Origin of the sequence: Rhizobium altiplani, assembly GCF_001542405.1 — a bacterium.
In the GTDB taxonomy this organism is placed as follows: domain Bacteria; phylum Pseudomonadota; class Alphaproteobacteria; order Rhizobiales; family Rhizobiaceae; genus Rhizobium; species Rhizobium altiplani.
In genome coordinates this window covers 1-54,403 of the sequence record NZ_LNCD01000101.1, presented here as the reverse complement: position 1 = coordinate 54,403, position 54,403 = coordinate 1, and the positions used below count along the sequence as shown (strand labels likewise).

Sequence of the window (54,403 nt, the reverse complement as noted above, 5' to 3'; positions counted from 1 at the left end):
CCGACGGGATTGAACCACGTGACATCCATGCCGTCGCGCCAGGTGTTACGCCTGAAGATCGGGTGCTCACGGCGCAACTTGATGAGCCTCGTCGAAAATTCCCGTAGCTCCTCGGCACTGGCTGGAAGGTTTTCCCAGTGCACCCAGCTCAACTCGCTATCCTGGCAGTAGCCATTATTGTTGCCCATCTGGCTCCGACCGAACTCATCGCCAGCCAGCAGCATGGGCGTCCCATGGGATAAGAACAGCGTCGTCAGAAAGTTTCGTTTCTGCCGATCGCGCACCATGTTGACCGCTTCATCACCTGTTGGACCTTCCACGCCATAATTGAAACTCTGATTGTCGTCGTGGCCGTCCTGGTTGTCTTCGCCGTTCGCTTCGTTATGTTTTTCATTATAGGAGACGAGGTCATTGAGCGTGAAGCCATCATGCGCCGTGATGAAGTTGACGCCAGCCCATGGCCTGCGCCCGCGCAGATCGTAAATGTCGCCGGAACCGAGCACACGGGCGGCGAAATCTTGCGTCATCCCGTCTTCGTCCCGCCAGTAACTGCGAAGCGTATCTCGATATTTATCGTTCCATTCAGCCCATCCGGGTGGAAAGCCCCCGACTTGGTAGCCACCCGGTCCTATGTCCCATGGTTCGCCCACGAGTTTCACCTTTGAAAGCACCGGGTCCTGGCCGATTGCATCGAAGAACCCGCTACGCTGGTCGAAGCCTTTCGGTTCGCGTCCTAAAATGGTTCCGAGGTCAAAGCGGAACCCGTCGATGTGCATGGTCTCCGCCCAGTAGCGAAGGGAGTCCGTCACCATTTGCAGCACCCGGGGATGCGAGGTGTTGATCGTGTTTCCGGTACCGGTATCGTTGATGTAGTAGCGAGGCTCGCCCGGCAACGTCCGATAATAAGAGAAACTGTCGATCCCCTTGAACGAGAGCGTGGGGCCGAGCTCATTGCCCTCGGCTGTATGATTGTACACGACGTCCAGGATCACCTCGATGCCGGCGTCATGGAGGGCCCTGACCATGTCGCGAAAGCCGGCCATGCCGTGAGGGCCGTAGTAGCGCGAGGCCGGTGCAAAAAAGCCAAGGGTGTTGTAGCCCCAGAAATTCCTCAAGCCCTTGTCGAGAAGATGCGCATCGTCGGGAAACCAGTGAATTGGCAAGAGTTCGATGGAGGTAATGCCAAGGCTCTTGACGTAAGCGACAATTTCCTTGTCCGCGAGGCCCTCAAAGGTTCCCCGAAGATTGCGGGGGACTGCCGGGTGCAATTGCGTAAACCCTTTGACATGACACTCATAAAAGATGGTCGATGACCAAGGGATCGAAGGCTTGGCATCCCCCTTCCAATCATAGGCTTGCGCATCAACGACACGGCATTTCGGCATGTCCGCCGCGCTGTCGGTGTCATCGAATGCCAGGTCCTTTTCAGGGTTCTCCATCTGATAGGCAAACTGGGCCTGGCCCCAGTTGATTTCGCCAACAAGCTCCCGTGCGTACGGGTCAACCAGAAGCTTGTTTGCATTGAACCGATGCCCGCTTTCAGGCTTATACGGTCCGTCAACACGGTAGCCGTAGAGCGACCCGGCCTTGAGACCGGGAATATATCCATGCCAGATCTCGTTGGTGTATTCCGGAAGCTCAATTCGTTCGATTTCTTGTGTTCCATCATCGGAAAAAAGGCATAGCTCCACGCGTTCGGCATGAGCGCTGAAGAGTGCAAAGTTCGTACCATCCTGGTCAGGAGTGGCGCCGAGGATCGTATAATCACCGGCCTGGATGCGGGAAGGGGGTCGGCGCATGGCATTTCCTTGGGAGACTGGAGATGAGAACACGTGAGGCTTCTTTAGGTTCCGGGCTGTTCAAGAACATGGGGTCTCGAGCATGCCGGCAGTTCTGTTGCCGAAGTAGCATCGAGGCATCTCGAACAGCGGTTGGAACCATGTCAGGCAAACGCGGTTGGGACGGCAGGAGGACCCATCCATGAGCACTGGTGACGACAAGAACATCAAAAAGTACGAAGCCGATCCACGCTATCAAGACGAGGACGCAATTCGACAGGAAACGACGCGGCGTTGGCTTATCTGGGGAGCGGGGATTGTCGGCCTGGCAGTATTCATGGTGGCGCTGCTCAGCTACCTCGTCTGGCCGCCTGCCGTTAGGACGGATCCCGCGCCAACCGCCTCGACGAAAGCGCAAATGAAAGAGCCGCCGTCAAACGTACCGCCGGCCGTAGCGCCGACAACGATCGACCGTAGTCCGTCTCCAAGTGGAGGCGGCAGCGGACCAACGGGCGTGACAAGTCCAACAGGTACCGAGAAGGTAAAATAGACTATCGTTTGTGGGGTCGTCTCCTCTACGCGGCCAAGCCAAAGCGTCTTGATCCGCAGCGAAGGCAATGCCCTCGTCAAATTGCCAGTGCTTCGCCGTAACTGACTGCGCCAAGCGAGCTCAACAGTCGCGATCGGGCACGGCCGACACGGCTTTTGACCGTGCCGATCTCACAATGCAACCTATGGGCAGTTTCTTCGTAGGAAGCGCCGGACGCGACCAGCATAAGCGCCTCCCGATAAAGGGGCGAGAGACTGTCGATGGCCTTTTCGACATCCCTGTAATGCATTGCCCATTCCTGCGATGATGATACGGGAACATCGGACAATGCCGCGTCTTCGTCTATTCCAAGCGGACTGCGCTGTGAGGAGCGGGTTTGGCTGAGGAACGCATTCTTCAATATGGTGAAGGTCCAGGATTTGAGGTTCGTGCCGGGCTCGAAATGGTTCCGGTGTGCAAGCGCCTTTGTAATGGTCTGCTGGACCAGGTCATCGGCATCGTCGGAATTCTTCGCGAGTTTCAAGGCAAAGGCATTAAGGGCGGGAAGAAGGTCAGTTAATTGGGTTTCCACTTGACGGGCTCCGTCATTGTTCCGCAGACAAATGGTCGGGCAATCAATCTGTTCCGGAGGCTTGGAAAAGGGTCTAGTACCGTACAATGACGAGGCTTGGAAAAGGCACGGCTTGCGGATCGGATAGAAAGTCGCTCCTCCCGATCAGTGTCGAGATTACGAGAACGCAGGCCGGGGTCTACGCTCGGAAATTGATCGTAACGTAGCTTCCCGTGCCTAGATCATGATCTCGCCGCCGGTCACGGGGACCACGGCCCCATTCATATAGCTGCCAAGCTCTGAGGCAAGAAGGACGAAGGCGCCCGCCAGTTCGGCGGGTTGTCCTGCGCGACCGATCAAGGTCTGCTCACCGAATTTGGCAACCTTGTCAGCGGGCATTGTCGACGGGATGAGCGGTGTCCAGATCGGGCCGGGTGCGACTGCATTGACACGGATTCCCTTGGCCGCAAGCATTTCGGCGAGGCCTGCCGTGAAGTTCGAGATTGCGCCCTTCGTCGACGCGTATGGCAGGAGATAGGGAGACGGTTGTCGCGACTGGATGGATGTCGTGTTGATTATGGTGCTGCCGCGTTTCATGTGCGGAACTGCCGCCCTTGCAAGATAAAAGGGAGCATAGATGTTGGTGCGGAATGTTTCATCCCATTCCTCGGCGCTTATGTCGGCGATATCGGCATAGGTGCGTTGGAATGCCGCGTTGTTCACCAGAATATCTATCTTTCCAAATTCTTTGACAGCCCGCTTAACCAGCGCCTCGCAGTGGTCCACGGACTTGATGTCCCCGGGCACCAATATTGCTTTGCGTCCTGCCTTTTCCACCCAAAGACCGGTATCGCGCGCATCGTCATCTTCATTCAGGTAAGACACCACGATATCAGCGCCCTCCCTGGCAAAGGCGATCGCTACCGCCTTTCCGATCCCTGAATCGGCGCCTGTGATGAGGGCAACTTTTCCGTCTAGCTTACCGCTGCCTTGGTAGCTGTGTTCGCCATGGTCAGGGACGGGGTCCATCATTTTGGCAGCGCCAGGAGGTTCCTGATGTTGCGAGGGGTATGGGGGCTCGGGTCGGCGTGCATCGCTGGACACCTTATCACTCCGCGTTGGTCGTCCTGGCATCCAAACCTTTCTGGGAGGGAAGGGTTCCTGAGTTGCTCCAAGCGTCGTTCGTTCGAGTAAGCGTGGAGGGAGCGTTTTCGACGAAGGTCAATCAGATGAATTCTCCACGTCGCGTGGGCGCCGGGCTTCCTCGTTGACCGTCGCTTTTCCGAAAAACCGCGCAATCGCGAACCGTCCTGGAACATCGGGCGTCGATCAAGGTTTTGCCCGAACGTTGCAAGCGACCGGTCCCAAATCTCATCCAGAATTGATCTGTGAAAAGGGGAATTGCATGAAAGCCCTCACTTGGCACGGCAAGCACGACATTCGATGCGAGTCGGTTCCAGATCCGGGGATCGAGGACAGCCGCGACGCCATCATAAAAGTCACCGCCTGCGCAATTTGCGGATCAGATCTCCATCTCTTCAACGGCATCATTCCGGACATGCATGCAGGCGACGTTATGGGTCATGAAACCATGGGAGAAGTCGTTGAGGTGGGAAGCGACAACCACAAACTGAAGGTGGGGGACCGCGTTGTCGTTCCCTTCACGATTTCCTGCGGTGAATGCTTTTTCTGCAAGCGGGGCTTTTTCTCCGGCTGCGAGCGATCGAACCCAAACGCTGATCGGGCGAGAAAACTTTGGGGAAGCTCGCCCGCCGGCCTGTTCGGCTACTCACATATGCTCGGCGGTTACAGCGGTGGTCAGGCAGAATATCTGAGGGTGCCTTACGCGGATGTCGGTCCTATCAAGGTTCCTGACGGCCTTAGTGACGAGCAGGTCCTGTTCCTATCCGACATTTTCCCCACCGGCTATATGGCCGCCGACTTCTGCGATATAAAGCCAGGCGATACCATCGCGATCTGGGGCTGCGGCCCCGTCGGTCAGATGGCGATCAAGTCCGCCTTTTTGCTGGGTGCGGAATGTGTCATTGCCATCGATACCGTGGCGGAACGCCTGGGCCTGGCAAAGCAGTCCGGCGCCATCACGCTCGATTTCCGCGATCACGACATCTATGACCAGATCATGGACCTGACGGGCGGACGAGGAGCGGATGCCTGCATCGATGCCGTGGGAACGGAGGCAGATCCATCCGCCAGCTGGGACTCTCGCATAGACCGCATCAAGGTAGCGGCCTTCATGGGGACGGATCGCCCGCATGTTTTGAGACAGGCTATTCAATGCTGCCGCAATTTCGGCATTGTCTCGATCGTTGGAGTGTATGGCGGTTTTCTGGACAAGATTCCCATGGGATCGGCGATCAACCGCGGCTTGACCTTTCGAATGGCGCAGACACCTGTCCAACGCTATTTGCCGCTCCTCATGGAGCGCATCGAAAAGGGCGAAATCGATCCTTCGTTCATCATCACACATCGTGCGGGCCTGGAAGATGGGCCTGAGCTGTACAAGACGTTTCGAGACAAGCAGGACGGCTGCATCAAGGTTGTCCTCAAGCCCTGAACGAAGGAGTTGCGCAATGGCAAGTGCGGGATTGGCAGTTGTGACAGGAGCGTCGAACGGAATAGGATTGGAACTTGCGCGTATCGCCGCGTCGAAAGGCTATGATCTGATCGTCGCAGCCGATGAAGCGGAGATCGATGAGATGGGCGCGCATCTCCGGGATTTCGGAGTGGCGGTTGATGCGCTTAATGTCGATCTTGCGACAATTGAAGGTGTCGATCGTCTCTACGAGGCAGTTGAAGCTGACGGTCGTTCAGTTGATCTCCTGATGGCCAATGCCGGGCGGGGTTTAGGCAAGGCCTTTCTAGACCAGGACTTCTTGGAAGCTCGCCAGGTCATCGACACCAACGTCGTCGGCACGGTCTACCTGGTCCAGCAACTTGGACGTCAGATGCGAACGCGTGGGAGCGGTCGAATACTGATTACCGGCTCGATTGCGGGATTTATTCCGGGAAGTTATCAGGCGGTGTACAACGGTTCCAAAGCATTTCTGAACAGCTTTTCCTTCGCATTGCGCAACGAGTTGCAAGACACTGGCATAACCGTCACCTGCCTGATGCCTGGCCCGACGGATACGCGCTTTTTCGAGCGGGCGGACATGCTCGATACCGAAGTTGGTCAAGCGGTGAAGGATGACCCACAAGATGTCGCCAAGGTCGGCTTTGACGCGATGATGGATGGAGAAGCGGACGTCGTCGCAGGCTGGAAAAACAAGTTTCAAGCCGCGATGGCGAATGTCACGCCCTCTGCAATGCTCGCAGAGCGGCACGCGAAAATCGCCGCACCTGGAACGGCCAACAAACATGATGAGCCTGAAGATTGAGACGCAACACGAGAGTTGAGACGCGCGCAAGCAACCCGGAAAACGACCGTCGATCAGTCCATGGCAAGCGCGCTGCCGGACAGGTAGGGTGCTCGCCTGCCAATTCGTTGGCCATGGTGAGAAACCGGAAAAATCACCATGTTCACCATCCCTGTCGCGTCCGGTTGACACGGCGCGCGCTCCAAAGTGCAACACTCATTTGCGATCATCGGTTCCACTGACATGCAAGACAGATCCGTATTGTGTCGAAGTTCGGAGCAATTTTCGGGAAGCCGAAGTTGACCTGCTTTTGGCGGTCAATGTCACGGCTGACGTGGTCAATGATGGAGCCAAACGAACGTGTTTTGCGGCTTTGAGTTAAAAACAGTCGATGTCGGGCCAGGGCAACTGCGGGTCCGCCACGGTGGCTCCGGTCCACCCTTGCTGCTGTTGCATGGACATCCGCGCACTCACATGACCTGGGCGACCGTGGCAGACCTTCTTTCTCCATACTATACGATCGTCTGCCCCGACCTGCGAGGATTCGGGAAATCCTTCCAACCGCAGGATTCGCCTGACAGCCATGCCTCGTCTAAGCGAGAAAAGGCTATGGATTGTCTGGAACTGATGCGGACCCTCGGATACCACACATTCTCCGTTGCCGGGCACGATCGCGGTAGCTACGTCGCGTTTCGGCTCGCGATGGACCATCCTTTGGCGGTGAAAAGGCTAGCGGTCATCGATAGCATTCCGATCATCGACCATCTCGAGCGCATGGACTGGCGCTTTGCCCGCGATTGGTATCACTGGTTCTTCTTCTCTCAAGAACTCAAGCCGGAGGCAGCGATAAATGCCAATCCTTTGGGTTGGTATGACGCGATCAAACCTGGCCCCATGGGCAAGGAAGCCTATGACGACGTCGTTTCGGCACTCACGAACCCGGTGGTCATCCATGGTATGGTCGAAGACTATCGTGCGGGGCTGACGGTCGACTGGAAACATGACGTCGAGGATCGAAAGCATGGCCGGAAAATCCAGTGCCCGTTGCTGTGCCTGTGGTCACGTTTCGATGATCTCGTCGATCACTTCGGAGACCCTTTGCAGATCTGGCGCTCGTGGGCAAACGATGTACAGGGCCATCCGCTGGACAGCGGCCACCATGTCGCTGAAGAAAATCCGCAGGCATTGGCCGCCTCCCTCAGGCTCTTTTTCGCGTAGCACGGCTCTTTTGACGATCGTCTTTCATCGGGCGATTGTCCCTTGGGCTGTTGGCGGCGGATGATACAGTCCAGCATTTTTGAGGGAAAGCTGGGATAAGGATGCTCATTGGCCCGCCACGATCGAGCGTAGCGCTATCACGGCCACGACGGTGCGTGTTTCATCGACAATCTCGATGCTGCGCCCGTCGGCCGACCCTCCATTTCTGATTTCCGCTGCAAGCAATTCTCGAGCAGCGCCATTCGCTTCCGAAATTGCACTGGTGAGATCCGAAAGAAGAGTGCCATCTGGATCCTCGATAAGGTCGTCGCCCTCTCGGATGTTGAAGAAAAATCGTTTCATGGTCCTAACCTTCCTGGCAGTGAAGCTTGGTCCTCCACCGCGCTTGATGACGGCCACGTAAGGGCTGGAGAGACGAGGCCAGGTCCTGGAGTGACATGCGCTGACTGCTGGAAACCCTAAGAGCGCTTTGACAGCACCTTATAGCGTCTTCGTCGACGTCGGCACCAATCCACTCGTTGCGAACTCTTGGGTGTCGGTTGAAGCCTAACGCGAGTGTGCATTTGTGGCGTTGAGTGCTTTGCGAACCTCGTCCTCTTCCCACCCGGCGCTAACTGCGGATGCAACGAGATTCGCAATCCTTTCGGTCTCGGACGCATGTGACGTCTCATCCAGAAACCGCTTTGCGGGCAGGAGACACTGGATGAGGTTTGCCTCTCGCGCTTGCGCATCGTCACAATAGCTCGGGGATGCAACATATGGCATCTTTTCATTCCTGTTTCTGCAAGCTTTGAGGAAAGCTCGGCCGCATACGAGATCGGCCGAGCTGACCGTGCCTAGGCTGCCTTTGCGTTGGCTGCTGCCATGGCGAGCTGTGTCAGTTTCTTGTCGGTCGCTTCTTCCTCTGCAAGGCTCTGCTTCAGCAACGGGATTGCATCCCTCAGACCGAGCTGATTGGCCCAGGCGATCAGTGTGCCATAGCGGGCGATTTCGTAGTGCTCGACGGCCTGCGCGGCGGAAATCAGGCCGGCATCCAATGCTGGAGACCCGTTGAATTCTTCAATGATCTCCTCGCCCTCTGAGATGATACCTTGTATCGCCTCACAGGTCTTGCCACGGGCAGGCTTGCCAATAATCTCAAATACCTGCTCTAGGCGCTCGATTTGCCCCTGGGTCTCGTCGCGATGTTGGAGAAACCCAGCTTTGCCTTCCTGCGACTGGGCAGCGCGCGCCATTTTCGGTAGCGTCTTCAGGATCTGCTTTTCCGCGTAGTAGATATCCTTCAGCGTGTCCAGGAAGAGATCGTCCAGTGTCTTTTGAGTAGCCATCATGTCCTCCGAAAGTCGAGTTTGCGCTGCCCAAACTCAAAGCTTGCGCGGATGTTCCCGAAAGGAACTATGACCCTCGTTCGGTGTTTCGTGACCATGACAACGATGCTCTCCAAAAATGCGATCGCCGCGGTCGTTGCGGAAGCCAAACTTTCAACTGGCCTTATTTATCTTTCCAGCCTGGAGGCGGGGATTAAGCGCAAGCGCGGCAAGAACGGCTTTCTCTACTACGCCCCGGACGGGCGCCGCCTGACGGATAAAGAGGAGATCGCCCGCCTGAACGGGCTGGCGATTCCGCCCGCTTATCGCGATGTCATCATTTCGCCCGATGCTCGATCGCATCTGCAGGCGGTTGGTATCGATACGCGTGGACGCAAACAGTACCGATATCATCCTGAGTGGAAGGCCGAGCGCGAACGCGCAAAATTTGACAGGTTGGCCGACTTTGGCATGCGGATTCCCGATATTCGCGAGCGCGTTGATACCGACCTGCGTGCGCGCGGCCTGACCATTGACAAGGCACTCGCAACCGTCGTGTGGATGCTCGACAATCTCTATATCCGCATCGGTAACGCCGGCTACGCTGAGACAAACAAGTCCTACGGATTGACGACCCTGCGCAATCGGCATGTCAAGATCGAGGGTGCGACCGTAAGATTTCGCTTCAAGGGCAAGTCAGGCAAGGAGTGGAACCTCGCCCATTCGGACCGCCGGATCGCCAACGTCATCCGTCGACTGCAGGAGCTCCCCGGTCAGCAGCTGTTCAAGTACATCTGCGAGAATGGTGATTGCCGGCAAATTTCCTCCCAGGACGTGAACGCCTATATCAGGGAGGTCGCGGGTGATGAATTCACGTCGCGCCAGTTTCGAACATGGGGGGCCACCTGCCTGGCGGTCGCGGCGTTGGCGCCGCTCGATACCGCAAGCTCAGAGCGGGCAGTTGTTTTGCAGATGAACGAGGCGATCGATCTGGTCGCCGCCAAGCTGGTCAACACCAGGGCCGTCTGCAGGTCCTCCTATATCCATCCTGCCGTATTCAGCGATTTTCGCGCTGGTCGACTGGGTGACGTGCTCAGACGCAAGACGACCAGCCAGCGGTTGCTCAGGTGGATGGACGAGGAGGAAAGCGCTGTCTTGCATTGGCTCAAGTCACAGCGGGACGAATAGAAATGCGCGTGGAGCGGTGGATTCATCTTTGTATTGATATGCAGCGCATGTTTGCAGAAGACACTCCATGGCAGGTGCCATGGATGAAGACTGTTTCACCGGAAGTGGTCGAGGTTGCATCCCGCTTTCCCAAGCGCACGATTTTCACGCGATTCATTCCACCACGAAATGCGGAAGTCATGCCGGGGATGTGGAAGGCCTACTATGAAAAGTGGCCCATGATGACGACAGATCGGCTAGCGCCTGAAATGATTGCGCTTGTTTCTTCCTTGCATGCTCTCGTTCCACCGGCCCGTATATTCGACAAGTTTCTCTATTCTCCCTGGGTCGACGGCCGCCTTCACTCCGCGCTTGGCAGCGAGGAAGTCGGGACCATCGTATTGAGTGGCGGCGAGACGGATATATGCGTCCTAGCTGCGGCCCTTGGCGCGATCGACCTTGGATATCGTGTGATCTTGCTGAAGGATGCCGTTTGCAGCAGCGCGGACGACACGCATGACGCTTCCCTGCAATTACTGGGAGATCGCTTCTCGGTACAGGTCGAAATCATGCGAACTGAAGAATGGTTGATGGATGCGACGGATCCAGACCTGCGCTGAATCTTCCAAGTATCCAGACTAAACAGGCTGGAGCATCCCCTGCAAAGGGCGGAACCATTTGGACCATCTCGAGTTGGAGACTTCAGTCCAACAAAGGAGATTATAGTCATGATTTCAGCCAGCGACATCAAAGACCACATGGAAGTCAAATCTGCCGACGGCCAGCATATCGGAACGGTAGATTATCTCGAGGGAAGCGAGAGCATCAAACTCACGAAGTCGGATTCTCCAGACGGAGAACATCACCATCTCATTCCCCTGGAGTGGGTCGACCACGTCGACGCACAGGTTCATCTTTCAATGACCGCATCCGACGTGCGCTCCAAGTGGACGCATCTGCCGAACTAAGCAACAAGGCCTGCGGTTGATTGGCCGCGGGCCTTTCCGCATGGTCCCTCTCGCCAGCGACTTTCTTTCCCGGACAGCACCTGCGATCTGGTATACCGAGAAAGCGTGCTTGGCGGCACACTTTCTCAATTGGATCCAACGGAGATTGAAGGTCAATATCGGGTGGCGACCAGGTCCTCTTCCTCGTCGCGCTGCCTGCCACCCAGCGCCGCGGCAGCAGAGGAAATGAAGGCTCCAATCAATAGGGACAGGGCGCCAACAAGGGCAGTGGTGGCGGCTGCTTTCCGAGCCTTGTCCAAGGCATCTTGACTGGCGACCTTGGCATCCTCGATCTGCTTCAGAACTGCGTCGACCCGGGCGCGGGCATCCGCTTCAGAAAGATTGATGCGTGCTGCGACGATGCTAGCGATATAGGTTTTGTCGTTATCTGGCACCTCGCCCCGTGCCGCTCCTTGCAGCAGAATTCTTGTGATTTCCGCGCTTGCCGCTCCATCATCTTCACGCGCCCGCTGGGTGACTTGTTGAGGGCGAAGCAGCGCGTCGGTGAAGTAGGACGTTGAAAGATCGGTTCCGTCACGCGAAACCGCGCTCGCGGCCCCCGCTGCGACCCCCGCCGTATTGGCAGCAGTGCCGACAGCGCTCGCCCCTGCTCCGGCAAGGGACGTCAAGGACGACGCCAGAAACCCTGCCACGAACAGCGTTGCCAGAGCCCAACTGAGAAAGCCATGGGCGGTATCGCGAAAGAAAACTTCGTCGGTGTGTGCCGCAGCCCACTTCGTTCGAAGTCGCCCCGTAAGATATCCTCCGAGGGCAGCAGACAGCCACTGAACAACAACGAGCCAGATCGCTGCGGACACGCCGACCGTTGCAGCCGAGCTGTTTTCGCCAGACCACGGCGACACCATCGTCAAGCCCATTCCCGATCCTACCAAAAGGAGAATGAGTGTAATTCCCGTCGCAGCAACGGCGCCACCGATGATCGGACCCCAGGCGAGCCCAGACGTAGAAGACTCGACCGGGAGAACGTCAGTAACTTTACTTTCGTTTAGAGACATTCTGGCCTCCTACCGCATGAAGAGGACGAGCAGGATAACGATCGGCAGGGGGATGCCGAGAAGCCAGAGTAAAATACCTCGACCCATCTGAATAACCTTTCATAAGAGATTCTTGCACGCTTCGAACGCTGCGCCCCAGACATTGTTCCCTTTGCCAGTTAACCTCGCTGCCCCGCCCGGCACGGGCGAGATGCTTTGCGCTTGAGCGTTCGCAGCTCCGTGACAAGACGATGATTGACGGCTCTACGCCATCGCCCACTACGATTGGCGGAAAGGCAAGGGGAGGGACCCTGATCCTGCCGAACTGGGCTGCGGCCGAACAGGTGCTGCTAGCTCGGCCGGGCGCTATTCTGGTCTCAGCCGCCCCGAAGTTCGATGATCCTGAATGGTCGCTCTGGTTGCCTTTGGGAACGGTTGCTGAGCTTGCTCGGGATCATGACACTGGAACCCGTCCAATGTCACGTCAGAGCCGCCACCTGAGACGGGTGACTTGGCCATTTCCGCGGAGAGATTTTTCCGCCAGTGTTTTAGAACGGCGATATTGGCGCTTCGAGTTAGACTGTTGCGCCGGCATCAGCCGTTTCTGCGGGCGAAGCCGACGCGAGCATGGTCACGGGGACCGCCGAAACGAACAATGAAGAATGCGCGTTGATGATCCGGCCGGACTCAAACTTCAGGAGAGGGCCGTCGATATCAATTACACGCTCGGTGAACCGAACCTCGTTCCATCCCTCCGAAGTGCCTTCAATCAGAGTAAAATTGTATCCTGTGCCGATATCAAACATGTTGTTTTCCCCCTTCGGTCAAGGTGACACAGGAAGCTTTGGTGTCAAGGCTCGAGTCCAGGAGCGCCAGAAGCAGGGTTTCAATGGCACACACTCTGCGCGGCGCCGCAGTAGACTGCCAACCGTCCGAGTGAATTCGGCTGATGGTCAAGCAAGTGTCTTTCTAGCAGGAACATTGGATTCCTCTGTGCGTTCCGCCTCCGCAGCAGAGGAGAAAGTAATGTCCGACGACAAATCGAAGCGGGGTCAGGTTGACCGCAGTCGCGCTTCCGCAAGCGAGCCTTATGAAGTTGCCTACTTCGCGAAGAAGCACGGGATCTCCAGCGAGGATGCAAAACGCATCATTATGCGGCACGGGCCAGATCGCGATGCTGCCGACAAGGCGGCATCAAGACTTAAGTAAATGCCCAATATGATAGATGGCGTCTGTCCGGGAGCGCGTGCCGATGACCAACGAGGAGAGAGGTCCGGCCGCGTCAGCTCTGCTCGACGAGAGGGCGGTGGCTGCTGTTTGAAGGGATGTAATCACACCCCGCTGCACTGCGCTCACACGAGCCATGAGCCTTCTCTTCGTCCTTGATGGCGAAATTTTCCCACGCCTTCGGCCACAGGAAATGCGGCGTTGCACTGGCGATCACCTCGGACGGAACAAACGTCGTTCATCAAGGTTTGGGGGCATCTGTTCCTATAAGTGGAGGCTTCCATGTCGAACGATCCAACCCCACGAGAGCGCGAGCAAGGGCCGATGGCCGCACCCGCGACTGCGTCCCAGACCCCCAGCCATCCTGCAGTCGGAGAGATCTCCGTCGAGACTTTGAAAGACAAGGTTTCCGAAGATGTTGAATCCGTGACGGGTGCTGTCAGGCAAGGAGCGGATATGGCGATCGAGAAGGTAAAGGGAACGGTGTCGCAGCAGAAAAGCTTCGTAGCCAATCAGGTAGGCGGTATTGCCACCGTTCTAGAGAAGGTTGGCTCGGAACTCGAGGGCTCTGATCAGAGTGAGATCGGACGGTATGCAAGGCAAATGGGCAAAAGCGTTCAACGCATTGCGAAGGATCTTGAAGGCAAGGACCTCGGCGCCGTTGCGACGATGGCAGAGGATTTCGGTCGCAAGCAGCCCCTGGCATTTCTGGGCGCTGCTGCGCTTGCGGGTCTCGCTGCCAGCCGTTTTCTGACCGCCAGGGCCAACCGATCGACGAAGGTTGGCCTGGGAGAAGCCTCTGAACGCACCATAACCAAGGAAGGCCACCCAAATGGCTAGAACCTCTGAAGATACGACGCCTCTGTCAGAACTGGTTGGAGGCCTGGTGAGTGATGTTACCGGTTTGCTGCGCAAAGAAATCGACCTCGCCAAGACCGAAGCATCAGAGAAGCTGTCGCACGCACTCAACGGAATTGAGGTTCTGATCGTCGGCCTTGTTCTCGCAATCGGAGCAGTCGGAGTTCTGTTGAGCGCAATTGTGCAGGGGCTCGCCGCCTTTCTGGTTACCCAGGGCATTGCTCAACCGACGGCGAACGCGATCGCAGCATTAGTTGTCGCGATTGTTATCGGCGGGATTGCCTGGGCGATGGTGTCGCGAGGAATTGGCGCGTTGCGCGCGACCAAGATGAAGCTCGATCGCACAGCGACGTCCATTCGCCGAGATGTCGATGTTGTAAAGGAGAAAATGTAATGGCCGCATCTTCAGAAAAAAATTCCGCCGAACTCCAGCGCGAGATCGATCTCGATCGTCGAAGGATCGAGGATCGGCTGGACGCAATCCAGGAAAGAATGTCCCCCGGCCAAATCGTCGATGAGGTTCTTGCGTATGCAAGACGCAGCGGTGGCGGCGAATATGTCGGCAATCTAGGCAATGCCCTGAAGGCCAACCCTCTTCCGGTCGCTCTCATCGGAGTAAGTCTTGCTTGGCTCATGGCAAAGCAGGGGACGTCCCCGGCGATTGAGAAGCCGACGCAAATGCTTGCTCAACCTGAATATCCGCTCTACCAAGCCGAAGGCGCCATTCGGCGTATTAGCGCCCCGGAGGTCAGCGATGGCGCCCTTTACAGTCACTTTAGTGACAGTACTGGCAAACGCTTGAAAGCTCTGACAGACGAGTCGGGGCGACGCGCTGGTCACTTTTTGGATGATGCAGGAAACGCTTACAGGGGTTTTGCAGACAAAACCGGAAAGCAGATCACGCAGATAGTGGACGAAACCGGCACCTTGCTGGACGAAGCGTCAGGCTGGGCTTCGCAAAAGTGGGAGCAAGCAAAAAGCATTGCGGGCGATATGACCGCGCGTGCTTCAGACGCCGCCAGTTCACTATCAAACAAATCTTCGTCCGCCTCCGGCGCATTCCAGGAACAGGCAGGCAAACTGAACCAGGCCATCCTCACCCAATTCCGCGACCAACCGTTGGTTGGCGGTGCACTTGCATTCGCGGTCGGGGCCGCGATCGGCGCCGCGCTCCCTCACACCGAGACGGAAGACGAATTGCTTGGTGAGACATCGGACTCGGCAAAGGAAGCCGTTACTGCCCGGGCAAGCGAGGCTATTGCCGAGGGTAAAGCCATCGCATCCGACGCCTACGACAAGGCGGTCGCAGCAGCATCCGACATGCATGATGCTGTCAAGGATCGGGTGGTCGATGAGGTCAAGACCTTCAAAGTGCGAGCGGGCATTGGTGAGCACCAACAGCCTTAGACGAGTGTTGGCCGCCCGCGCGCCGGTCGACCCTTTCAGGGAGGGCTGGAAGTCAGGGCTTGCTGCAAGTCCTTGCTGCTCAGGCTGGGGTTGCGATTGAATAATTCAATCGCACGGCCGGTCGCCGCACGGCCGCGCTCGCTTTCGGGGTCGACCCCGTTTGACTGGCACCAAGATTTCACAGCTTGGGCAAGGGTTTCGAATTCGCGGTCTGAGTAGTCCATCATGTCAAGAAAGTTAAAAGGCACATCGGTCGCTCCACCAGAGGCAAGAGCACGTCTGATCTCCCAAGCGGCCTTTGCCCAGTACTCAATGGCCGACGGAGAGATTATACTCGCAGCGCCTCCCAGATTCTATGTCCGCTTGCGTACGAAACGGCGCTCTTCCCGGCGGCCGTCCTTCCTGGGCGCCGTTGCCACTATCCTTTGCTGATGCAGGATTGACAGGAGGGACGGCGAGGCCGCGCATGATGGTGAGGTCGACATTTACTTGCAGCTGGACCGTGCAGCCGGCGCATGTCAGTAGCCACGACCCCGACATCGATATCAGCCTGAGGTCGCTTGTTAGGGTGGTTGGCCAAGTTGGCCGCTCTGAAGTATGAAGCCCGCTCGTTCGCGGGCTTCGACATCAGTCAGTGCTTGCCCTTGTGACTTCCCTGCCCTCCTTTGGAGCGCTGGTCGCTTGCCTTGCTGCTGCGATCTGAGCTGTCCTGATCATTGCGGGTCATTGATGCCTGCTTCGTATCAGAGTTTTTATGGCTCTGTTTGCCGGCCTTAACATGCTGCTCGTGAGAACCGCCTTGGGATGCCATATCGTCTACTCCTTTTGAATGGCGAGACCGACAATGGACCCGGTCTCGTTCCACCTAACACCAAGGCTGCCGGTCTGTTCCTTCACAAAAAACTAAAAGAAGCGGATCAAATATCGCACCTGCGACCTGTGTCCCTTGTAGAATTGCGTTTCGGGCGCCAACGTTGGAAAGACTGACGGCCTCCGCCCTGGCTGCACGTCCCTTGGTGGGCGCGCTCTAATCGAGAAGGTCCGATGGTACTCTACCGCCGTTTTCCGCGAGCCTCCTCATAAGCGTCTTGTGCAAGAAGATGTTCATCGTTGCACTGTCATCCTTGTCGCCGCTAAAGCCGAGCTCGGTCGCCAAATCCTTTCGTTCCTGAATGCTGGCGTCCATTCCGATTGCTTTCATGAGGTCTACGATCGAGTGCCGCCAATCCAACTTTTGTCCGGAAATTCTTGCGGCCGCGTCCAGGATGGCAGCGACGTCGACATCTGGGCGCGAAGGTGGCGGGGGCGCTCCGGTCGCAGGATCGGTGACAATTGGAGGACGTTCGGAAATCTGGTCTGACTGTGGTGCCCCCGGACCGGGAGGCGGTGGCGCTCCCAGTTCATCCGACCCCGTAGAATTGGCAGGCGCAGCGGGATCGGGATCGGGAAACGACTTTGCAGGCGCGTCCTGGGCGCCACCGAGTATTGCGTGACTGATGCGGTCAAAGATACCCATTGAACTTTCCTCCACCGGCACGATGACATCCTGCTCTGATTAACACGCGTGCAGCCCCTCCTGTTCCGTCACCATGGGAGCTGGGCACTGATTAACCTGTCGTCAGCCGACCCCAATATTCGAGCTTGCATTTGCTTCTTCCGATTACCTCCGGAACACTTTCAGTTGCGGCTGGAAACCAAACGACGATCTTTTAGTTAAGGCAGTGATGTTCCACTCGCGCACATGTAACGAGGATAAAGGATGAGTCCCGAGATCAGTCCATTGCCTGGAGCGGTTCAGGATCGTTATCGCACCTTGATGGACGCTATCAGCGATTATGCAATCTATATGTTGGATCCCAATGGGTATGTCAGCAGTTGGAACACCGGCGCGAACAAGTTCAAGGGATATACGGACGACGAGATTGTCGGCGAGCATTTCTCGCGATTCTACACTCCAGAGGACCAGGAAGCGGGCCTCCCGGCGCGGGCATTGCATTTGGCCACGCAGGAAGGGCGGTTCGAGGAAGAGGCATGGCGCGTTCGAAAGGATGGCACGCGCTTTTGGGCACATGTTGTCATTGATCCCCTTCGCGACAACGGACAGGTGATTGGCTTTGCCAAGATCACAAGGGATTTGTCAGAGCGTAAGCGCGCGGAAGAGGCCCTCAGGCGCAGTGAGGAGCAGTTTCGCTTACTCGTTCAGGGCGTCACCGATTACGCGATCTACATGCTCAGTCCCAAGGGATATGTTTCGAGCTGGAACGTCGGGGCCCAACGTATCAAAGGCTACACGCCCGAAGAAATCATTGGCCAGCACTTTTCACGGTTTTACACCGACGTGGACAAAGCGGCAAATCTTCCCGCCCGAGCCCTCGAAATAGCAGAGCGCGAGGGTCGGTTCGAGCGAGAAGGATGGCGCCTGCGCAAGGACGGGTCGCGATTTTGGGCGAACGTCATCATCGATGCGATCCGCTCCGAAGGCGGAGAACTCATTGGATTTGCAAAGGTGACTCGCGACATCACGGAAAAGCGCCAGGTCGAGGAGGCCCTCGCCAAGGCGCAGAGAGACCTGTTTCAGGCTCAGAAAATGGAGGCTGTTGGCCAGTTAACGGGCGGGGTCGCACATGACTTCAACAACTTGCTCATGGCCATTCTCGGCAGCCTTGAGATTGCTGAAAAACGAGCCGCCGCGGGGCAGGACGTAACGGGATTGATCAGAAATGCCATACAGGGCGCCAAGCGCGGAGCATCACTGACACAACGGCTTCTTGCTTTTTCCCGAAAACAGGAACTGGAATTGCAGCCAGTCGACATTCCTGATCTCGTCCGAAGCATGACGGACATGCTTCGGCGGTCGCTTGGCCCGATCGAAATCAACACGAATTTTCCCCTGGGTCTGCCGAAAGTTCAGTGCGATCCGAACCAGTTGGAGAATGCGCTCGTCAATTTAGCGCTCAATGCCCGCGATGCCGTTTCGTCGGACGGCGAGATCACGATAGGCGCAAAGCGGCATTCGATCGCGGCTGGCGATCGCAGTGAGTTGAAACCGGGCGATTACATCTGTCTTTCGGTGACGGATAATGGGGAGGGAATGGACGAAGAAACGCTGGCAAACGCAACGGCACCATTCTTCACGACGAAGGGCGTCGGTAAAGGAACAGGGCTCGGCCTGTCTATGGTCCAGGGCTTGCTGGCTCAAAGCGGAGGACGGCTCGTCCTTCTCTCAACCAAAGGCGAGGGGACGTGTGCTGAGCTGTGGCTTCCAACAGCCGGGGGTGTTGACGAAGCAGCGAAAGCAAATCAAGCAGAGGAGAAGATCGTCGCTCCCCAAAGCTACAACAGACCGCTCAATATTCTCGTCGTCGATGATGATCAACTCGTCTTGACGAATGCGGTTTTAATGATCGAGGATCTCGGCCATGTGACGACGCCTGCCCAATCCGCTGAGGAAGCGCTGAAGATCCTCTCGGAGAACTGCAATTTCGACCTCGTGATTACGGATCATGCGATGCCAAAAACGACCGGGTCCCAGCTGGCGGGAATGATTGAGCAAAAGTGGCCTGGCCTGCCAGTCGTGCTGGCAACGGGCTATGCAGATCTTCCACAAGGCGCGGATCGCACAATCGCGCGATTACCAAAGCCCTATTCACAGGCACAGCTGGCCGTGGCGATTTCGCAGGCGGTCGAGACATAGCGAGGCGCGCACCCCTTCAGTACATGCTTCCAGCTAGTCTTCCGACTGTTATTTTGTGACCCCGTGTGCTCAACGCCAATATATTTGATAACACGGCGAGGAGCCCGTGTTGCAGGCTCGACTCGCCGCCCCCGCCGCCCGTAAAGTCATCGTGATCTCGTGTCTCAAACAGTGGTATCGCAGCAAGTACCAGTCCGGTTAGATGATACCCGCACTCGCGATCTGGCAAAACCCTTCCTAGTTCCGTGTTCGACAGCGTACACACCACGCAAGCGCTGTTGCGATGAGACCGGGCTGCCTGCGCTAGCCGATTTCCGGGCACCCTCGGGAATTGCCGAAGACGATTCGGTCCGGCCCCGCCCGGGTGAACCCCTCGACGACAACGCTTCTCGACGTTACCCTGGCAATCTGAGGTCTCCTAAATCCTGCGTCACGTGCGAGATCGAGAGCGTCGTCGGGATTGCAGCGCTCTCTTACCCGTCGCTCGCGGTTTCGATCATAAATTCCAACTCCACCTGGGCCGACCCGAAATTCCAGGTCTTGCGCGTATAGTGCCGGCGATGGCCAGGTAGCGATTGTGGTCACAAGCGCTCCAAGCAACAGGGCTCTGGTCAAGCTCATAGCAAATCCTCCGAACTTCGATTTGTGTCTGAGCAACAGATCTGTGACCAAGTTGTTCCAGCTTGGATGCTTGGGACAAAACCGCAGGGGGATTGGTTAGAGCAACGAGGCGCGTTTTGCTGGCTAGATTGTGATCTCGGCGACGGCACACCTGGTGGCCCGCACCAAATGCGAGTTTTCGAAGCCTGCGGGCCTGAGATGCTCCGAAGCGAACCTCATGGAGCTTTGCGGCAATATCACACTCGACAGGGTGCTTAGGCGCTTTAAGTGCGAGCGGTGTAATAAAAAGTCTTATCTTCGGATGACGTTGCACTTTCCCCACGGAAGCGACTACGGGCACCTCATCACTCGACGCTCCGTGAGATACGAGTGATCCGAGTTCCCGTTTGGTCAAATGAGCGCCTGTGATAACATTGTTGCCCGCCTCAGAACGTCGGCCCTTTACCGTGTCGCTCCGAACACAAACGCAAGAGCGGCGACGACGGCGACCGCGGTAATCGGTCTATCACGAACGGTTTCCTTCACATCGTCAAGAAAACTGCCGGCTCGTGCCTTCGCTACTCCAACTGAGTCAGATGCCACGCCGGAAACAGACTTCGCCAGCCGATTTGTATCGAGCCGCAGCGCACGAATATTCTCGCCAATTGACCTTGGATTGAGCGGATCGCCATTGTTGTTTTCCGTCGTGTATGGGTCGGGCTCTGATTTCACGCTTTCAGCAACCTTAGCATCCGTCCTTCCGGTGGGGACGCCGGTAGTCGTAGCTGAAACGGGATCAGAAGCTGGAAAGGTGTCTTCCAATCCCTGATCGAGCCCTCCTTGGCGTGCGCGACGTCTTTGTTCCGCTTGTTCTTTCTGCATGGATCTAACTGCTGGGGAATCCTTGGGGTCAGGCATTGGTCATCTCCATTGTCCAGTGCCTCAATGAAAGCTTCAGGATGATGAGAAGTTCCCGCCGCCAGACGATTTCGTTAGCTCGTCAAACGGCTTGAGCGCAGTCATTGTTGGAAATTTGCAAGTTGGGGTGATGCCTGAACCGCGTTCACGCAGTCAGGGCACGCCAAATATGAATACCGCCGTAGCAACCCAAAATAGGGCACATATTTCCACAGCAATTAGCATTCCGATTGAGCGGTCGCTCATCCTGCACTCCCCCACAAGACTTGCAGGCTAGCATAATCGGTGAGGGGCGCCGAAACACATTGTTTTTCCGATTATTTCAGGAAACGTGCATATGAAGGCGGAAAGCTTGGGCGACAGGCGGGCCTCGAGCAGCACTTCGCCAGGACGCTTGCGATCAACCTGTTTGTACTCGGCAAACGGCGTCATTTCTCGACCCGGTGCCTTCGTATCCTCAACACTGATCTTGCGGAAAGGACTCGATTACCTATCTGAAAAGAAACCTCGAAGTGGAGCCTCGAGATGGATGCGTTGACGACTAAACTATCCTCCAATCCGACTATCGAAATTATTCCACCCCTGAGAGTCAGTCGCTTCAGTAATTTCATCACCTGTCTTTGCTGCAATCGATCACGTACTCCGGGGGAAATAGACGAAGACGGATGCGGTATATGCAATGAGTGCCTGGAGCCGAACGCAGAGCGCTGGGACATTCCCGCTTTCGAAGTGGCCTTGGCCCAATTGCCAGCCGGCTACCTTGAAGGCAATTTCAAGGGGCGGCGCTGGAGCGCAACCGTGAAGCGGTCCTTGGACGGCCGGCGCGAGTGGCTGTTTGCCGAGGACCTTGGGGGGAGCGATATCGTCAGCTTCAATCTATATAAATGGGCGCCACACTCTTCGCCCGTGCGAGATGTCGCAGGCGAAGGTGGTTGAATTCGTCATTGGTTTTCGCCCGGACACAAGGGATGATTGATCAGATCTCAAAGCGAATTTTGACTGAGAACCGCGTAGGCCGGCGGGCGTGAAAAGGGCAGAGGCAGCTTCTGGTCGTCCACCAGATCGATGAAGTCCTTGGTCGGTTCTTCTTGCCTTGGGTCAGTCATATCTTTGTCTCCCAGCGTACAGGATCTCGGCAACCGGAACCCTGAATGTGACGCCTGCGTTACTTGTCGCCAGGTAACGAGAAAACGTCATGAACTCAGGCCATTTCTTTTCAAGATTCGCCACTGCTGTCGCCGAGTTGTCAGGAAAACCAGTAACCTTCGTGATGGCGGTCTCCCTTGTCTTGGTTTGGGCAGCATCTGGCCCGGTATTCAGTTTCTCCGAAACTTGGCAGCTCGTCATCAATACCGGCACTACCATTATAACTTTTCTGATGGTTTTCGTGCTGCAGAACTCTCAGAACCGAGATGGCAAAGCCCTGCAGGCGAAGCTCGACGAGCTCATTTTGACCTCACAGGCGCAAAACAAATTTGTCGGGATCGAAAAGCTTGACGAGAAACAACTGCGCGAGATGAGTAGAAAACTCGCGGAAAAAGCCGAATGCGTAGGGGACGTCGCTGACGAAAAAGCGGAGTCGGCTTGAAAGGGGATTCTTGTCGCGGATCTGCCACCGAGCCGCCGTTCGTGGAACCGGAGGTTCAGTTAAACGTTGTAAGCGACCAGAAGCCGATGAACGTCCCGGCCGCAGGCATCGAGCCCCCGTACGGCACACCGGCCGGCGGGCATGTTGGATGCTTCAAGGTGAGAGGGTTATAGGGCGAAGGATGGGCGAGGATGGAACGCTCGAAACGAACAGCGAGACGATTGGCATGCCGGTTTCTCGCGCTGTCGTCTAGGCGAGCAGGGCATCCACGGGACCCGCAGCAGCGCGACGTCCATGAAGAGCGGAGATGGGAACGCTTCGCCAACGAAGGCGAATGGCCTGGCAAAATGGTTGGCGGAACGACGCCTGTCACGCCAGCCTACACTAGCTATTTGGACGACGGTACGAGTTTGCAACCAGTTGGGAGGTAGGATCTGGATGCTCGACGAACAGACCCAGGCTAAAACCGGAATTCCCGGCCTGGATGACGTCTTATGCGGAGGCTTAAGTCGCAGGCACGTATTTCTCCTCGAAGGCGCGCCGGGAACGGGAAAGACGACAATCGCACTTCAGTTCCTGCTTGACGGAGCGTCAGCAGGTGAAAAGTGCCTTTATGTAACTCTCTCCGAAACCGAGGAGGAACTGCGAGGCACCGCAGTGTCGCACGGGCTGACCATCGACGACAGCCTGGAAATCTTCGAACTTGTTCCCCCAGAAAGTCTTCTGAATGCCGACCAGCAGCAAAGTCTTCTCTACTCGTCGGATCTTGAGCTAGGAGAGACGACGAAGATGATCTTTGAGGTGTTCGAGCGCCACAAGCCGAGCCGGGTAGTCGTCGACAGCCTTTCGGAAATCCGCTTGCTGGCGCAGAGTTCGCTTCGATATCGCCGCCAGATTCTCGCTCTCAAGCATTTCTTTGCGCAATCGGGGGCGACTGTGCTGCTGCTCGACGACATGACGTCGGATGTCCTGGACAAGACCGTTCACAGTGTCGTCCATGGTGTTATCCACCTTGAACAGCTGGCTCCGGATTATGGCTCCGAACGCCGGCGGCTGCGCGTGATGAAATATCGCGGCCGCGCGTTTCGTGGTGGCTTTCACGATTTCATCATTCGCACGGGAGGGGTGCGCGTCTTCCCGAGACTGCGGGCCGTGGAATACAAAACGGAGTTTACCCGCGACAGGGTCGGAAGCGGTGTTGCCGAACTCGATCGTCTTCTCGGTGGGGGCATCGAGCGTGGATCGAGCACCTTGCTAATCGGACCAGCCGGGACCGGCAAAAGCCTGTTTACATTGCAGTTCGTCGACGCGGCCGTCAAACGAGGAGAACGGGCGGCCGTTTTTGTCTTCGATGAAGAGATTGGGCTCTTGCTTGATCGGACAAAAGCCCTCGGCTTCGACTTCGAAAGCATGCGGGATGAAGGAAAGCTGCATCTGGAGCAACTCGATGCTTCCGAGGTGTCTCCGGGAGAGTTCGCCCAGCGCGTACGCGACCGCGTCGCAGATTTTGATGCCAAGACCGTCGTGATCGACAGCATAAATGGCTATCAGGCGGCCATGCCCGGCGAGAACGCCCTCATCCTTCACATGCACGAACTGCTTCAATATCTCAACCGCCAGGGCGCAACAACGTTCCTGACAGTTGCGCAGCACGGGCTGGTCGGCGATATGAAAGCCCCGGTCGATGTTACATATCTCTCAGACACAGTCGTTCTGCTTCGTTACTTCGAAGCCTTGGGCAAGGTTCGCAGGGCGATCTCCGTCGTCAAGAAGCGCGCCGGAAAGCATGAAGAAACGATCCGTGAATTTGAAATCAGCGAAAAAGGATTGACGGTGGGCGCACCGCTGTCGGCGTTCCAGGGTGTCCTGGGGGGCGTTCCCACCTTCCTGGGCGAAAGGCAGGCTCTCATGTCAGAGGCGAAAGGGGAGGAGCGCGAAAATTCCTGATCAGCTCGCAACCAGCATTATTCTTGCGCCTTCGGGCAGAGATACGCAGATTGCTTCCTCGCTTCTCAGGGAGGCGGGCATTCCCAGCGAGGCAGTGTCCGATCTGCCAACGCTTTTGCGGACAATTGGCGACGACACCGCGTTCGTCGTGTTGACGGAAGAGGCGTTGCACAATACCGACCTGAAACCGCTTTCCGAATGGATACTGCAACAGGCCTCCTGGTCTGACATGCCGTTCCTCGTTCTAACGCAGCGAGGCGGCGGCGCGGAGCGCAATCCAGCTGCAGGGCGGCTGTCAGGAATTCTTGGGAACGTCAGCTTCATCGAGCGGCCGTTCCATGCCACCAGCTTCATTAGCGTTGCCCAAACGGCAATGCGAGGAAGACGCCGCCAGTACGAGGCGCGAGCTCGCATCGAGGAGCTTCGGGAACAGGAACGGCGACTGCAAACTGCCCTTGAGGGAGGCAGGCTCGGCGCCTGGGAACTGGATCTCCTCACCTACGAGCTGTCGACGTCCTCAATTTGCAAGGCGATCTTCGGCCGATTGCCGGACGAGCCATTTGCGTACCCGACACTACAGGCCAGCATCCATCCCGACGATCTTCAAGGCATGCACGAAGCCCTGGCTGCAACGATCGAAACGGGTGTTGGTTTTGTGGCCGAGTATCGCGTTATTTGGCCGGACGGTTCAATCCACTGGGTGGAGAACAGGGCACAGCTGTTGCGCAACAGGATCGGGGTCGCGGTCAAGCTGGTCGGCGTTTCGGTTGACTTCACTGAGCGCCGCAAGATCCTGGAGCAGCAGCGACATCTAAATGAATTGCTCGAAGAGCGTGTCGCGGCCCGAACCGCTGAGTTGGAAGCCGCTCACGAGATTGTTTTGGCCGAGGCAGCGCAGCGACGAAAGGCGGAAGATCAACTTCGCCAGGTTCAAAAGCTTGAAGCGATCGGGCAATTGACAGGGGGCGTTGCTCACGACTTCAACAATCTGTTGATGGTGGTACTCGGAAATCTGGAACTGATCCGCAAGGCGGTAACTAGTGAGGCGCGTCTGGTCAGGCTCGTCGATGGAGCGCTTCAAGCCGCGAAAAGAGGGGCATCTTTAACGCAGCGCTTGCTGGCATTCGCACGGCGCCAGGACCTCCAGGTAAAGGCGGTTGATCTGCGCAAGCTGGTTACAGACATGGAGGATCTTCTCCGGCGATCTGTCGGTCCGATGATCGTTTTGGACAGAGAAATGCCCGAGAACCTGCCGCATGTTCTTGCTGACGCAAATCAGCTTGAACTTGCCCTGCTCAACCTTGCGGTCAACGCCCGGGACGCCATGCCCGACGGAGGTTCGCTGAAGATTGCGCTTGCAGAGATCAATGTCGCGCCCGGAGACAAGGAACTGTCTGCCGGTCGTTATGTCCTTCTGAGCGTTACCGATAATGGGAAAGGAATGGACGAGGATACGCTCGCAAAGGCGGTGGAACCGTTCTTTTCCACCAAGGAACTCGGGAAGGGTACGGGCCTCGGTCTTTCCATGATCCATGGCCTGGCGCTGCAACTTGGGGGCAGCTTTAGCCTTGAGAGCGTGCTCGGCTCCGGTACAACCGCTCAACTCCTGATCCCAGCGGTGGAGGGTGACGTCGTGCAGATGGACATGAAGGACTCATCACCCGTCATCATGCCGGACAAACAGCCGAGGCGCATCCTTCTCGTTGATGACGACATCCTGATCGCGATGAGTTCGGCTGATATGGTAACCGACCTCGGGCATGACGTGGTGGAAGCTCATTCGGGAGCGGAGGCGCTCGAAATTCTTGGTAGCGACCAGCAGTTCGATCTTCTGATCACCGACTATTCCATGCCCGGCATGAACGGCGCGGATCTGGTAAATGCCGCACGGCGGTTAGTTCCCGACCTGCCTGTGCTTCTTGCGAGCGGCTATGCCGACCTGCCAGCAGGAGTGCAGGTAGACGCTGTCAGACTTGGGAAGCCATATACCCAGGATCAACTCGCGCACGAGATCTCCAACGCTTTGCAACCATAGCAGATTTGATCAAAAAGACGGAACTGGACCTCGTCTCTTCCGTTTTGTGCCCCTTCAAATCTTCTGTCTTCTCCGTGCGTTGCGCACTGCGGGAACGCGAAACCTTGAATTATCCGTCTTTTGAAAGCTACAAAGGGTTCGAGGACGCGCGGTAAAGGGATTGAGATGTGGAGAATGAAAATTAGCCAAACCCTCGCCAGCCTGGCAATATGCATCGGCGCGGCGTGCAGCAGTGCATTGGCAGACGAGACGCCTCCGCCCAAATGCCTACAGATTGCATCGGAAGCATTTGAGAATTTCGTGATATCCCCGCTCCATGTTTCCCCCTCTGGTGACGGGGCGATTTACGCCGGCCAATCTCAGACTGATACGCAGCCAGCAATTGCTGATGTCCCGGAAAAGGCACGAAGATTGCTTCGGGAAACGATTGAGTCCGGCAAAGGATGGGCGGCTTACGGCACCAGGACAAATACAGAGAACAAGTTGGAGACGCAGGTTCTGTACGTCTTCGAGGATGGCGATTCTTGTGCGACCTTTCCGAAGGCTCCCGAACGCATCAGCACTATTTACCTGCCCGGGGGAGTGTCTCGATCTCTCCTGTTGTTTTTCCGCCAACCGACAACCGGGGATGACGCGGAACTGCGTTCGCGACTTCAGGCATTCCTGACCAAGACAAACCAAGATCGCCCTGTCACTACCGCGCCACATGCGGTCAAGGGTGCAAGGCCACAGAAGATCGATTCCAGTCAATTCGTCAGTAAATGGAGCAACGTCTTTCCGCCAGCAATGCTTGCCAGTCTGGCGCGGTGGCAGGATGCTTGTAACGCGCGTAGCGACGGCTCTAAAACGGATCTCTCCGACAGGTTTATCGACAGGATTGACGTCGACGGGGATGGTGACGAGGACTGGGTTGCTAACGGATACGGCCTTTACTGTATAGGCCCCGATGGGAGCCGGAGGCAAATGGCCGGTGACGATAATGGCGCGACGGTCTGGGTATTGCTGTCGGATGGGGGAAAACTTGGGCTGGCAGCTGAACTGCGCTTTGCCCACGGGGATACAATCCGGCAATACACTGGATATTCGGTCATCGTTTCGAAACTTGGTATCTTTCCGCTGCGTGGCGGTCCGATTGCCGAACCGGTCCAGGTCGTGCCCAAGGGCGGGCGCGTGGCATACAAGCTTTGAAGCGCTTTTGTTCTGATCTTCACCGCCGCAAACCGGACATCCTGCCTTAAGCAATTGCCAGGTCATGCCTCCGCGCTGAAGGTCAGTCCGAGAGTTCTGCCGAACAGAATGCTGCCGTAACCGCAGTAGGTGCACTATCTGCTGTTGATGACGATGTCGTTGCGGATCAGGTCTGACAATTCAGCTTCATCGGTTACCCCAAGTTCGATCCACTGGAGCAGGCTTTTTGCCTTTCGGCCCGCTTCAACACTTCCCCTTGGATAACCGTTCTCTTCGCACCAGCATTGCAGGATGCGATCAATCATGTCGGTCACTCTCGATATCAACACCGGTTTTGCCAGCTCAATCCGCCGCATCTGCCCCCCCTACCCGAATGATGTCAAGCCTAGAAGGGCCGGCGGTAGGAAGGCAATGCGCGATATATGAGATTTCTCTTATGTGACGGTGGTTGAAGCCGGCCTGTTGTAAAACGGCCATAGTAGTCAAGTGTTTAGACCATTGGGACGATGCCGAACGCAAACCACCCCTCCTGACACGCAGTACGCATCGTGCAGCGTTTGATGGTTTCCTTTAACGCCTCGGCTAATCCGCGCTGACGCGTAATTGGGAGGCTGATCACGAGCTCACGCGCGGCCCGATCCTTCGCCTCGCTCGAGTGAATTGCGCCCCATTGCGGGCATGCCGCCGATCCGCCGGGCCGGGTCCACGCCGCGGCGCCCGTCGATCCATTTCATTACCGGCGTTACCGATACCCCGTGAAGTACAATCGATACGAGAATGATCAGGAAGACAGTCGACCAGACGGTCTCGATAGCCTGGAACTGCACCTTTCCGGAGGCGTAGGCGAGATAGTAGATCGAACCAAGACCGCGGATGCCGAAGACAGCGATAATCAACTTCTCAGCCGTGGGGTGTGGGCAGCCAAGCATGGAAATCCAGCCGCATAGAGGACGTACCACGGCCAGGACCAGACCCGCGACCACCACAACCCGCCAATCTACGAAGGAGATCAGCTTTCCCTCCGCCACCGCCGACCCGAAGCAAACAAGCAGCAACATCATTAAAAGCCGTTCTATCTGCTCTCCAAAATCATGTAGTTCCTCATGATAGTCGCTGCTGCGCTCGATGGAACGTAAGGTAAGTGCGGTTACAAAGACGGCCACAAATCCGTAGCCGTGAACGAGTTCCGTTGCAGCGTACGACACACAGGTGAAGCCGAGCGCGGCCAACCCATCGCCGGTTTTGGCGAGCCGGCCAGCTTCAGGGGCCCTGAAAGTGAGAAAGCCGAGGAGGCGACCGACGGCCCAGCCAACGGCCACGCCGGCGGCAAGCCGCCATACGACGTCCACCACGAACCACCGAGCTGTCCAGCCCCAGTCACCGCCACTTGCCGCGATGGCGATCGCGGCCATGACAAATGGAAAACTCAGTCCATCATTCAGTCCGGCTTCGGAGGTGAGTGCGAAACGGATGTCATCTTTTTCTCCGGTCTTCGGAGGACCAACCTGCACATCAGCCGCAAGTACCGGATCGGTCGGGGCAAGCGCCGCCCCCAGAAGGAGGGCGGATGCCAGCCCAAGGCCCAGAATGCTCCAGCCGAGGAACGCAATGGCGCCTATCGATAAGGGCATCGCCAGTCCGAGCAGACGCCATGTAGTCATCCACCGCCGCCATCCAAGCGGTCGGTCGATCTTCAATCCGGCGCCCATCAACGCGACGATCACGACGAATTCCGTGAAATGCTCGGTCCATACCGTGTTCTCCAGGGGGTTCATACGCGGAAGTGGAGAAATGGGGGACCATGCCAACAAAACTCCGATGCCAATGCAGCAGATGGGCAACGACAGCGGAATGCGCCGGAGAACGAGTGGAAGCCACGCGGTCAGAAGCACGACGGCACCGAACAGAAACAGCGTCACGGCGTAAGAGTTCACGACCTATTTCTCCCGCGCCTGCTTCAACCGCGAGCCGGCGGCGATCTGCTGGCCCTGCCTCTTCGCAACGACGGCTTCCGAAAGAGTCCGCGCGGCATTGCGAACCTCCTCTTGGAACGCCTGGTCGTTTTCGTAGGCGACGTGACTTGTTGCATAGGGCTCCAAGTAGCCGATGTAACGGTCGACCTCAGCAAGGGGGCCGGCTGGAACAAGCGCCATCGACTTCAACCAGTCGGAAACACTGCGGCGGACGCCTTCTGCGCCTTCGGTGTCTCCGTGGACGATCACCGAGAAAATGCGTCCTTCGAGATGGCGAGGGTAGTGCCAACCCTTCATCTCGATCTCCTTGGCCTCCTTTGCGTGTTTTCCATGAGTCGTCGTGGGATCCGGGTTGCCTCCGTCTGCGCAGACAAGTCGGTCGATCATCAGCTTGAGAGGGGATGAGGTCTGATACCAATTGACCGGCGTCACGATCATGACCCCATGGGCCTCGACCCACAGTGGATAGATCTCGTTCATCCAGTCATGAACCTGCCCGAGCGAATAGTTCGGATAACAGGAGCACGGCCAATGACAAAGTGCGGCCGACGTCGAGAAGCAAGCTTTGCAGGGATGCATCTGACGACCATATTCGGATGCAATGCGACTAAGGTCCAAAACATTGATGCTCGCCATCGGTTTTTGCTCCAGCACCGACTGCGCCGTCTGGATCATGCGGAAACTCTTGGAGACTTCGCCAGGACAAGTATGCTCGCTACGGGATGACCCGTTGATGAGGAGCAGTCGATCTGGCCCGTTCTGATCATCGTGCCGGCGCTTGGCTTCGTGAATGGCTTGGCGGGCATCAAGCCAATCGGCGGCGAGATCATAGTCCGGATCCGCAAACTCGGCGCCGGCCTTGCGAGTTCTCGGACTCTTGCGTGAATTTTTGTAAGCGTCCCAAGCCGCGGCACTGATCTTTGTGAGCTCCGGTGTGAGAGGCTCGTAAGCCGGATCCTGGAACTGATCGAGGAAGCGATGCCTGAACTCGTCTTCATCAAGGTGTGGGCTTGGACTGCCTTTTCTTGCTTCAAGATCGGCCGAAGACATGTTTGACATTCGTGAACTCCTTGACCTCAAGCAACAACGTCACTTCAAACCCGGAGTTCCTAAAGGTTTAATTTGAAAAGCTTGTCATGCTTGTGTCTACGCTCGACGTTGATCGCATGTTGGCAAGTCGCGCAGCCCGGTCCGCTCACTTAGGTGATCGCCTTGGCGAACCATTCATCCGCTTGCGGCGTATCCGCGAATTCCCGCTTTCGTTAAGCCGCCTATGCTGAAAGCTCCGATGCCATGGCCTGGCGGCGCCGGGCGTCGCCAGGTTGTGACACATGTCGGTTCGGATGACTCTGGCTTTCCGCACCCGATCAACGAACTGGAGAGAGTTGCAATCGCGAGACGCCAGCCGCAACGTTCAGCCCGGTTCCGGTTTGTCCGCTGACAGGCTGAAGCGCAAAGTTCTCGGCATTGCCCCCGACAAGAGCATTGGCACCAAGGCCAACACCGATTGCCGCGTTCGCGGACGCACCGACATAGGTACCCGCGAGATCGCCTTCACCGACACGCGTCGGCTTTGTATTGACGACAACCCAACTCAGATAGGACTTGCCGCTTACGCCGATATCAAGACCAAGCTTGCCAATCGATCCGGCATAATGCTCCACCCCACCGCCTTGCTGGCGAAATCGGCAATTGATCGCTCGGTTCGATCCGATAACCATTCCCACCCCTCCGGCGACCTCGCATGACAGCGTGCCCAGTCTCTGGCGCGGTTCTTTCACGATGATTACCTTTTGCGTGGGCTGCGTCTTGTGCATCGTAGCTGACCAGCCGCTCGTGGGAATTGTAAAAGCCACGGCTGCGATGGCTAGGATAAGGTTTTTCATCTCGGGTTCCTCTCAATTGTTAATCCTCATGGCGTTGGACCTAACCGATCCCGAGGGCATAGGTTCCGTCCTCGTCTCTGCGAAGCGCTGCGATCCGGATGGAACGCGGACGAGCACACACGTTCATCGAGCTCTTCAACTTAAGACGAAGCTGGGGGAACGGGGCAGCGCTGGCCAGGCGTCGCAGACCCGTGCGACCAGCGCTTGTCAGCCATGATTTGCATTCCCGAAGCGGGGCCCCCACCTTTCTAGCGATCAGATGACTTCACCGTGAAAAAGCGCCGCGAACTTAAAGCTGTTCGCGCGAGGAGGCTGTCATGAATGCGATTTCCAAGAGACTGGACGAGATGACCCTCGTTGAAAGAACCAACTTGCTGGAGACGGTCGCCGACGCTTTGGAAGCGAGCGCAGCCGAAGCTGAAACCTTGGGCGATGCCCGATTCGTGACCAATTCCACATGCCTGGCCGCAACAATCCGCGGGATGTGCGGCGATCTTGCGCTACGGGATTTCCCAGCTGCCGAACTTCTATTGGAGCAGGGTATGCTGCTGGTGTACCAGTTTTCCAACAGGAAGGGCGCCCGCCCATACCTTAACTGACCCTCCGAGAAATCGGCAATTGAGCAAGACGGACAGTGAGCTGCTGGGTCCAAGAAAGGTTGACGGTATCGGTTCAGGGCGCGTGAGGCCGGGTTTTCGTCGCTTCTCGAAACAGGGGCGATACCCCAATCATCAAGGCTTGCGGCCCAAGCGCTCTGTCTCTTCCCGTGCCGGTTGCTCCCATCCGAATACACTACGGCCGCCCCGTTCGTGCGACCGCAAGAATTCGCCGGCGACGATCTCCTTCAGATCTGGGCCCGTAACATAGCGTTCCAGTTGCCGCGACTGGTCGTCGAGTCGCCTCAAAGCCTGTAATTCCTCTTCTCGACCAAGTTTCGCCCGGCCGACGGCCGACCTCATTACCTTGATTGTTTCGTCATAGACTTTGATCGGCACAGGGAAAGGATGGCGGTCCTTTCCGCCATGGGCGAGCGAGAAGCGGGCGGGGTCCGAGAAACGACATGGCGCGCCGTGAACAACCTCGGCCACCATTGCAAGGGCATTCACTGTCCGTGCACCGATTCCCGGAATTAGAAGTAGATTTTCAAAATCCTTTGGGCCGCGGTCGGCCGCTGCAGCCAGTGCCCCATGCAGGCGTTTCATGTCGACGTCCTTCTCGCGCACGTCGTGATGGGACGGCATGATCAGGTGGGGCAGCAGTGGCTGGGCGGCATTTTTCATTTCACGCGCCGGTTCAAGCGCGATGACCTCCCGCAGGATTTTGTCTGGCCCCAACGCGCCCAGCAAATCAAGCTGACTTCTTCTCGAGCTTTCCGCTCGATGGTCAGCGAGATTGACAATATTCCCCTGTCCGCGTCCTTCGATCGCTGAATGCGGAGAATCCACAAAGCTTCTGAGACCCTCCGAATGCCAGTGATACCGTCGTGCCTGCCTTTTACCGCCGTTCATGCCTTGTTGGACCACGACCCATTTGCCGTCATCTGTGACAATGAAGCCGTGCAGGTAAAGATCGAAACCATCCTGGACCGCGGCGCTATCAACTTTGGCGACCAGCCTGCTGGTGCGCGCAAGAGCGGCGCCATCAATTCCTACGCGATTGCCGATGGCCATCAGCTCGTCAGGCGTCTGCCTAGAATGCCTGCCGCGGCCGCCGCAGACATGAATGCCGAGTTCGCCGGCCATCGGATTAAGGCCCCGCTTCAACGCTCCGATGACACTTGTCGTGATGCCGGACGAATGCCAATCCATGCCCATGACTGCACCGAAAGACTGGAACCAGAACGGGTGTGCCATGCGGCTGAGCAATTCGTCGCGACCATAGTGAATGACGATTGCCTCGGTGATGACCGCACCGAGCCGTGTCATGCGCTCGCCCAGCCATCGTGGGACGCGGCCACCATGAAGAGGAAGATCGGCGCTGCCGGCTCGTTGGACCATGCAGAGCTTATAAAATGGTTTGAGACGCCGAGACAACGAGAAAGTTCTTGAAGCGCCGCCCTGCGAGAATGGGCAAAGCTTTGCCTTTTGCAGAGCGGCCGGTTTGTGTTGTCGCACTGTGTTCGAGCGGACCGGAAGGCGGTTGTCGTGAATCAATTTTTCCATCAAACCTTTACCAGGACGCAAGGAGGAAGGAATTGTTCAGAGTAGTTGCGGGCGGTGGACGTCAGAAGGAGGCGAGGCCGAAGACATCATCTGATTAGTGACAATTCAACAACATTGAAGGACGGGAATGAGGATATTTGGTGCCCTCGAGGTTCGCTCCAACGGTTTCGGATCGCTGAAGGGTGGAGGAGGAAGCATTGTCTCGGGCCTGGCGTGATTTGACCCCCGGCGAGCGTTCCCTGATGGACGTATTGCTCACAAAGCAGTTTCCTGGAGTGGAAGCGTTACGCAGTCAGCTGGAAACAGCGAGAGTATCTCGGATCGACGCCGAAGGTAGCCTCCAATTCAGGGTTCGCGGTCCACTTGCCGAAGTGCCGGAGCGCGTCCCCACGGAAGGATATTACTTCGACGCGGATGTGGACTATCGCCCTGCAGTGAATGTCCTTCTGCATGTCGTGGAGGGCAAGATTCACGAACTGGAAGTCTATAAAGATGATGGCTCGCCGATTAAGGTGTCGCTCGCCACGCTGGACCTAGACCGGTTTCATCTCTTGTAACGGCTCAGGGTTGGTGATCGTCGACGACTAAAGGTGGAGTAACGCGGGTAGTCGCCTCCATTCCCGAAATCCCAGTCGCTGCTAAGATTCCGGCATGAGCTACGAGAAGATCGAAGGACTGGACCAGCAGGCGAGGGCGGCGGCCAAAACAGACCAGCCGTGATGGAGACGCTCGCCGTCTCGCCGCCGGTGAAATCAGCCAGCGTTTTTTTGATCGCTCGACAAGTCTAAATTCCGGATGGTAGCCATTGGTGGTAAGCCTGTCGCTCGGTCAGCCTGCGCTCGTAAGGAATTGGCTACTGCAGTAGCTCGAACCGACAAGCCCGCTTGAGAACCTAAAGGGTCCAAAGCGGTCTGTTGAATAGTGGACTTGCGGGCGGACCAGTCCGCCATGGCGGATATTGCGCCCGACCATGTTGACCTGGGTCGAACGCAAAAAACAATTTGGAACTAACTTGACGCCCCAATCATTCTCGATTTATACTGAAACCTGTATAAGAGGAAAGCAAATGGGACGGCTTGTCTATGACAATGTCTTCGAGTCAATCGTTGACGACAAGGATGAAGCGGCCGATTTGAGCTTCCGGGCTGCCCTGATCTCCGCTCTCGTCGATCTAATCCGGGATCGTGGGTGGAAACAAGCAGATGCGGCAGAAGCACTAGGCATACCACAGCCAAGAGTTAGCGAGCTGATGCGGGGGAAGGTTCACCTGTTCTCCGCTGATAGGCTCATTGGCTATCTGGCTCGCCTCGGCGTTCGCTTCAAACCATCCTTTGAACATCACAGAATAGTCTGCGATGTAGAAATGACAGAGGCCGCTTAACGCGGCCTCAGTTGTCTCTTACATCTTCTTTTGCTTCCTCCGAGCGTTGAAGCGTCTTCATCGCTGCACATTTTCCCTCATCACTTCATAAAACCTCTCTTTCCAGCCACTCGATCCCAAGCCTCGCAAGCTTATTCGATGCTAAAACCTACCGACAGCGGCAGGTGATCTGAGGCTCGACGTGCAAGCGGATCGAATACAATTGACGACGACTTTACCCGGATTTCCTGCGATACGAAGACGTGGTCGATACGCAACAGGGGATAGCGCGAAGGAAATGTCGATCGAGGCTTTGTGCCTGTCAATAATTGCGCATCGCGAAGGTGCGTGGACAAGCGTTTGTAGGCGGAAGTGGAGGGCGTGGCATTCAGATCGCCGCAGACGATCGACGGCGAGGAACGAAACTCAGCATGTCCCATCCAGTCGTCGCCGAGCAGTGCCGCGACCTGCCGTATACGGTCGCGGTTGCGAAGCCCGAGGTGCGTATTGAGTACGTTGAGCGGTTCCCCGTGAACATCGACCTGCACCCAGATTGCGCCGCGCGTTTCGCCGATCGAGGGAAGGGCTGCAGCCCTTATCAGGCGCGTGGGCAGTGCTGTCAGAATGGCGTCGCCATAGCGTTCTTCCTCGACATGCAGTGCCGGGTGAAAGTGGGCGTTCATCTTTAGCAGCGTCGCAATAGCCGCCGCCTGGTCGACACCGCCGGTTCTTTTTCGGCCGACGTCCAGCTCCTGGAGTGCAATGATGTCTGCTTGAGATTGCGCAATGACATCCGCAATCCGGTTCAGGTCAATCCTGCGGTCCGTCCCGATACAGCTGTGAACGTTGTAGGTGAGAATCTTGATCTCGCGTTGGTCGCGTGGGGGGAAGAAGGGAGGTGGTGTAGCCATTCAGCGGGAACCCGTCTCGCCCAATTTCGTTCCCAAAGACAAAGGCATCAAACGGACGGATCCTTCATGTCGGTAAGGCGCATCCTTTTCAATATTTTCCTCATGTGCGGCCTGCTGCTTGCGGCCTACCTGCTCTACAAGGTCTTTAACCGGTACACCTTTGACGAGATCCTGCAATCGATTGACCAGATTCCCCGCTGGCGTCTGGTTTCAGGTGTTGCATTTTGTGCCCTTTCCTATCTTTGCCTCACGGGCTTCGATTGGATGGCCTTGCGATATGTTGGCCGGCCACTGGCCTATCCGAAAGCAGCGATTGCCTCCTTCACCGCGCTTGCGATCGGCCATAATCTGGGAGTGGCCGCCCTAAGCAGCGGCGCCGTTCGATATCGCTACTACACACGATGGGGGCTGAACGCCGAGGAGGTCGCCAAAGTCGTCTTGTTTTGCGGGGTAACGGTCATGCTCGGGCTGTCTGCACTCGGAGGCATAGTCTGTCTCGTAAATCCAACAGATGTCAGCAAACTGTTGGGTGTGAGCAGCAGCAGTCCCCTCTGGATCGGTCTCGGCGTACTGTCATTGCCGGTAGCCTACGTCGTTCTATCCGCCACGGTGCGCTCGCCATTGCGGCTCTGGAAATGGCGTTTCACAATGCCGAACATCAGACTTGCAATTGGACAGATCGCGATTGGTACGCTTAACTTCACCTTCGTTGCCGCCTGTCTGCATCAGGTCATGGCAAGCGAGGCGCCGGTGAGCTTTGTCCAAAGCGCAACGGCGTTCGTCCTCGCCAACGTGGCCATTCTTGTCGCTCACGTGCCCGGCGGCCTCGGTGTGCTGGAGGCCACAGTCACGACCGTGCTTCCAGGCGCTGCATCGATCGGGGGGCTCGTGGCATTCCGCGTGATTTATTTCCTGGTGCCGTTGGTGTTGGGATTGCCCATTTTCGCGATCAGCGAGTTGATAAGCCGCAACGTGAAAAAGAAGCGGCTAGACAAGGGTCGCGAGAAACCGTCCGAGCCTCAAGCGCAACTTCTGTAGTGGCCAATAAGGCCGCCGGGGATCGACAAGTGCGGACCCCGGCAAGAGGCCCGTCTCGCTGCAATCAGGATCAACCTCGTACTCTCTCAAGCCACGCTTCCGGGTGTTTAGCGCAGCGATAGCTCCAAGCATTGATCTCGACTTCTCCATCTCACGGACCTCGGCAGCGGTCGCGCTCAGGTGCTCCGCGATGAGGCGGTGGCGAAGTGACGTAATGGCCTCCTGGTGGGCAGCGCAATCGGCTTCGAGTGCGAGATCGCACTCCGTATCCAGGCCTTCTGAACGATTGTTGAGGTTGGAGGATCCCACGCGTACGAAGCGGTCGTCGATGATAATGAGCTTCGAATGAACAGTGATTTCCTCCTCGCCGCCATTGTCGTCGGATGTGACGGCATACATCACCTTCAGTCGATCGAACCGATCGGCGCGCTTCAGACGCCGTATCAGGCGGTCGCGGTTACTGCCCATCGCGAACTTCTCTATCCAACCGTGCGAGGTCTTTGTGACGATGACCGCGATCTCAGGCCCGTTCGGCTCCTTCAATCGCCTTGCAAGCGCTCGGCCGACGCCGGCGGACGCAAGATATTGAGTTTCGATATAAATATATCTCTTGGCTGCGGCGATGGCATCGCGCGTGAGCCGACGTGCCTCATAGCGTCCACGCTTGCCAATGAGGCCAGGTTCCGTCAGGGCGATGGCCGCGGGAGCTTGAACCATGTCGGCCACCAAAGCTGGTCGGATGATCGTCGCATCGGTCTCGGAAGACACATTCTCGCTGGTTGCCCTCTTCCAACGTCGTCTGGCCACATCACGGATCATTCCCGCTACCTCACCCGAAACCAGACATTGAACATCGTGAACAGGCGGGTAGGGAATACCGTCAGGCGAGAGTCTTAGAGGATTTGCACTCCGGTGGTCGGATTCGTCCCACCGCCTGGCTGTCAGGTCGATGCCACCCATGAAGGCGACACTTTCGTCAATCGAAACGAGCTTCTGGTGGTGGCAAGCACGCAGTGGATGTTTAAAATCGAAAGTCAATGAGATCTGCGGATGTCTGGAGATTGGGCTCTGTCGAAACAGCCGCAGTGACTTGCCCGAATAGATGGGACCCATCCCCCAAACCAGAATTCTGACCCTTAGTTGCGGGAGCTTATCGACCAGCGACAAGAGACGTTCGCCAAGTGTTTCAGTACTCGAATGGGGTCGCAGGCGAATATCCGGGTTAAAATCCCAACCAATGATCCAGATCTCGCGCTGCGCTCGCCCAAGCGCGTCGTCTAGGGCAGAAAAGTATGCTTCGCCGTCGATCAGAAATGTAGCCTCAGCAGCAACCCCAGTGCGCCAGGCGTTGCGTCCGCGGCGGACGATACTTCGCACAGGCTTTTGACCTGCCAAACGGCCTAGAGAAGGGAAGACAGCCCGGAAGAGATCCGGAGTGGGGGCATTGTCTGCCGATCGATACTCATGCATTCGGCGAGGTTTTTCCTGTAACTTCGTGGCGATTTCGATGTCTCGCGAAACGCGCGCGGCGAGCGGCCTGTTCCAGATCCGGCCAAAAAAAACGAGTGCCAGCTCAATACGATCGCAGCGGGTCCGCCAGCCCATATCCCCGTGCACCGTCCAACGCCGCGAAGGCAACGGCACGCCGGTCCCAACTTGTCGATGACTAGCAACGGTCGCTCGCTCGGTGAGAGGGACGAAACGGCGCTACCTCGCCGAGATCACGACGTCCTTTCCTCACCTGCGCCCGGCAACAGTGGATTGCTGTCAGTTGTCGCCTGACCATTTTGACAGCGACGCCACGCTCATGCCGAAATTGCCTGTTGTTGGTATTTCGTGGACCAAAGGGCGCAATATGGAATTTATCAGTCGTTTCGTTGACCAGCCGATGCTTCAGGGGGCGTCGCGGGCACTCCAGATCTGGCATGAGAAAAGCCGGCGCTCCCCGGACGAGCTCGGTCCTGCTTGGGAGCTCATCGTCATTTCGTGCCTGATTGCCGCGAGTTGCTGGCTCCTCTCAGGAACGGGATGGTTGATTGCGGCAAGTACCTTGATGCTTCTTTCATTCCGCCCTGCATGGACACTTCTGGCAGGACCGAAGCGCGGTGAGTACGATGCACGCGCGTATCGCGCAAGGGCGGCCCTCGCAATCAGGAAGCGAGAAACCGAGTGGTCGGTGCGAATGCTCGTGCTCCTCATTTCTGTCTGTCTGCCAATGATTGCTCGCGCAGGCGATCAATCCGGAGAATTGTTCATCTTCGGGGCAGGTGTCTGGTTCGTTCTGACTGTTCCCGTAAATGCATATCTGGCCGCCGCCGAACCACCGAAGCCCAATGATGGTGACTTCGCGTTCACCAGGAACCGCACGCTGGCAGCTGTCTGACCCACTACTGGCCGGCCTCGGAACCAATCGCCTCTCGGTCCGTTTTCCTCTCGTCAAAATGACGGAGGTTGAAATGCTTTACTACGCACTTGTATTTTTGGTGGTCGCATTGATTGCCGGTGTACTTGGTTTCGGCGGTATCGCTGGAGCTTCCGCATCGATCGCTCAGATCCTGTTCTTCATCTTCCTCGTGCTTTTTGTCGTCTCAATTGCAATGCGTGTGATTAAGCGATGAAGAATTCGTTCGATTGAGCCTTCGCTCGGTGGCGGAAAACCGCCGCCGTGTCTGTTGGTGTGAGGTTAGCGAGGAAGGCCTCCAGCTTCGCGATGACGCGCGGGAAATTTGGAGAGACTAGGATGAATGCCGACACTACTGGACGCCCGGTCGAGTTCGACACCGACGACGACTTACAGGAGCACTTGGCTTTGCTGGAGGCAGATGCTCACGCGGAAGATCGGGTCGTACCAGATGCGTTTTCGCGGCGAACGTTTGAGGACGTTCACGCGGATTTTTTAGCAGTGAAGGATGAAGTCGAGCATCTTCGTGCCAGGCTTTCGGTTGTTACACAGCAAGCTGACACTGTAATTCGTTCACGTGCCGAATGGGCGGATGCGAGCGCGCATGCGCAACTCGGTGATTACCCATGGCTGAAACTGGCGGGAGCAATGGCCGGTACCTATGTCCTGGCAAGCCTTGTTCGCACGATACCGCTCGGATCAGCATTTACTGCGGCCCTGCCGCTTGTGGCAGCAGCCATTCAGCGCCGGACCGAAGGATAAGGGCCTCCGACGGCCGCCGGAAATTCAGGTCTGAGTCGATATGATTGTGTTCACCGAAACGTTTCCGCCTAGTACACCGCGTTTCAGGTCCGAACGTCCCCGCTCGAGTTCGATTACCGTATAGAGCTTGTCGTCTCGAAAGGCGCTTGCGTTCGAGGTGGTGACATCCTCAGCGGGAGCGGCGTCAACCTCCATGAAATCAAGTTCCCGGCTCGCTGCTACAATACGCGCGTCGCCAGCGGTTCGGGCCGCAACGATGACAATGCCGTGATTTGTGGCATTGTCCCACCGCGGATCATCTGGTGCGGCGATCGGTTCGAGCCGATAGACATTCAAGGGCTCGTCCGGTGAGTAGGTCTCGACTGCCGCAGCATCACGGATCTGTGCCTGACTCTCAGTCGAGCGACCAAAGGTCGTTCGACTGGTTGCATTGTTCGATTCGTCCTGGCCCGTTTTGACGACGTTCGACATAGCTCGTTCTCCGTAAACTGCGGCTTTTGCTAACCTTGATCGTTGTCTTGCTTCACTTCAGAAATGTCGTAGTTGACGTTCCAGTCCTTGGTCTTTTTGCCACCCGGGGGGACCTTGTTCACAGAGGCATCCTCCGACCCCGTAACCACTGCCGGCTTGGCACTTTCAACTCCGTCGCTTTCGCGCTTTGCTTGCGATGGTGCGAAGGCGCCCTTCGCGTCTCTCGTGGTTTTTGATTTCATGATTTCCTCCATTCTCAGTCTTGAACCGACGCGTCGCGACTTGGTTCCATTGCTGGCAATGGAAGGGCGCCAATCGCGCTAAAAGGGATTTCGGTTTGGAAATCTGCAACCGACGGCCTTGTTCGTCCATCACAAGTGCGAGGACGGACCACTACAGATCCCCAGGGGATCAGCCCGGTACTTCAAGTTCGATCATGAGATGCCGACGTGCGCGATTGACACGGCTCTTGATAGTGCCGATCGGGCAATGGAAATAATCAGCCGCCTCCTCGTAGCTGCGCCCATCAATGAAAATGAACTCAAAAGCGCTGCGGTACTTGGGCGGCAGGCTTGCACATGCCACCTCAAGTTCATGACCGCGAACCCTCCACTCCTGTTCGGGCGCGACGGCTCGCTTTAGCGACAAACCGTCCGCTATCCCGACGGTCTCTCGTTTCGCAATCCGATACCGTGTGCAAAAACTGTTGCGCATAATGGTGAAGAGCCACGATTTCAGCCGCGTACCCTCCTTGAAATGATCAAGGTTCGACAGAGCCTTAACAAGTGTTTCCTGTACAAGATCATCTGCGTCGTTGGGATGCCGATAGAAAGTACGGGCAAACGCCCGTAGTGCCGGAATGAGCGCGGCAATTTCTTCGCCCATCGAGCCGGGAGAAATGTGTGCGGTCATTATCTCTTCCCCGCAACGGATACTGGAAGGAAAACCTCAAATGAGTGTTTGGTTCCAGGAAAACCGAATTGGTGCGATACCGCACGCTCGGGGCCGAGGTCGGTGGTATCGGAGGGTCATTATAAGCGTCCGCTACCGTACGCGACTTCATGATTGACCTCTAATATAGGGTAGTTACGATGGCTTCCGACCAAGCAACCGGGAGAATGAATTTGACCTTCATGCGATGGCTTCGGGATGCGGATATGGCGATGCTCTCACGCTCCGTTCAGACCTGGTATAAGCATTTTGACGCCAAACCGGATGAAAGAGCTTCCGAGGTACTTTGCGGAGCGGCCATAGATCTTTTTCACCAGGGCCATAACACCCAGGATGAACTGGTCACCCTTCTGATTTCTCGATATCCAGGCCCTGAGGCGCTCCTGATCAACGCTCCTACCTCGGCGTCCGTACACTGAGAACCATTGGCGCAAAATTCTTGCCCTCGGTTTAAGAAGCCTGCAGCTTCTCTCAGTATTCACCATGCTATGCCGACATTGATTGCACGGGCACGGGCGCACGGCCTTATGATGTCAGTATCTGTTTGGCATCGAAGGGGAACAACGCCTCGTCCGAAGCATTCCTTCTCGCCAATGCAGGAGGACGTCATGCAGCTTCTCGAAACCCATGTCGGCTCTGTTGTCGATGGAAAGCTCACGGTCGAATTTGTCGGCGAGGGAGGCGAACTTGTTTCCGTCAGGATGGTGACCGATGACCGTAGTCTCGCGGGAGACAGCGCCGTGCGCCACGCCAAGGAGGTCCTGGTACAGCTTACGGCATTCGGAACCGACGGCAACGCCACCACCTCCGAACCTTTCGGGGCCGCCGCGTCCCGAGCGACGCCGAGTGATCTCGCGGAGCGCGACGAGCGACAATAGATGGCTAAACCCGTTGCACTTGTCACAGGAGCGGGATCGGGGATCGGGCTGGCGACGGCAGAGAAACTGGCGCAGGCCGGCTACGATCTTTTCCTGTTCGATCTGGATCCGAGCGCGCTCGATGCACTCAAGAAGCGCCTTGAAAAAACCGGGACGACGGCAATAGCAATGGCAGGCGACGTCGCGTCGGAGCAAGATATGGAGCGCGCGGCAGGTAAAATATTGGAAGGTTTCGGACGCCTCGATGCGGTCATCGCAAATGCTGGTATCAATGGCGTATGGGCACCGATCGATGACCTCACACCCGCGGAATGGGATACAACCGTTCATGTCAACCTGCGTGGGACCTACTTGACCCTCAACAAGATGGTTCCGTTACTGAAGCAGTCAGGGGGAGGAGCGATCGTCATCGTTTCTTCCATCAACGGGGTGCGCACATTCACGACACCAGGTGCAACCGCTTATAGCGCGACCAAGGCCGCCCAAGTCGCCATGGCCCAGCAGCTTGCCCTCGAACTCGCCCGGCATGCAATTCGCATCAATGTGGTATGTCCTGGCGCGATCGAGACCAACATCGAAGATTCGACCGAGGTTCGACACAGGGAGGAGTCAGAGGTACCGGTGATCTGGCCGGAAGGTACCGTTCCGATCTCGGGAGGGGAGCCGGGGCGGGCTGGCGATGTGGCCGACTCCATCCTTTTCTTGGTGAGCACATCATCTCGGCACATCACTGGAAGCCCGGTCTTCGTCGACGGTGGGCAGGGGTTGCTGCGATGAAAGGCTGGGAATTTTCCTGGGGGCCAGTTTCCAACCCCGACGGATCAACCATCTTCACGCTTTGGGCGCCAACGCAGGCCCGCGTCTCTGTCGCGATCGATAGTCGGCAGGTTCCAATGGACCGGGCTGATGACGGCTGGTTTTCCGTTACGGAAACCTTGACCGACGGTGCGGACTATTGGTTCGTCCTTGTGGACGGCACACGTGTTCCGGACCCCGCCTCACGGCGACAAAGCGCCGGGGTGCTCGGACCATCTCGTCTCTGGGGATCCGACTTCAATTGGAAGGTACCATGGAAGGGCCGTCCCTGGGAGGAGGCCATAATCTATGAGATTCATATTGGCACATTTACAGCCGAAGGAACGTTCGCGGCGGCGGAAAAGCACCTGCATCGGCTTGCGGAATTAGGTGTTTCGGCCGTGCAGATCATGCCACTCGCCCAGTTTCCGGGCACAAGAGGGTGGGGGTACGACGGCGTCTATCCCTATGCTCCTCATAATTCCTATGGTTCGCCAGACGACGTCAAAAGCTTTGTGGACGAAGCCCATCGATATGGCCTCATGGTTTTTCTTGATGTCGTTTACAACCACTTCGGACCAGAGGGGAATTTCCTGCCGCTCTATGCAGCAGAGTTCTTTCGTAAAGACGATCCAACACCATGGGGTCCGAAGATTGCTTTCGAAAGGGAGCCCGTAAGGCGCTTTTTCATCGACAACGCCATCTATTGGCTTGATCAATTCCGGTTCGATGGATTGAGGTTCGATGCCGTAGACCAGATCGAGATCAGAGCGACCTTCACATACTGAAAGAGATTTCTGAGAAGGTTCGCATGCGTTTTCTGGATCGCCATGTGCACTTGATCACGGAAAATCCAGCCAATGCGACTAATCTGCTCTCTCGAAATGGGGGATCGTTTTTTGTTGCCGACTGGAACGACGACTTCCATCACGCCATGCACGTGGCGGTCACGGGCGAGGCGATTGGCCACTATGTGCCATTCGGCGACAAGCCGTGGCAGAAGATGAAGCAGACGCTCCAAAAGGGATATCTATACGAAGGCAAGAATTTCCAGTCCAGCAAGGGAGACCACTCGGCTTCGTTGCCGCCTACCGCCTTCGTGCATTTTCTTCAAAACCACGATCAGGTGGGAAACCGTGCGCTTGGCAATCGTCTTCACACCATGATTGATCAACGCTGTCACAGGGTTTTGACAGAGATCCTTATGCTGTCACCGCAAATCCCGCTTCTTTTCATGGGCGACGACCATCTGACTCCGCGCAAGTTTCTCTTCTTCGCCGACTATGAAGGTGAGTTGGCGAGAGCGATCGCCGCCGGCAGGTCGACAGAAGCAGAAAATTTTGGTGGTCTGCCCGAAGGTTGTGATGCGAAGGATCTGCCTGATCCGAACGATCTCTCGACCTTTCTGGACTCGAAACTCGATTGGGACGCTGACGACCAGGGGTCAGCGTGGACATCTTTTCTCAAACGGCTGATCGACGTTCGTCGCAACCACGTTATTCCCTTGCTACCGGATGCAGACGGTTACGCGGGCTCGGTCGTTTCTGCGGTTGAACATGCGGTGTTCCTTGACTGGAAGCTAGGTGCGCGAACCTTGCAGTTGAGAGCCAATGCCTCAGGGCGGGCAATGTCGATGGAACGCGATTTTGGCCAGAGAGTGTATCCGCCTGTCAACGGGGCTGCAGAGGAGGTTTTGCAGCCATGGACAACGCACCTATATGTCCTTTGAGGCAAAATCGCCTTGTTCAGAGCGCCGTTCAGTGAAGAAGCAAGCGGAAAAGCTAGCGAGTAACGCTCAGTAACGACTTCCACCCTGGTAGGCGCGGCAAATATTGCCGCGCCTGCGTCAAATGCCTATTTGGCCGGGACTGACGGCTTGCCGAGTTTCACAGAGGGCTCACGGGCCCAAACACGAAGCGTGCCAAGCTTTGAGACGAAGGACGGCAGGCTGTCTTTTCCTGATAGTGAAACAATGCCCTCGTCTTCCATTCCAGCAATGCCCGCTTTTTCGAGCAAGGGTACGGCGGACTGGTCGTATCCGATGAACTTGCAGTGCTGGAAGGCATCGGCCACAAAGTCGCGCGCCGTAGCCTCCTTGATGAGGTCTTCGATCGCTGCGGAGGACGTAAGCAATGCCACGGCGTCAAACAGCACCGACGGGCCTCCATCGATCATGTGATGTGCCTGGATCCATTTGCCGTCCGAAGCGGTAACCCCGCCCACCTTGGGAGCAACAAACTCGACGACCGCTTTTTCCTTTCCGACAGTATCGATCAATCCCTTCAGCAGATTGGCGTCTACGCCATCCGTTATGAGGATGCCAAGCTTTCGGCCCTCGAACCGCTTCGGGCCTTTCTCCACAATGCTGAGGGCAGGTGAAGGCGCAAGATCCTGACGTGTCGGCATTGCCGCATCCGCGGCCTTAGGCATGGTCTGGAAGCCAAGCTTATCGGCGACGGTCTTGGCGAGGCTCTCGTCGATATTAAGCAGATGAGCAACCATGCGTTCCCGGATGACCGGCGTCTCCACCTTGCTCAGTTCAAACGTCAAAGCAGCCGCTATGTGGCGCTGCTCGGGCTCGGTCTGGCTGATGTAGAACTGTCGGGCTTGACTATAGTGATCGGCAAAGCTTTCCGGACGAAGTCGTACCTTTCCACCCTCCTCGGACGAGGCAAAGTGCCGGTAACCCAGTTCGCGGGACTCTCGTGGCCCTTCACCGAAAGAGTTGGGTTGATAGTTGATGCGGCCGACCGGATTGCGCATCGCCATGTGGCCGTCCTGTTGGAAATGCTGGAACGGACACTTGGGTGCGTTGATGGGTAGATGCGTGAAGTTTGGACCGCCGAGGCGCTTGAGCTGCGTGTCAAGATAAGAAAAATTCCTCCCCTGCAACAGCGGATCATTGCTGAAGTCGATTCCGGGCGGGACGTTTTGGGTCATGAATGCAACTTGCTCAGTTTCGGCAAAGAAGTTGTCAGGCATCCGGTCCAATACCAGCCGTCCAATCGGTTTCACCGGCGCGATCTCTTCGGGAATGATCTTCGTCGGGTCGAGGACGTCGAAATCGAAGCTGTCGGCGAAATCCTGATCGAACAGCTGCACACATAGTTCCCATTCAGGAAAATTGCCCGACTGTATGGACTGCCAAAGGTCGCGGCGGTGAAAGTCCGGGTCGGCACCATTGATCTTGACCGCTTCGTTCCAGACCACGGATTGAAGGCCAAGCTTTGGCTTCCAGTGGAACTTCACGAATGTGGATTCGTCTTTCGCATTCACGAGCCTGAACGTGTGAACACCGAACCCTTCCATAAAGCGAAATGAGCGTGGAATGGCGCGATCCGACATCACCCACATGATCATGTGCATGCTCTCAGGGGTAAGACTGATGAAATCCCAAAAAGTATCATGGGCCGACTGCGCCTGCGGAAAGGCCCTGTCAGGTTCCGGTTTGACGGCGTGGATGATGTCCGGGAATCTGATGGCGTCCTGGATAAAGAAAACAGGAATGTTGTTTCCAACGAGGTCCCAATTTCCTTCCTGTGTGTACATTTTCACAGCAAAGCCGCGGACATCACGGGCAAGATCGAAGGAACCTTTGTTGCCTGCGACCGTGGAGAAGCGAACGAATGCCGGTGTCCTTTCCCCGGCACGCTGAAAAATATCGGCTCTCGTATATGCTGCCAAAGATTCGTAGGTCTCAAAGAAACCATGTGCACCGTAACCGCGAGCATGGACAACCCGCTCCGGAATGCGTTCGTGGTCGAAATGGAAAATCTTCTCTCGGAAGTGAAAGTCATCAACGATGAGGGGCCCGCGGGCGCCTACCCTCAATGAATTCTGGTCGTCAGCCACAGGCGTGCCTTGTGACGTGGTCAGGACTTCGGCGCCGTCTTCGGCAAATTGATGGAGCTCGCCACCATTGCCTCGATGAGGCTTTTGGTCATGAATCGAGACAAGATTGATTTGTACCTTCGTGGTTTTCTTCGCCATCGGTTGCTTTCCCTAAATTGAAGATGCGATTATTTCCCGTCGCTCAGATCCCTTCGGTGCAACGGAACCAATCTCTCAACTTCATGTGGACGTTGAAGTTCCCGATAGGCTGCGAATTCCTCACTCCCGTGAAAATTGATTGCGCCTGGCTGCTCCGGACTAACGTCATTTGACTGAAAGCACGAAGGCGCTCGGGCGGTGGTTCAATTGGAGATGCCGATCAGGCAGTGACCTTGGACCTTGGTCTGAGGGCCGTCAGACTGAAGTCCCGAGCCGGGAACCGTTGCTGCGCTTGGTGGTTCGTTCAGGGAGCGGACAATACCGCTTCTAATGGAGGATAATGAATGCGTATCAAATTGATAGGAATTGCCACTGCGGTCGCTCTCGCATCAACTTTTGCCTACGCGCAATCATCGACGGTGACGGGAGCTGCGGGAGGGGCAGCAACTGGGGCAATCGTCGGTGGGCCGGTCGGTGCAGCGGTGGGAGGCATCGTCGGTGGCGTGGCAGGTAGCCTTATCGATCCGCCGCCCCAGAAAGTCGTTACCTATGTGCAGCAAGTTCCGGCTCCGACGACCAAAGTTGTCGTCAAGGAAAAGGTGGTTGTTGGCCAACCGCTCCCCGAGACGGTCGTTGTAACGCCGATTCCTGATGATCCAAAGTATGCCTATGCGATCGTCAATCAGCAGCGGGTAATCGTCGAGCCATCCTCGCGGAAGGTGATCCAGGTCATCCAGTAATCGTAAGGGGATGTTGGTCGCATGCCGGCGGGGGGACAGTTCCCACGCCGGCTCTATCCGCGGCTTAGGGGAATCGTGTGACAAAGCTCATAACAGACATCAAGCTCGCCCAATTTGAGCTTCCCTATCTAGATAGGGTCGACAGACGCAATCTTGTCGGCCGTATCGTTGATGAACTGCGGTTCTACCGCTCAAGAAAACTCGGCGAGTTGGCGTTAGACCGATATTTACGCCTGGACGCGCTGATTAAATGCGTTTCGCTGATGATAGCTGACATAGCAGAGATGGATGACGCTGAATTTCAAAGCGTCCTGAACGAATTCGCAAAGCTGGTGGCTCTCCTCGAGAACCTTGCATCCGCTGGCAAGAAGGCAGCAACGCTCCATTGATAGCGTACGGCCGCGAGCGTGGCGACAGCGACTTAGTTGGCAGCACGGCTGGTGGTAGCGCGTCGCGTGCACTGACAATGCCTGATCCGGTTGAAACCGCTCAACCGGTTTTTTCGTCGGTAAGGGTGTGGGCTAAGGCAAAGCGGATTGCGCCGGTTCCGACGGGGCAACGATCGCATGGATCTTGGTGGTCAACCCTGCAGCGATTGTAGCAGGTTGGGTATGGGCCGCCATACGGCTCTGGCACGTCTCGCCACCACGCTCCAGACTTCAAGACCCATGATATCCCGCTCAGGACCCGCCTGCCGTCTACCCGGGAGACTTCGCGGCTTGCGGGGCAAATCGGCTCTCAGACTCCTCGGGGTTGGTAAGGGCATAGCGCATTCAGACGGTCCCCTTTGCAGCTTGCTCCACGACTGCGGGCCTCGTTCAATTTCTGGTTCTCTTCAGCGATCAGACTTTGCGCGCGGTCGCTTGATCGTTGCAAAAGAGCCCATTTCTTCCGGCCAGCGACGTGCTAAGCTTGTTTAATGACAGCGGCAGACCAATACAGTTTTCGCAAAGCGACGTTGGATGATCTTCCGTTGCTTAGAGCATGGCAATCAAACCCGCATGTCCGCGAATGGTGGGACTCAGATGAGCCGTACGATGCGACAGACTTGGCTGATCCTCGGGTAGCGCGTTGGATTGTTTCAATCGCCGAACGCCCCTTTGCGTTTATGCAGGACTATACCGTCCACGGCTGGGAAGATCACCATTTTGCCGAGCTTCCCAAGGGGTCGCGGGGAATCGATCAATACATAGGAAACCCCGAAATGATCGGTGTTGGACACGGATCAGCGTTTATTGGGGCGAGAATGAGGGCTCTCTTCGATGCGGGCGTACCCGTTGTCGCAACCGATCCTCACCCAGCCAATGAACGGGCGATTGCCGTTTATAAGAAACTGGGATTCGAACCGTTCGGATCACCTCAAGAGACGCAGTGGGGCTTGATTTTGCCGATGCTTGCGAGGCAGTAAGCGGCACCCCAGCATTTGCAGCTTCGTCCGCATTCCGAGACATGGCCGCAGGCGCAGTACCGATACACTCGGTGGCTGACACCAAGAGTATACGTTTACAAGCACACAGCCTGACCTCCTTTATGATTTTCGATCCCAGGAATCGCGAAACAAACTACTGTTGCGTATTGGAGTTTTCGCAACGGTCGAATTCGTTCGACGGACATGTCTCACCAACCGACTTCGGCATTCTCTATTGTGGATTGGGTCGCCGGATCTTTCCAAAGGCTATGCGGCACTCGACAGTCGATCGCCGGCCAGCTTTCAAGCTCAGAGCGCGTGCTGATTGCCGGAAATCCTCCTGCTACTCGGAACACTCGGTCGCCTGCTTCGTTTTGATTCCAGTCCGAACCTAGGAGGAATACATGGATTGGAACCGCGTTGAAGGGAACTGGAAGCAGGTCAAAGGTAAGGTCAAGGAACAGTGGGGAAAACTCACGGATGACGATCTTGACCAAATCGATGGGCAACGCGACCAGTTGGAAGGAAAAATTCAGGAACGCTATGGGTTAGCACGGGACCGGGCTCGTCAGGATATCGACGACTGGTACGGTAGCCAGACCTGGTAGACGAACTGCAGGGCCCGGAGCGATCCGGGCTCCTTTTTGCGCTTTGGACTCATTGGAAGATGCGATCTTGGATTTGCGTTCCCGCTGCCACGATACGACCATGAGCCAAACTATCTCCGGTATGTGCGCCCTTAAACACCGGACGACATACGCTGGTGCCGATCCGCGCTGACCGTGTTTGTGTTGACCTTCATAAAAGTTCAAGTGGATAGACGATCCCGGCGTAGTGGTTTGGGTCGCCCTGCCGGTTCCGGAAGCACCTGCCCATCGCCATCACCCACCGAATTTCGTCAAAAGCATCAAGAACGCGATACTCTGCGTGATAAGGTAGCCCGCTTCTGACGGCTTGCGAAATTAAACCTGCCACACGCTCGCGATCGTCGGTATGGATTCGCTCAATATACGATGCGATCGGCAATCCACAGATCGTCTCGGCCGGATCGAGGCCAAACAGAGATGCTATGGCGGTATCGCCGTAGACGGTATCTCCAGCAAGAGACCAGGTAAAAATTCCCGGCTCAGCCGCGTTATCTTCGGGATCGCTTGCGATTCTCATCGCACCTCCGCTTCAAGGTTGGGTCCAAACCGCCAGCAATGCCCGAAGTTCCAGAACTTCACAATCAGCTCTGTGTTGGGAAGTAGCGAAACGGCCGGTTAGCTTGAGAGCAAAATCTCGCTTTGGTAGCGAATGGCCAGCTGTGATGATGACACGACATTGTCCCGTGGTGCCGCACGTGAGCCGCCACAAGGCAAGGGGAAGCAAGCCAGGAACCATCCGGCGTGTCAGATGGACCTTCGCTTGTCCCATCCAGGATTTCGGTTCGCAACGAAAACAGGAAGGTGGTGGCGACACGCAATCGGAGATCACGCGACGCCGCTCACGTTTGGCTTTTTCATGACAAATCAAACGCGCCAGCGCGGATTTTTATTGACGTTATAGCGTAGTTCGCCTGCAGATGCATAATGACCAAAGAGCTGGCGCATCCGCCGTTCGCCGGCTTCACCTATCTGGTGCTGGCGGCAATAATCGCTCACCGACCAAATCCTCAAGGATTTCTTGGTATCGAGATCAACCTCTTTAATATGCGTCGACATTACTCTCCTCCGTTTGGAGGAGTGTTTTAGTGGATGCTTAAATAAATGTCATTTAACTTTGACATTCCTGATTTGCCTGTAGTCGAGCGTCAGCCATTCCGCATTATCGCGTCTTCACGGATTGCCAATGGGACAAGAGAGGATCGCGCGTTCCCGTAACCGGATCATGGGTAGGCAAAGGTAACCTTCTGATCACATCCATTTCCATGCCGGTGGCCGCCGACGTCTTGATATCGGCGCGGCGCTCTGGCCTGGCGGATAAGCACCGACAACCAGAAACGATTGGCTCGCGGCGATAAGGCAATGCCCCGTACCGGCAGGTAAAATCAGGCAATCGCCAGCCGTGACCGCATAATCGATACCATGAGGGCCGCCTATCATGATGGAGGCGTTGCCGTCAGCGACACCTAAAACTTCGTGCGCGTGGACGTGATAGTGCTGATAGCCAAAAATGCCGTTACGCCAGACTCCCGTCCAACCGTGTTCTTGGAAGAGACTCTCAAAACGTTTTGCCGACGCCTCTCCGCTGATGACGGCAGATTTATAGAACAGCACTGGCAAAGCCCGGTTGTTCGGGATCCAATCGCTTGGCGAAAGAAGCTTGGCTGTTACCTCCATCGATGCTTCCTTTCTCCAGGGACCTTGACCCACCGACGCAAACGAAATGTCGTCATCAATATGCAGCCATTTCCATATCGTTCCATCTGTATTCGGCGCTTGGCGCTAGGCAACGCTTGGAAAAAAATCCGGAACATGAAGCTTCGCAAGTCCAATCCTTCGCGAGGCCATCGCGATTGCGCTACGGAACCTTGCAACCGTCGGTGAGTTCACCTCGCAAACGGAGATTCATCGTGACAAGATTCTACTTCCGGACCGGCCCGACAGACACTCCCTGGCAAGACGAGGAAGGCTATGAGTTCCCCGACTTGCCAGCGGCGCTCGATGAAGCAAAGCGCCTCGTTGCCGAGATGGCGATCGACGGGATCCCGACTGCTACAGGGGAGCCCCTTGAAGTTGAGATCTACAATCCGGACCGAGTTAAGATCGTGTCAGTCTCGTTGCATCTATGCATTGAGTACGCTGGCGGAGATTCTGAGATATAGGGGATAGTGTCTAGCCGCTCCGTCTTCCGAATGGCCTGCGACCTGATTGACCCGTGATCGCTAGCACCGCTTGACAATCAGAGAGCGCTACGTGTCCAGGCTTCACCCATTTCCTCGATCTGGCACAGAAGCCTTGGCGGCGTCGGATCGACTAGAGTTACTTTGCGTGTTCGTTACGTCGATGAGAGGCTCTGATGCCATAACTCTTACCTCCAGGAAATCAACGCCGGGCAAGGCTTTGAGTTCCTGCGGGTGCCCCTGTGAAGGCTCAAACTTAGGTCGACTCGCCGCATCCAATTCCCGCTGAGCGAAAACGATCAATCGAGGGCCAATCGACTTCAGTCTCAACGGGTCAATGGAACAAGCAGAGTTTCTGGTTGTTTGTCTGTTCTCAACCAGAGGAAACATCAATGAAAAAACTCATGATCCTTTCTATCGGCGTGGTGATGACGGCGTCGGTCGCGCTCGCCCAGAGTGAAACGCCGAAGACGTCCCAGACAACACCCGCGGTCAAAACCGAGCAAAATCCGGGAGCCCCGGTTGCAGGCAAGAACAGTTTCACCGAAGGCCAGGCAAAAGCCAGGATCGAGGAAGCTGGCTACACCGACGTCACCGGCCTCAAGCTTGACGATCAGGGGGTGTGGCGGGCCAGCGCCACCAAGGACGGCAAACAAGCGAACGTCTCCCTGGACTTTCAGGGCAACGTCACCATGGCCAAGTAACCACGAATAACAAGGAAGCAGTCACATGAGAACGATCACTGGTCTATATGATAACTACGATGACGCGCGTGCAGCCGTGAGCGCGCTAGAAGATGCGGGAATCCCGTCAGACGACATCAGCATTGCCACCAACGAGACAAATGGAGTCGAAGTCGAAGGCCAGGGCAACCGCGCCGCTGAAGGCGCAGGAACCGGGGCCGGTCTTGGCGCAATGGCCGGGGGCGCCGGCGGTCTCCTTACAGGTCTAGGCATGCTTGCAATTCCGGGGGTGGGTCCGGTAGTTGCCGCCGGTTGGCTTGTTGCGACCGCGGCGGGAGCTGCAGCAGGTGCAGTTGCCGGCGGTGCCGTCGGTGGCATCGTAGGTGCTATGGTCAAGGCGGGTGTTCCTGAGGAAGACGCGCATCTTTACGCCGAAGGCATCCGCCGCGGAGGATCGGTTGTCGCCGCGAGAGTAGAGGAAGGACGTGTCGCCGAATCCCGGGCAATCCTCGACAGGTGGCGCCCCGTTGATATCCGGGCGCGCCGCGCGAGCTATGTCGAGCAGGGCTGGACCGGTTTCGATGATACCGCCGATCCCTATACTGCAGAACAGATAGCAGCTGAACGCGAGCGTTATCGTTCCACTCTGTAGGCGAACTTAAGCTGTGAGCGGTTGCAATGCGGCCGCTCTAGTTTGCTCCAAGTGCGAATGGGCTTCGACGGCCCCAGCGAGGCTCGGTTAGCGCTGAGAGGGAACTATGGGCCAACATGAGGTCACCGCCCTACGAGGTCGTCCGCGTCGTTCGGAACGGCATCGTGTGAAACAGATAGCTGGGTGGCCAATTGATCAACCAAATTTGAACTCGGCGGTCTGGTTCGCTCTGCCGCAAGCCAGCAAGTTTCTCTTCCAGCGGTTGACAAAGCTGTCTTGGGGATAGCACAGAGACCGTATAAGAATCTTATTAAAAGGCTCAGCGGGTTCCGCCGGCCGGAAGTGTTCACATGGATACTGTTCAAGTGCTGCCGGGTAGCGTCCTTCGCCATCCGGGCTACCTCAATTTCGCAACTTCCCGCATTTTCTCCTCTCTCTCATTCCAATGCATCGCGATCGCGATGGGGTCGTCTAATCGCACGGCATTTTGCAAGCGTTTTTTTAAAGATCAGCCCGGCCGGTACTGTGGTCAGTGCCGGAGAGCGAACGATGCGGGGTCCAAGCGTCTGATTTGCGCGCGCCAAGTGAGCGTTTGCCGGAAGCAGGGTCGTCTTCGCGGTCGACACACGGTCGCCGCATGATGGGGCTTCGCAGGTCGAGTGTTCCAATGTGGACGACGCAATCCGCAGGTTACCTGCGATTGCACCCCAACACGCGGAATCACCGTGCCTACGTCCCGGCAGGGACGTTCTGACGCCGGTCCATCAGGACGTTGGCGGAAAATATTCGGAACGGCTAGCCGTTGGCCGGATCCATTCCAACTGCGCGATCAAAAAGCTGACCACTCTTAAGCATCGCGTGCATTGTGACAGATAATCTGCGCGCAACGGCGACCGCGGCACGTTTGAAACCCAGCCTTTCCCTTAGCTTTAACCCCCAAGAGCGAAGGCCGCTATCGGCACTGCTGCGCGTGAGAATAACAGTTGCAGCTTCGAACAGGAGACCGCGCAAATGGGCGTCGCCACGGCGCGAGATATGACCGTCATAGTCGACCTCGCCTGATTGATAGCGGCGTGTCGTTAGCCCCAGCCAGGCTCCTACGGACCG

Annotated in this window: 61 protein-coding genes and 2 pseudogenes (1 of these 63 cut by a window edge); 35 read left to right on the top strand and 28 right to left on the bottom strand. The window is 56.6% G+C overall.

Annotation, left to right across the window (positions count from 1 at the left end; translation table 11 throughout):
* Positions 1–1,799, bottom strand: partial view of a glycogen debranching protein GlgX gene (gene glgX, locus AS026_RS23890; RefSeq protein WP_062371983.1) — the 5' portion only. 280 nt of this gene lie to the left of the window's left edge; only the first 1,799 of its 2,079 coding nucleotides appear in the window; its start codon is at positions 1,797–1,799; its stop codon lies off the left edge, out of view.
* Between the two features lie 181 nt (positions 1,800–1,980).
* Between glgX and AS026_RS23885 the strand changes: the two genes are divergently transcribed.
* Complete coding sequence (locus AS026_RS23885) at positions 1,981–2,328, top strand: hypothetical protein (protein ID WP_062371981.1); 348 nt, start codon at positions 1,981–1,983, stop codon at positions 2,326–2,328.
* A 76-nt stretch (positions 2,329–2,404) separates the two neighbouring features.
* On the opposite strand, the gene AS026_RS23880 is transcribed toward AS026_RS23885, so the two are convergent.
* Positions 2,405–2,899, bottom strand: a complete 495-nt coding sequence (locus tag AS026_RS23880; RefSeq protein WP_062371978.1) for a sigma-70 family RNA polymerase sigma factor — start codon at positions 2,897–2,899, stop codon at positions 2,405–2,407.
* Positions 2,900–3,115: 216 nt separating this feature from the next.
* On the bottom strand, positions 3,116–4,012 hold the full coding sequence (locus AS026_RS23875) for an SDR family oxidoreductase (protein WP_205634484.1): 897 nt from the start codon (positions 4,010–4,012) through the stop codon (positions 3,116–3,118).
* Between the two features lie 271 nt (positions 4,013–4,283).
* Here AS026_RS23875 and AS026_RS23870 point away from each other — a divergent pair, with 271 nt between their 5' ends.
* The 3 genes from AS026_RS23870 (at position 4,284) to AS026_RS23860 (ending at position 7,473) form a co-directional block, all read left to right on the top strand.
* Entirely contained in the window at positions 4,284–5,453 is a 1,170-nt protein-coding gene (locus AS026_RS23870) for a zinc-dependent alcohol dehydrogenase (RefSeq protein WP_062371976.1), read from the top strand.
* Positions 5,454–5,469: 16 nt separating this feature from the next.
* Positions 5,470–6,276, top strand: coding sequence for an SDR family NAD(P)-dependent oxidoreductase (locus AS026_RS23865; protein ID WP_062371974.1), 807 nt, complete (start codon positions 5,470–5,472; stop codon positions 6,274–6,276).
* A 339-nt stretch (positions 6,277–6,615) separates the two neighbouring features.
* On the top strand, positions 6,616–7,473 hold the full coding sequence (locus AS026_RS23860) for an alpha/beta fold hydrolase (RefSeq protein WP_062371972.1): 858 nt from the start codon (positions 6,616–6,618) through the stop codon (positions 7,471–7,473).
* Between the two features lie 105 nt (positions 7,474–7,578).
* Here the strand turns inward: AS026_RS23860 and AS026_RS23855 are convergent, their stop codons facing one another.
* Complete coding sequence (locus tag AS026_RS23855) at positions 7,579–7,815, bottom strand: DUF6894 family protein (RefSeq protein ID WP_062371970.1); 237 nt, start codon at positions 7,813–7,815, stop codon at positions 7,579–7,581.
* Between the two features lie 494 nt (positions 7,816–8,309).
* Positions 8,310–8,801, bottom strand: a complete 492-nt coding sequence (locus AS026_RS23850; protein WP_062371967.1) for a YciE/YciF ferroxidase family protein — start codon at positions 8,799–8,801, stop codon at positions 8,310–8,312.
* A 96-nt stretch (positions 8,802–8,897) separates the two neighbouring features.
* Here AS026_RS23850 and AS026_RS23845 point away from each other — a divergent pair, with 96 nt between their 5' ends.
* The 3 genes from AS026_RS23845 to AS026_RS23835 all read left to right on the top strand — a co-directional run bounded on the left by AS026_RS23845 (position 8,898) and on the right by AS026_RS23835 (position 10,915).
* Complete coding sequence (locus AS026_RS23845; protein WP_062372092.1) at positions 8,898–9,968, top strand: DNA topoisomerase IB; 1,071 nt, start codon at positions 8,898–8,900, stop codon at positions 9,966–9,968.
* A gap of 2 nt (positions 9,969–9,970) precedes the next feature.
* A complete protein-coding gene (locus tag AS026_RS23840; protein ID WP_062371965.1) occupies positions 9,971–10,567 on the top strand; it encodes a cysteine hydrolase family protein in 597 nt (198 codons plus the stop codon).
* A 108-nt stretch (positions 10,568–10,675) separates the two neighbouring features.
* On the top strand, positions 10,676–10,915 hold the full coding sequence (locus tag AS026_RS23835; RefSeq protein WP_062371963.1) for a DUF2171 domain-containing protein: 240 nt from the start codon (positions 10,676–10,678) through the stop codon (positions 10,913–10,915).
* 152 nt (positions 10,916–11,067) lie between these two features.
* Here the strand turns inward: AS026_RS23835 and AS026_RS23830 are convergent, their stop codons facing one another.
* Positions 11,068–11,970, bottom strand: a complete 903-nt coding sequence (locus AS026_RS23830) for a hypothetical protein (protein ID WP_062371961.1) — start codon at positions 11,968–11,970, stop codon at positions 11,068–11,070.
* 554 nt (positions 11,971–12,524) lie between these two features.
* Positions 12,525–12,755: a hypothetical protein gene (locus AS026_RS23825; protein ID WP_062371959.1), complete on the bottom strand. Its 231-nt coding sequence runs from the start codon at positions 12,753–12,755 to the stop codon at positions 12,525–12,527.
* Positions 12,756–12,975: 220 nt separating this feature from the next.
* Between AS026_RS23825 and AS026_RS23820 the strand changes: the two genes are divergently transcribed.
* The 4 genes from AS026_RS23820 to AS026_RS23805 all read left to right on the top strand — a co-directional run bounded on the left by AS026_RS23820 (position 12,976) and on the right by AS026_RS23805 (position 15,441).
* Entirely contained in the window at positions 12,976–13,158 is a 183-nt protein-coding gene (locus AS026_RS23820) for a DUF3606 domain-containing protein (protein ID WP_029792717.1), read from the top strand.
* A gap of 300 nt (positions 13,159–13,458) precedes the next feature.
* The gene (locus AS026_RS23815; RefSeq protein WP_062371957.1) at positions 13,459–14,016 is read left to right on the top strand and encodes a hypothetical protein; all 558 of its coding nucleotides are present in this window, start codon (positions 13,459–13,461) and stop codon (positions 14,014–14,016) included.
* Complete coding sequence (locus tag AS026_RS23810) at positions 14,009–14,428, top strand: phage holin family protein (RefSeq protein WP_062371955.1); 420 nt, start codon at positions 14,009–14,011, stop codon at positions 14,426–14,428. Before AS026_RS23815 ends, AS026_RS23810 begins: the two co-directional genes overlap by 8 nt.
* On the top strand, positions 14,428–15,441 hold the full coding sequence (locus tag AS026_RS23805) for a DUF3618 domain-containing protein (RefSeq protein ID WP_062371953.1): 1,014 nt from the start codon (positions 14,428–14,430) through the stop codon (positions 15,439–15,441). Before AS026_RS23810 ends, AS026_RS23805 begins: the two co-directional genes overlap by 1 nt.
* A gap of 631 nt (positions 15,442–16,072) precedes the next feature.
* Here AS026_RS23805 and AS026_RS23795 read toward each other — a convergent pair.
* On the bottom strand, positions 16,073–16,252 hold the full coding sequence (locus AS026_RS23795) for a hypothetical protein (RefSeq protein ID WP_025662646.1): 180 nt from the start codon (positions 16,250–16,252) through the stop codon (positions 16,073–16,075).
* 216 nt (positions 16,253–16,468) lie between these two features.
* Positions 16,469–16,957: a DUF3597 domain-containing protein gene (locus tag AS026_RS23790; protein ID WP_062371948.1), complete on the bottom strand. Its 489-nt coding sequence runs from the start codon at positions 16,955–16,957 to the stop codon at positions 16,469–16,471.
* A 243-nt stretch (positions 16,958–17,200) separates the two neighbouring features.
* Between AS026_RS23790 and AS026_RS23785 the strand changes: the two genes are divergently transcribed.
* Positions 17,201–19,135: a hybrid sensor histidine kinase/response regulator gene (locus AS026_RS23785; protein WP_062371945.1), complete on the top strand. Its 1,935-nt coding sequence runs from the start codon at positions 17,201–17,203 to the stop codon at positions 19,133–19,135.
* A 303-nt stretch (positions 19,136–19,438) separates the two neighbouring features.
* Here AS026_RS23785 and AS026_RS43620 read toward each other — a convergent pair whose 3' ends face one another.
* Together AS026_RS43620 and AS026_RS23780 are read right to left on the bottom strand one after the other, a co-directional pair.
* A complete protein-coding gene (locus AS026_RS43620; protein WP_082728581.1) occupies positions 19,439–19,756 on the bottom strand; it encodes a hypothetical protein in 318 nt (105 codons plus the stop codon).
* Positions 19,757–20,197: 441 nt separating this feature from the next.
* Positions 20,198–20,653: a hypothetical protein gene (locus AS026_RS23780; protein ID WP_062371943.1), complete on the bottom strand. Its 456-nt coding sequence runs from the start codon at positions 20,651–20,653 to the stop codon at positions 20,198–20,200.
* Between the two features lie 672 nt (positions 20,654–21,325).
* On the opposite strand from AS026_RS23780, the pseudogene AS026_RS23775 reads away from it, so the two are divergent.
* A pseudogene (locus AS026_RS23775) lies at positions 21,326–21,629 on the top strand (hypothetical protein).
* Positions 21,630–21,636: 7 nt separating this feature from the next.
* Here the strand turns inward: AS026_RS23775 and AS026_RS44055 are convergent.
* Complete coding sequence (locus AS026_RS44055) at positions 21,637–21,759, bottom strand: hypothetical protein (RefSeq protein ID WP_280950904.1); 123 nt, start codon at positions 21,757–21,759, stop codon at positions 21,637–21,639.
* Between the two features lie 89 nt (positions 21,760–21,848).
* Here AS026_RS44055 and AS026_RS23770 point away from each other — a divergent pair, with 89 nt between their 5' ends.
* The 4 genes from AS026_RS23770 to AS026_RS23755 all read left to right on the top strand — a co-directional run bounded on the left by AS026_RS23770 (position 21,849) and on the right by AS026_RS23755 (position 27,411).
* Positions 21,849–22,241, top strand: a complete 393-nt coding sequence (locus AS026_RS23770) for a low affinity iron permease family protein (protein WP_062371937.1) — start codon at positions 21,849–21,851, stop codon at positions 22,239–22,241.
* Positions 22,242–22,679: 438 nt separating this feature from the next.
* A complete protein-coding gene (locus AS026_RS23765; RefSeq protein ID WP_062371934.1) occupies positions 22,680–24,188 on the top strand; it encodes an ATPase domain-containing protein in 1,509 nt (502 codons plus the stop codon).
* Positions 24,181–26,223: a hybrid sensor histidine kinase/response regulator gene (locus AS026_RS23760; RefSeq protein WP_062372090.1), complete on the top strand. Its 2,043-nt coding sequence runs from the start codon at positions 24,181–24,183 to the stop codon at positions 26,221–26,223. Before AS026_RS23765 ends, AS026_RS23760 begins: the two co-directional genes overlap by 8 nt.
* 174 nt (positions 26,224–26,397) lie before the next feature.
* Positions 26,398–27,411: a hypothetical protein gene (locus AS026_RS23755; RefSeq protein ID WP_062371932.1), complete on the top strand. Its 1,014-nt coding sequence runs from the start codon at positions 26,398–26,400 to the stop codon at positions 27,409–27,411.
* Positions 27,412–27,545: 134 nt separating this feature from the next.
* Here the strand turns inward: AS026_RS23755 and AS026_RS23750 are convergent, their stop codons facing one another.
* From AS026_RS23750 to AS026_RS23735, 4 genes are all read right to left on the bottom strand, one after another.
* Positions 27,546–27,767: a hypothetical protein gene (locus tag AS026_RS23750; RefSeq protein ID WP_062371930.1), complete on the bottom strand. Its 222-nt coding sequence runs from the start codon at positions 27,765–27,767 to the stop codon at positions 27,546–27,548.
* Between the two features lie 267 nt (positions 27,768–28,034).
* The gene (locus tag AS026_RS23745; protein ID WP_062371927.1) at positions 28,035–29,345 is read right to left on the bottom strand and encodes a cation:proton antiporter; all 1,311 of its coding nucleotides are present in this window, start codon (positions 29,343–29,345) and stop codon (positions 28,035–28,037) included.
* A 3-nt stretch (positions 29,346–29,348) separates the two neighbouring features.
* Entirely contained in the window at positions 29,349–30,443 is a 1,095-nt protein-coding gene (locus tag AS026_RS23740; RefSeq protein ID WP_062371925.1) for a flavodoxin family protein, read from the bottom strand.
* 308 nt (positions 30,444–30,751) lie between these two features.
* Entirely contained in the window at positions 30,752–31,270 is a 519-nt protein-coding gene (locus AS026_RS23735; RefSeq protein WP_062371922.1) for a DUF992 domain-containing protein, read from the bottom strand.
* A 317-nt stretch (positions 31,271–31,587) separates the two neighbouring features.
* Here AS026_RS23735 and AS026_RS23730 point away from each other — a divergent pair, with 317 nt between their 5' ends.
* Positions 31,588–31,869, top strand: coding sequence for a hypothetical protein (locus AS026_RS23730; RefSeq protein WP_062371920.1), 282 nt, complete (start codon positions 31,588–31,590; stop codon positions 31,867–31,869).
* Between the two features lie 132 nt (positions 31,870–32,001).
* Here the strand turns inward: AS026_RS23730 and AS026_RS23725 are convergent, their stop codons facing one another.
* Positions 32,002–33,267, bottom strand: coding sequence for a DUF763 domain-containing protein (locus AS026_RS23725; protein WP_062372088.1), 1,266 nt, complete (start codon positions 33,265–33,267; stop codon positions 32,002–32,004).
* Between the two features lie 347 nt (positions 33,268–33,614).
* On the opposite strand from AS026_RS23725, the gene AS026_RS23720 reads away from it, so the two are divergent.
* Positions 33,615–33,989, top strand: a complete 375-nt coding sequence (locus tag AS026_RS23720) for a DUF6984 family protein (RefSeq protein ID WP_425349828.1) — start codon at positions 33,615–33,617, stop codon at positions 33,987–33,989.
* Between the two features lie 413 nt (positions 33,990–34,402).
* Entirely contained in the window at positions 34,403–34,813 is a 411-nt protein-coding gene (locus AS026_RS23715) for a helix-turn-helix domain-containing protein (protein ID WP_245307603.1), read from the top strand.
* A gap of 131 nt (positions 34,814–34,944) precedes the next feature.
* On the opposite strand, the gene AS026_RS23710 is transcribed toward AS026_RS23715, so the two are convergent.
* Entirely contained in the window at positions 34,945–35,703 is a 759-nt protein-coding gene (locus AS026_RS23710) for an endonuclease/exonuclease/phosphatase family protein (RefSeq protein ID WP_062371912.1), read from the bottom strand.
* Between the two features lie 66 nt (positions 35,704–35,769).
* Here AS026_RS23710 and AS026_RS23705 point away from each other — a divergent pair, with 66 nt between their 5' ends.
* Positions 35,770–36,741, top strand: coding sequence for a lysylphosphatidylglycerol synthase domain-containing protein (locus AS026_RS23705; protein WP_062371910.1), 972 nt, complete (start codon positions 35,770–35,772; stop codon positions 36,739–36,741).
* Here the strand turns inward: AS026_RS23705 and AS026_RS23700 are convergent.
* Entirely contained in the window at positions 36,691–37,779 is a 1,089-nt protein-coding gene (locus AS026_RS23700; RefSeq protein WP_245307601.1) for a phospholipase D-like domain-containing protein, read from the bottom strand. The two genes, AS026_RS23705 and AS026_RS23700, sit on opposite strands and share 51 nt — an antisense overlap.
* 817 nt (positions 37,780–38,596) lie before the next feature.
* On the opposite strand from AS026_RS23700, the gene AS026_RS23695 reads away from it, so the two are divergent.
* The 3 genes from AS026_RS23695 to AS026_RS23690 all read left to right on the top strand — a co-directional run bounded on the left by AS026_RS23695 (position 38,597) and on the right by AS026_RS23690 (position 39,904).
* Positions 38,597–39,124, top strand: a complete 528-nt coding sequence (locus AS026_RS23695) for a hypothetical protein (protein ID WP_245307599.1) — start codon at positions 38,597–38,599, stop codon at positions 39,122–39,124.
* Positions 39,125–39,197: 73 nt separating this feature from the next.
* Positions 39,198–39,359, top strand: a complete 162-nt coding sequence (locus AS026_RS40410; RefSeq protein WP_082728580.1) for a DUF1328 domain-containing protein — start codon at positions 39,198–39,200, stop codon at positions 39,357–39,359.
* Between the two features lie 122 nt (positions 39,360–39,481).
* A complete protein-coding gene (locus AS026_RS23690) occupies positions 39,482–39,904 on the top strand; it encodes a hypothetical protein (protein WP_245307598.1) in 423 nt (140 codons plus the stop codon).
* Between the two features lie 24 nt (positions 39,905–39,928).
* Here AS026_RS23690 and AS026_RS23685 read toward each other — a convergent pair whose 3' ends face one another.
* The 3 genes from AS026_RS23685 to AS026_RS23675 form a co-directional block, all read right to left on the bottom strand.
* Entirely contained in the window at positions 39,929–40,375 is a 447-nt protein-coding gene (locus tag AS026_RS23685) for a hypothetical protein (RefSeq protein WP_062371905.1), read from the bottom strand.
* 29 nt (positions 40,376–40,404) lie between these two features.
* Positions 40,405–40,617, bottom strand: coding sequence for a hypothetical protein (locus AS026_RS23680; RefSeq protein WP_062371902.1), 213 nt, complete (start codon positions 40,615–40,617; stop codon positions 40,405–40,407).
* A 169-nt stretch (positions 40,618–40,786) separates the two neighbouring features.
* Complete coding sequence (locus tag AS026_RS23675) at positions 40,787–41,287, bottom strand: sigma-70 family RNA polymerase sigma factor (RefSeq protein ID WP_062371901.1); 501 nt, start codon at positions 41,285–41,287, stop codon at positions 40,787–40,789.
* A gap of 647 nt (positions 41,288–41,934) precedes the next feature.
* Between AS026_RS23675 and AS026_RS23665 the strand changes: the two genes are divergently transcribed.
* From AS026_RS23665 to AS026_RS41395, 4 genes are read left to right on the top strand one after another with little or no spacing between them, the layout of a single operon-like run.
* On the top strand, positions 41,935–42,204 hold the full coding sequence (locus AS026_RS23665; protein WP_062372076.1) for a hypothetical protein: 270 nt from the start codon (positions 41,935–41,937) through the stop codon (positions 42,202–42,204).
* Entirely contained in the window at positions 42,205–42,981 is a 777-nt protein-coding gene (locus tag AS026_RS23660) for an SDR family oxidoreductase (RefSeq protein ID WP_062371899.1), read from the top strand.
* Entirely contained in the window at positions 42,978–43,787 is an 810-nt protein-coding gene (locus AS026_RS41400) for an alpha-amylase family glycosyl hydrolase (protein ID WP_100248191.1), read from the top strand. The genes AS026_RS23660 and AS026_RS41400 overlap by 4 nt, the downstream gene beginning before the upstream one ends.
* 23 nt (positions 43,788–43,810) lie before the next feature.
* Positions 43,811–44,728: an alpha-amylase family protein gene (locus AS026_RS41395; RefSeq protein ID WP_100248190.1), complete on the top strand. Its 918-nt coding sequence runs from the start codon at positions 43,811–43,813 to the stop codon at positions 44,726–44,728.
* 125 nt (positions 44,729–44,853) lie between these two features.
* Here AS026_RS41395 and katE read toward each other — a convergent pair whose 3' ends face one another.
* Complete coding sequence (gene katE, locus AS026_RS23650; protein ID WP_062371896.1) at positions 44,854–46,989, bottom strand: catalase; 2,136 nt, start codon at positions 46,987–46,989, stop codon at positions 44,854–44,856.
* Between the two features lie 344 nt (positions 46,990–47,333).
* Here katE and AS026_RS23645 point away from each other — a divergent pair, with 344 nt between their 5' ends.
* Both AS026_RS23645 and AS026_RS23640 read left to right on the top strand, forming a co-directional pair.
* Positions 47,334–47,729 carry a DUF1236 domain-containing protein gene (locus tag AS026_RS23645; RefSeq protein ID WP_062371894.1) on the top strand — a complete coding sequence of 132 codons (396 nt, stop codon included), beginning with the start codon at positions 47,334–47,336 and terminating at the stop codon, positions 47,727–47,729.
* 77 nt (positions 47,730–47,806) lie between these two features.
* Complete coding sequence (locus AS026_RS23640; protein WP_062371892.1) at positions 47,807–48,118, top strand: hypothetical protein; 312 nt, start codon at positions 47,807–47,809, stop codon at positions 48,116–48,118.
* A 196-nt stretch (positions 48,119–48,314) separates the two neighbouring features.
* Here AS026_RS23640 and AS026_RS40405 read toward each other — a convergent pair.
* Positions 48,315–48,461, bottom strand: a pseudogene (locus AS026_RS40405) (transposase); the annotation flags it as partial.
* 187 nt (positions 48,462–48,648) lie between these two features.
* Here AS026_RS40405 and AS026_RS23635 point away from each other — a divergent pair.
* Positions 48,649–49,137, top strand: a complete 489-nt coding sequence (locus tag AS026_RS23635; RefSeq protein WP_062371889.1) for a GNAT family N-acetyltransferase — start codon at positions 48,649–48,651, stop codon at positions 49,135–49,137.
* A 404-nt stretch (positions 49,138–49,541) separates the two neighbouring features.
* Positions 49,542–49,745: a CsbD family protein gene (locus tag AS026_RS23630; protein WP_018859863.1), complete on the top strand. Its 204-nt coding sequence runs from the start codon at positions 49,542–49,544 to the stop codon at positions 49,743–49,745.
* 190 nt (positions 49,746–49,935) lie between these two features.
* Here the strand turns inward: AS026_RS23630 and AS026_RS23625 are convergent, their stop codons facing one another.
* The 3 genes from AS026_RS23625 to AS026_RS23615 form a co-directional block, all read right to left on the bottom strand.
* A complete protein-coding gene (locus AS026_RS23625; protein WP_062371887.1) occupies positions 49,936–50,301 on the bottom strand; it encodes a PAS domain-containing protein in 366 nt (121 codons plus the stop codon).
* A 347-nt stretch (positions 50,302–50,648) separates the two neighbouring features.
* Positions 50,649–50,840, bottom strand: coding sequence for a hypothetical protein (locus AS026_RS23620; RefSeq protein WP_062371885.1), 192 nt, complete (start codon positions 50,838–50,840; stop codon positions 50,649–50,651).
* 192 nt (positions 50,841–51,032) lie between these two features.
* The gene (locus AS026_RS23615; protein ID WP_342587574.1) at positions 51,033–51,458 is read right to left on the bottom strand and encodes a cupin domain-containing protein; all 426 of its coding nucleotides are present in this window, start codon (positions 51,456–51,458) and stop codon (positions 51,033–51,035) included.
* 233 nt (positions 51,459–51,691) lie between these two features.
* On the opposite strand from AS026_RS23615, the gene AS026_RS23610 reads away from it, so the two are divergent.
* From AS026_RS23610 to AS026_RS23600, 3 genes are all read left to right on the top strand, one after another.
* Positions 51,692–51,943, top strand: a complete 252-nt coding sequence (locus AS026_RS23610; RefSeq protein ID WP_062371883.1) for a DUF6894 family protein — start codon at positions 51,692–51,694, stop codon at positions 51,941–51,943.
* Positions 51,944–52,353: 410 nt separating this feature from the next.
* Positions 52,354–52,665 (top strand): PepSY domain-containing protein, encoded by a 312-nt coding sequence (locus tag AS026_RS23605; protein WP_062371881.1) that lies wholly within the window; start codon positions 52,354–52,356, stop codon positions 52,663–52,665.
* A 25-nt stretch (positions 52,666–52,690) separates the two neighbouring features.
* Positions 52,691–53,296: a general stress protein gene (locus AS026_RS23600; RefSeq protein ID WP_062371877.1), complete on the top strand. Its 606-nt coding sequence runs from the start codon at positions 52,691–52,693 to the stop codon at positions 53,294–53,296.
* A 795-nt stretch (positions 53,297–54,091) separates the two neighbouring features.
* Here the strand turns inward: AS026_RS23600 and AS026_RS23595 are convergent.
* A partial coding sequence (locus AS026_RS23595) for a transposase (protein WP_131815342.1) occupies positions 54,092–54,403 on the bottom strand: 312 nt, incomplete at its 5' end.

Bases quoted from the DNA above. Each gene is read 5' to 3' on its own strand.
- AS026_RS23855 (WP_062371970.1), bottom strand. From the start codon at position 7,815: ATGAAACGATTTTTCTTCAACATCCGAGAGGGCGACGACCTTATCGAG.
- AS026_RS23680 (WP_062371902.1), bottom strand. From the start codon at position 40,617: ATGAAATCAAAAACCACGAGAGACGCGAAGGGCGCCTTCGCACCATCG.
- AS026_RS23660 (WP_062371899.1), top strand. From the start codon at position 42,205: ATGGCTAAACCCGTTGCACTTGTCACAGGAGCGGGATCGGGGATCGGG.
- AS026_RS23815 (WP_062371957.1), top strand. From the start codon at position 13,459: ATGTCGAACGATCCAACCCCACGAGAGCGCGAGCAAGGGCCGATGGCC.
- AS026_RS23770 (WP_062371937.1), top strand. From the start codon at position 21,849: ATGAACTCAGGCCATTTCTTTTCAAGATTCGCCACTGCTGTCGCCGAG.
- AS026_RS23715 (WP_245307603.1), top strand. From the start codon at position 34,403: ATGTTGACCTGGGTCGAACGCAAAAAACAATTTGGAACTAACTTGACG.
- AS026_RS23665 (WP_062372076.1), top strand. From the start codon at position 41,935: ATGCAGCTTCTCGAAACCCATGTCGGCTCTGTTGTCGATGGAAAGCTC.
- AS026_RS23630 (WP_018859863.1), top strand. From the start codon at position 49,542: ATGGATTGGAACCGCGTTGAAGGGAACTGGAAGCAGGTCAAAGGTAAG.
- AS026_RS23825 (WP_062371959.1), bottom strand. From the start codon at position 12,755: ATGTTTGATATCGGCACAGGATACAATTTTACTCTGATTGAAGGCACT.
- AS026_RS23795 (WP_025662646.1), bottom strand. From the start codon at position 16,252: ATGGCATCCCAAGGCGGTTCTCACGAGCAGCATGTTAAGGCCGGCAAA.
- AS026_RS23830 (WP_062371961.1), bottom strand. From the start codon at position 11,970: ATGTCTCTAAACGAAAGTAAAGTTACTGACGTTCTCCCGGTCGAGTCT.
- AS026_RS23705 (WP_062371910.1), top strand. From the start codon at position 35,770: ATGTCGGTAAGGCGCATCCTTTTCAATATTTTCCTCATGTGCGGCCTG.
- AS026_RS23695 (WP_245307599.1), top strand. From the start codon at position 38,597: ATGGAATTTATCAGTCGTTTCGTTGACCAGCCGATGCTTCAGGGGGCG.
- AS026_RS23820 (WP_029792717.1), top strand. From the start codon at position 12,976: ATGTCCGACGACAAATCGAAGCGGGGTCAGGTTGACCGCAGTCGCGCT.
- AS026_RS23620 (WP_062371885.1), bottom strand. From the start codon at position 50,840: ATGTCGACGCATATTAAAGAGGTTGATCTCGATACCAAGAAATCCTTG.
- AS026_RS23755 (WP_062371932.1), top strand. From the start codon at position 26,398: ATGAAAATTAGCCAAACCCTCGCCAGCCTGGCAATATGCATCGGCGCG.
- AS026_RS23735 (WP_062371922.1), bottom strand. From the start codon at position 31,270: ATGAAAAACCTTATCCTAGCCATCGCAGCCGTGGCTTTTACAATTCCC.
- AS026_RS23850 (WP_062371967.1), bottom strand. From the start codon at position 8,801: ATGGCTACTCAAAAGACACTGGACGATCTCTTCCTGGACACGCTGAAG.
- AS026_RS23885 (WP_062371981.1), top strand. From the start codon at position 1,981: ATGAGCACTGGTGACGACAAGAACATCAAAAAGTACGAAGCCGATCCA.
- AS026_RS23685 (WP_062371905.1), bottom strand. From the start codon at position 40,375: ATGTCGAACGTCGTCAAAACGGGCCAGGACGAATCGAACAATGCAACC.
- AS026_RS23615 (WP_342587574.1), bottom strand. From the start codon at position 51,458: ATGGAGGTAACAGCCAAGCTTCTTTCGCCAAGCGATTGGATCCCGAAC.
- AS026_RS23785 (WP_062371945.1), top strand. From the start codon at position 17,201: ATGAGTCCCGAGATCAGTCCATTGCCTGGAGCGGTTCAGGATCGTTAT.
- AS026_RS23765 (WP_062371934.1), top strand. From the start codon at position 22,680: ATGCTCGACGAACAGACCCAGGCTAAAACCGGAATTCCCGGCCTGGAT.
- AS026_RS44055 (WP_280950904.1), bottom strand. From the start codon at position 21,759: ATGACTGACCCAAGGCAAGAAGAACCGACCAAGGACTTCATCGATCTG.
- AS026_RS23710 (WP_062371912.1), bottom strand. From the start codon at position 35,703: ATGGCTACACCACCTCCCTTCTTCCCCCCACGCGACCAACGCGAGATC.
- AS026_RS41400 (WP_100248191.1), top strand. From the start codon at position 42,978: ATGAAAGGCTGGGAATTTTCCTGGGGGCCAGTTTCCAACCCCGACGGA.
- AS026_RS23845 (WP_062372092.1), top strand. From the start codon at position 8,898: ATGACAACGATGCTCTCCAAAAATGCGATCGCCGCGGTCGTTGCGGAA.
- AS026_RS23810 (WP_062371955.1), top strand. From the start codon at position 14,009: ATGGCTAGAACCTCTGAAGATACGACGCCTCTGTCAGAACTGGTTGGA.
- AS026_RS23605 (WP_062371881.1), top strand. From the start codon at position 52,354: ATGAAAAAACTCATGATCCTTTCTATCGGCGTGGTGATGACGGCGTCG.
- AS026_RS23805 (WP_062371953.1), top strand. From the start codon at position 14,428: ATGGCCGCATCTTCAGAAAAAAATTCCGCCGAACTCCAGCGCGAGATC.
- AS026_RS23675 (WP_062371901.1), bottom strand. From the start codon at position 41,287: ATGACCGCACACATTTCTCCCGGCTCGATGGGCGAAGAAATTGCCGCG.
- katE (WP_062371896.1), bottom strand. From the start codon at position 46,989: ATGGCGAAGAAAACCACGAAGGTACAAATCAATCTTGTCTCGATTCAT.
- AS026_RS23750 (WP_062371930.1), bottom strand. From the start codon at position 27,767: ATGCGGCGGATTGAGCTGGCAAAACCGGTGTTGATATCGAGAGTGACC.
- AS026_RS43620 (WP_082728581.1), bottom strand. From the start codon at position 19,756: ATGAGCTTGACCAGAGCCCTGTTGCTTGGAGCGCTTGTGACCACAATC.
- AS026_RS23875 (WP_205634484.1), bottom strand. From the start codon at position 4,012: ATGCCAGGACGACCAACGCGGAGTGATAAGGTGTCCAGCGATGCACGC.
- AS026_RS23840 (WP_062371965.1), top strand. From the start codon at position 9,971: ATGCGCGTGGAGCGGTGGATTCATCTTTGTATTGATATGCAGCGCATG.
- AS026_RS23600 (WP_062371877.1), top strand. From the start codon at position 52,691: ATGAGAACGATCACTGGTCTATATGATAACTACGATGACGCGCGTGCA.
- AS026_RS41395 (WP_100248190.1), top strand. From the start codon at position 43,811: ATGCGTTTTCTGGATCGCCATGTGCACTTGATCACGGAAAATCCAGCC.
- AS026_RS23835 (WP_062371963.1), top strand. From the start codon at position 10,676: ATGATTTCAGCCAGCGACATCAAAGACCACATGGAAGTCAAATCTGCC.
- AS026_RS23690 (WP_245307598.1), top strand. From the start codon at position 39,482: ATGAATGCCGACACTACTGGACGCCCGGTCGAGTTCGACACCGACGAC.
- AS026_RS23625 (WP_062371887.1), bottom strand. From the start codon at position 50,301: ATGAGAATCGCAAGCGATCCCGAAGATAACGCGGCTGAGCCGGGAATT.
- AS026_RS23740 (WP_062371925.1), bottom strand. From the start codon at position 30,443: ATGTCAAACATGTCTTCGGCCGATCTTGAAGCAAGAAAAGGCAGTCCA.
- AS026_RS23725 (WP_062372088.1), bottom strand. From the start codon at position 33,267: ATGGTCCAACGAGCCGGCAGCGCCGATCTTCCTCTTCATGGTGGCCGC.
- AS026_RS23870 (WP_062371976.1), top strand. From the start codon at position 4,284: ATGAAAGCCCTCACTTGGCACGGCAAGCACGACATTCGATGCGAGTCG.
- AS026_RS23730 (WP_062371920.1), top strand. From the start codon at position 31,588: ATGAATGCGATTTCCAAGAGACTGGACGAGATGACCCTCGTTGAAAGA.
- AS026_RS23790 (WP_062371948.1), bottom strand. From the start codon at position 16,957: ATGGGTATCTTTGACCGCATCAGTCACGCAATACTCGGTGGCGCCCAG.
- AS026_RS23780 (WP_062371943.1), bottom strand. From the start codon at position 20,653: ATGCCTGACCCCAAGGATTCCCCAGCAGTTAGATCCATGCAGAAAGAA.
- AS026_RS23645 (WP_062371894.1), top strand. From the start codon at position 47,334: ATGCGTATCAAATTGATAGGAATTGCCACTGCGGTCGCTCTCGCATCA.
- AS026_RS23865 (WP_062371974.1), top strand. From the start codon at position 5,470: ATGGCAAGTGCGGGATTGGCAGTTGTGACAGGAGCGTCGAACGGAATA.
- AS026_RS40410 (WP_082728580.1), top strand. From the start codon at position 39,198: ATGCTTTACTACGCACTTGTATTTTTGGTGGTCGCATTGATTGCCGGT.
- AS026_RS23635 (WP_062371889.1), top strand. From the start codon at position 48,649: ATGACAGCGGCAGACCAATACAGTTTTCGCAAAGCGACGTTGGATGAT.